The sequence below is a fragment of the Pseudomonas sp. NPDC089406 genome (assembly GCF_044900265.1).
GTDB classification, from domain to species: Bacteria; Pseudomonadota; Gammaproteobacteria; order Pseudomonadales; family Pseudomonadaceae; genus Aquipseudomonas; species Aquipseudomonas fakonensis.
The window spans coordinates 1-56632 of sequence record NZ_JBJDNC010000008.1 but is presented as its reverse complement, the minus strand read 5'-3'; the positions used below and the strand labels follow the sequence as shown (position 1 = coordinate 56632).

General features: G+C 64.6%; 52 protein-coding genes (1 of these 52 cut by a window edge). 24 read left to right on the top strand and 28 right to left on the bottom strand.

Annotation, left to right across the window (positions count from 1 at the left end; translation table 11 throughout):
* On the top strand, positions 1-229 hold the 3' portion of the coding sequence (gene selO, locus ACI2KK_RS07895; protein ID WP_404668517.1) for a protein adenylyltransferase SelO. The gene continues 1232 nt to the left of window position 1, outside the view; only the last 229 of its 1461 coding nucleotides appear in the window; the start codon falls outside the window, past its left edge; it ends in the stop codon at positions 227-229.
* 89 nt (positions 230-318) lie between these two features.
* Positions 319-753, top strand: coding sequence for a thioredoxin TrxC (gene trxC / locus ACI2KK_RS07890; RefSeq protein ID WP_404668516.1), 435 nt, complete (start codon positions 319-321; stop codon positions 751-753).
* Positions 754-1021: 268 nt separating this feature from the next.
* Here trxC and ACI2KK_RS07885 read toward each other — a convergent pair whose 3' ends face one another.
* Both ACI2KK_RS07885 and ACI2KK_RS07880 read right to left on the bottom strand, forming a co-directional pair.
* Positions 1022-1795 (bottom strand): ParA family protein, encoded by a 774-nt coding sequence (locus ACI2KK_RS07885; RefSeq protein ID WP_404668515.1) that lies wholly within the window; start codon positions 1793-1795, stop codon positions 1022-1024.
* A gap of 52 nt (positions 1796-1847) precedes the next feature.
* A complete protein-coding gene (locus tag ACI2KK_RS07880) occupies positions 1848-2753 on the bottom strand; it encodes a LysR substrate-binding domain-containing protein (RefSeq protein WP_404668514.1) in 906 nt (301 codons plus the stop codon).
* A gap of 233 nt (positions 2754-2986) precedes the next feature.
* Here ACI2KK_RS07880 and ACI2KK_RS07875 point away from each other — a divergent pair, with 233 nt between their 5' ends.
* Positions 2987-4144: an MFS transporter gene (locus ACI2KK_RS07875; RefSeq protein ID WP_404668582.1), complete on the top strand. Its 1158-nt coding sequence runs from the start codon at positions 2987-2989 to the stop codon at positions 4142-4144.
* A gap of 76 nt (positions 4145-4220) precedes the next feature.
* On the opposite strand, the gene ACI2KK_RS07870 is transcribed toward ACI2KK_RS07875, so the two are convergent.
* The 11 genes from ACI2KK_RS07870 to pilM all read right to left on the bottom strand — a co-directional run bounded on the left by ACI2KK_RS07870 (position 4221) and on the right by pilM (position 19432).
* Positions 4221-4568, bottom strand: a complete 348-nt coding sequence (locus tag ACI2KK_RS07870; protein WP_404668513.1) for a YgiW/YdeI family stress tolerance OB fold protein — start codon at positions 4566-4568, stop codon at positions 4221-4223.
* A 113-nt stretch (positions 4569-4681) separates the two neighbouring features.
* Positions 4682-5746 (bottom strand): uroporphyrinogen decarboxylase, encoded by a 1065-nt coding sequence (gene hemE, locus ACI2KK_RS07865; RefSeq protein ID WP_404668512.1) that lies wholly within the window; start codon positions 5744-5746, stop codon positions 4682-4684.
* 239 nt (positions 5747-5985) lie between these two features.
* Positions 5986-7404: an FAD-dependent oxidoreductase gene (locus ACI2KK_RS07860; protein WP_404668511.1), complete on the bottom strand. Its 1419-nt coding sequence runs from the start codon at positions 7402-7404 to the stop codon at positions 5986-5988.
* A gap of 106 nt (positions 7405-7510) precedes the next feature.
* A complete protein-coding gene (gene gltB / locus ACI2KK_RS07855) occupies positions 7511-11956 on the bottom strand; it encodes a glutamate synthase large subunit (protein ID WP_404668510.1) in 4446 nt (1481 codons plus the stop codon).
* A gap of 375 nt (positions 11957-12331) precedes the next feature.
* Entirely contained in the window at positions 12332-13942 is a 1611-nt protein-coding gene (locus ACI2KK_RS07850; protein ID WP_404668509.1) for an AAA family ATPase, read from the bottom strand.
* A 15-nt stretch (positions 13943-13957) separates the two neighbouring features.
* Positions 13958-15055 (bottom strand): 3-dehydroquinate synthase, encoded by a 1098-nt coding sequence (gene aroB, locus ACI2KK_RS07845; protein WP_404668508.1) that lies wholly within the window; start codon positions 15053-15055, stop codon positions 13958-13960.
* Between the two features lie 99 nt (positions 15056-15154).
* Positions 15155-15673 carry a shikimate kinase AroK gene (gene aroK / locus ACI2KK_RS07840; RefSeq protein ID WP_404668507.1) on the bottom strand — a complete coding sequence of 173 codons (519 nt, stop codon included), beginning with the start codon at positions 15671-15673 and terminating at the stop codon, positions 15155-15157.
* Positions 15674-15677: 4 nt separating this feature from the next.
* Positions 15678-16880, bottom strand: coding sequence for a type IV pilus secretin PilQ (locus ACI2KK_RS07835; RefSeq protein ID WP_404668581.1), 1203 nt, complete (start codon positions 16878-16880; stop codon positions 15678-15680).
* Entirely contained in the window at positions 16846-17868 is a 1023-nt protein-coding gene (locus tag ACI2KK_RS07830) for a pilus assembly protein PilP (RefSeq protein WP_404668506.1), read from the bottom strand. The genes ACI2KK_RS07835 and ACI2KK_RS07830 overlap by 35 nt, the downstream gene beginning before the upstream one ends.
* Entirely contained in the window at positions 17865-18383 is a 519-nt protein-coding gene (locus ACI2KK_RS07825; RefSeq protein WP_404668580.1) for a PilN domain-containing protein, read from the bottom strand. Before ACI2KK_RS07825 ends, ACI2KK_RS07830 begins: the two co-directional genes overlap by 4 nt.
* Positions 18384-18400: 17 nt before the next feature.
* Positions 18401-19432, bottom strand: coding sequence for a type IV pilus biogenesis protein PilM (gene pilM, locus ACI2KK_RS07820; protein ID WP_404668505.1), 1032 nt, complete (start codon positions 19430-19432; stop codon positions 18401-18403).
* Between the two features lie 8 nt (positions 19433-19440).
* Here pilM and ACI2KK_RS07815 point away from each other — a divergent pair, with 8 nt between their 5' ends.
* A complete protein-coding gene (locus ACI2KK_RS07815) occupies positions 19441-21891 on the top strand; it encodes a penicillin-binding protein 1A (protein ID WP_404668579.1) in 2451 nt (816 codons plus the stop codon).
* Between the two features lie 187 nt (positions 21892-22078).
* On the opposite strand, the gene ACI2KK_RS07810 is transcribed toward ACI2KK_RS07815, so the two are convergent.
* From ACI2KK_RS07810 to rpmE, 4 genes are all read right to left on the bottom strand, one after another.
* A complete protein-coding gene (locus ACI2KK_RS07810; RefSeq protein ID WP_404668504.1) occupies positions 22079-22618 on the bottom strand; it encodes a hypothetical protein in 540 nt (179 codons plus the stop codon).
* A 154-nt stretch (positions 22619-22772) separates the two neighbouring features.
* Positions 22773-24041 (bottom strand): malic enzyme-like NAD(P)-binding protein, encoded by a 1269-nt coding sequence (locus ACI2KK_RS07805; RefSeq protein WP_404668503.1) that lies wholly within the window; start codon positions 24039-24041, stop codon positions 22773-22775.
* Positions 24042-24220: 179 nt separating this feature from the next.
* Entirely contained in the window at positions 24221-25042 is an 822-nt protein-coding gene (locus ACI2KK_RS07800) for a thermonuclease family protein (RefSeq protein ID WP_404668502.1), read from the bottom strand.
* 2 nt (positions 25043-25044) lie between these two features.
* Positions 25045-25260: a 50S ribosomal protein L31 gene (gene rpmE / locus ACI2KK_RS07795; protein ID WP_054891182.1), complete on the bottom strand. Its 216-nt coding sequence runs from the start codon at positions 25258-25260 to the stop codon at positions 25045-25047.
* A 169-nt stretch (positions 25261-25429) separates the two neighbouring features.
* Here rpmE and ACI2KK_RS07790 point away from each other — a divergent pair, with 169 nt between their 5' ends.
* From ACI2KK_RS07790 to ACI2KK_RS07780, 3 genes are all read left to right on the top strand, one after another.
* The gene (locus tag ACI2KK_RS07790) at positions 25430-27649 is read left to right on the top strand and encodes a primosomal protein N' (RefSeq protein WP_404668501.1); all 2220 of its coding nucleotides are present in this window, start codon (positions 25430-25432) and stop codon (positions 27647-27649) included.
* Between the two features lie 157 nt (positions 27650-27806).
* The gene (gene argS / locus ACI2KK_RS07785) at positions 27807-29543 is read left to right on the top strand and encodes an arginine--tRNA ligase (RefSeq protein ID WP_404668500.1); all 1737 of its coding nucleotides are present in this window, start codon (positions 27807-27809) and stop codon (positions 29541-29543) included.
* Position 29544: 1 nt separating this feature from the next.
* Complete coding sequence (locus ACI2KK_RS07780; protein WP_404668499.1) at positions 29545-30237, top strand: SPOR domain-containing protein; 693 nt, start codon at positions 29545-29547, stop codon at positions 30235-30237.
* A 93-nt stretch (positions 30238-30330) separates the two neighbouring features.
* Here the strand turns inward: ACI2KK_RS07780 and ACI2KK_RS07775 are convergent, their stop codons facing one another.
* A complete protein-coding gene (locus tag ACI2KK_RS07775) occupies positions 30331-30756 on the bottom strand; it encodes an NINE protein (RefSeq protein ID WP_404668498.1) in 426 nt (141 codons plus the stop codon).
* A 157-nt stretch (positions 30757-30913) separates the two neighbouring features.
* Here ACI2KK_RS07775 and ACI2KK_RS07770 point away from each other — a divergent pair, with 157 nt between their 5' ends.
* Positions 30914-31558 carry a C40 family peptidase gene (locus ACI2KK_RS07770; RefSeq protein ID WP_404668497.1) on the top strand — a complete coding sequence of 215 codons (645 nt, stop codon included), beginning with the start codon at positions 30914-30916 and terminating at the stop codon, positions 31556-31558.
* 191 nt (positions 31559-31749) lie between these two features.
* On the opposite strand, the gene ACI2KK_RS07765 is transcribed toward ACI2KK_RS07770, so the two are convergent.
* Positions 31750-32745, bottom strand: coding sequence for a type IV pilus twitching motility protein PilT (locus ACI2KK_RS07765; protein WP_404668496.1), 996 nt, complete (start codon positions 32743-32745; stop codon positions 31750-31752).
* 66 nt (positions 32746-32811) lie between these two features.
* On the opposite strand from ACI2KK_RS07765, the gene ACI2KK_RS07760 reads away from it, so the two are divergent.
* The 9 genes from ACI2KK_RS07760 to ACI2KK_RS07720 all read left to right on the top strand — a co-directional run bounded on the left by ACI2KK_RS07760 (position 32812) and on the right by ACI2KK_RS07720 (position 39388).
* Positions 32812-33498, top strand: coding sequence for a YggS family pyridoxal phosphate-dependent enzyme (locus ACI2KK_RS07760; protein WP_404668495.1), 687 nt, complete (start codon positions 32812-32814; stop codon positions 33496-33498).
* Between the two features lie 38 nt (positions 33499-33536).
* On the top strand, positions 33537-34355 hold the full coding sequence (gene proC, locus ACI2KK_RS07755) for a pyrroline-5-carboxylate reductase (RefSeq protein WP_404668494.1): 819 nt from the start codon (positions 33537-33539) through the stop codon (positions 34353-34355).
* Positions 34356-34378: 23 nt separating this feature from the next.
* The gene (locus ACI2KK_RS07750; protein WP_404668493.1) at positions 34379-34969 is read left to right on the top strand and encodes a YggT family protein; all 591 of its coding nucleotides are present in this window, start codon (positions 34379-34381) and stop codon (positions 34967-34969) included.
* Positions 34970-35056: 87 nt separating this feature from the next.
* Positions 35057-36196 (top strand): homoserine O-acetyltransferase, encoded by a 1140-nt coding sequence (locus ACI2KK_RS07745; protein WP_369988531.1) that lies wholly within the window; start codon positions 35057-35059, stop codon positions 36194-36196.
* Between the two features lie 7 nt (positions 36197-36203).
* A complete protein-coding gene (gene metW / locus ACI2KK_RS07740; protein ID WP_217840775.1) occupies positions 36204-36824 on the top strand; it encodes a methionine biosynthesis protein MetW in 621 nt (206 codons plus the stop codon).
* Positions 36825-36849: 25 nt separating this feature from the next.
* The gene (locus ACI2KK_RS07735; RefSeq protein WP_404668492.1) at positions 36850-37284 is read left to right on the top strand and encodes a DUF4426 domain-containing protein; all 435 of its coding nucleotides are present in this window, start codon (positions 36850-36852) and stop codon (positions 37282-37284) included.
* Positions 37281-37877, top strand: a complete 597-nt coding sequence (gene rdgB / locus ACI2KK_RS07730; RefSeq protein ID WP_404668491.1) for an RdgB/HAM1 family non-canonical purine NTP pyrophosphatase — start codon at positions 37281-37283, stop codon at positions 37875-37877. The genes ACI2KK_RS07735 and rdgB overlap by 4 nt, the downstream gene beginning before the upstream one ends.
* The gene (gene hemW, locus ACI2KK_RS07725) at positions 37874-39052 is read left to right on the top strand and encodes a radical SAM family heme chaperone HemW (protein WP_404668490.1); all 1179 of its coding nucleotides are present in this window, start codon (positions 37874-37876) and stop codon (positions 39050-39052) included. Before rdgB ends, hemW begins: the two co-directional genes overlap by 4 nt.
* 9 nt (positions 39053-39061) lie before the next feature.
* Positions 39062-39388: a DUF3392 family protein gene (locus ACI2KK_RS07720; RefSeq protein ID WP_217887181.1), complete on the top strand. Its 327-nt coding sequence runs from the start codon at positions 39062-39064 to the stop codon at positions 39386-39388.
* A gap of 56 nt (positions 39389-39444) precedes the next feature.
* Here ACI2KK_RS07720 and ACI2KK_RS07715 read toward each other — a convergent pair whose 3' ends face one another.
* The 5 genes from ACI2KK_RS07715 to ACI2KK_RS07695 all read right to left on the bottom strand — a co-directional run bounded on the left by ACI2KK_RS07715 (position 39445) and on the right by ACI2KK_RS07695 (position 43848).
* Entirely contained in the window at positions 39445-40836 is a 1392-nt protein-coding gene (locus tag ACI2KK_RS07715; protein WP_404668489.1) for a hypothetical protein, read from the bottom strand.
* 737 nt (positions 40837-41573) lie between these two features.
* Positions 41574-42296, bottom strand: a complete 723-nt coding sequence (trmB, locus tag ACI2KK_RS07710; RefSeq protein WP_369988538.1) for a tRNA (guanosine(46)-N7)-methyltransferase TrmB — start codon at positions 42294-42296, stop codon at positions 41574-41576.
* A 9-nt stretch (positions 42297-42305) separates the two neighbouring features.
* Positions 42306-43118, bottom strand: coding sequence for a thiazole synthase (locus ACI2KK_RS07705; RefSeq protein WP_217840782.1), 813 nt, complete (start codon positions 43116-43118; stop codon positions 42306-42308).
* Positions 43119-43172: 54 nt separating this feature from the next.
* Positions 43173-43373, bottom strand: a complete 201-nt coding sequence (gene thiS / locus ACI2KK_RS07700) for a sulfur carrier protein ThiS (protein ID WP_166885687.1) — start codon at positions 43371-43373, stop codon at positions 43173-43175.
* 103 nt (positions 43374-43476) lie between these two features.
* Complete coding sequence (locus tag ACI2KK_RS07695) at positions 43477-43848, bottom strand: DUF423 domain-containing protein (protein WP_404668488.1); 372 nt, start codon at positions 43846-43848, stop codon at positions 43477-43479.
* Positions 43849-43912: 64 nt separating this feature from the next.
* On the opposite strand from ACI2KK_RS07695, the gene mtgA reads away from it, so the two are divergent.
* Positions 43913-44623: a monofunctional biosynthetic peptidoglycan transglycosylase gene (gene mtgA, locus ACI2KK_RS07690; RefSeq protein ID WP_404668487.1), complete on the top strand. Its 711-nt coding sequence runs from the start codon at positions 43913-43915 to the stop codon at positions 44621-44623.
* A gap of 173 nt (positions 44624-44796) precedes the next feature.
* Here the strand turns inward: mtgA and rpoH are convergent, their stop codons facing one another.
* From rpoH to ftsY, 4 genes are all read right to left on the bottom strand, one after another.
* Positions 44797-45651 (bottom strand): RNA polymerase sigma factor RpoH, encoded by an 855-nt coding sequence (rpoH, locus tag ACI2KK_RS07685; RefSeq protein ID WP_217840785.1) that lies wholly within the window; start codon positions 45649-45651, stop codon positions 44797-44799.
* A gap of 110 nt (positions 45652-45761) precedes the next feature.
* Complete coding sequence (gene ftsX, locus ACI2KK_RS07680) at positions 45762-46790, bottom strand: permease-like cell division protein FtsX (RefSeq protein WP_404668486.1); 1029 nt, start codon at positions 46788-46790, stop codon at positions 45762-45764.
* Complete coding sequence (gene ftsE, locus ACI2KK_RS07675; protein WP_011531723.1) at positions 46787-47458, bottom strand: cell division ATP-binding protein FtsE; 672 nt, start codon at positions 47456-47458, stop codon at positions 46787-46789. The genes ftsX and ftsE overlap by 4 nt, the downstream gene beginning before the upstream one ends.
* Positions 47455-48975: a signal recognition particle-docking protein FtsY gene (gene ftsY / locus ACI2KK_RS07670; RefSeq protein WP_404668485.1), complete on the bottom strand. Its 1521-nt coding sequence runs from the start codon at positions 48973-48975 to the stop codon at positions 47455-47457. The genes ftsE and ftsY overlap by 4 nt, the downstream gene beginning before the upstream one ends.
* A 233-nt stretch (positions 48976-49208) precedes the next feature.
* Here ftsY and ACI2KK_RS07665 point away from each other — a divergent pair, with 233 nt between their 5' ends.
* From ACI2KK_RS07665 to ACI2KK_RS07640, 6 genes are all read left to right on the top strand, one after another.
* Positions 49209-50564: a pitrilysin family protein gene (locus ACI2KK_RS07665; RefSeq protein ID WP_217840788.1), complete on the top strand. Its 1356-nt coding sequence runs from the start codon at positions 49209-49211 to the stop codon at positions 50562-50564.
* Complete coding sequence (locus ACI2KK_RS07660) at positions 50557-52050, top strand: M16 family metallopeptidase (RefSeq protein ID WP_404668484.1); 1494 nt, start codon at positions 50557-50559, stop codon at positions 52048-52050. The genes ACI2KK_RS07665 and ACI2KK_RS07660 overlap by 8 nt, the downstream gene beginning before the upstream one ends.
* Positions 52050-52643, top strand: coding sequence for a 16S rRNA (guanine(966)-N(2))-methyltransferase RsmD (gene rsmD, locus ACI2KK_RS07655; protein WP_404668483.1), 594 nt, complete (start codon positions 52050-52052; stop codon positions 52641-52643). The genes ACI2KK_RS07660 and rsmD overlap by 1 nt, the downstream gene beginning before the upstream one ends.
* 94 nt (positions 52644-52737) lie before the next feature.
* Positions 52738-54024, top strand: coding sequence for a M16 family metallopeptidase (locus ACI2KK_RS07650; RefSeq protein ID WP_404668482.1), 1287 nt, complete (start codon positions 52738-52740; stop codon positions 54022-54024).
* Entirely contained in the window at positions 54017-55375 is a 1359-nt protein-coding gene (locus tag ACI2KK_RS07645; protein WP_404668481.1) for a M16 family metallopeptidase, read from the top strand. The genes ACI2KK_RS07650 and ACI2KK_RS07645 overlap by 8 nt, the downstream gene beginning before the upstream one ends.
* 60 nt (positions 55376-55435) lie before the next feature.
* The gene (locus ACI2KK_RS07640) at positions 55436-56428 is read left to right on the top strand and encodes a hydrolase (RefSeq protein ID WP_404668480.1); all 993 of its coding nucleotides are present in this window, start codon (positions 55436-55438) and stop codon (positions 56426-56428) included.
* The last annotated feature ends 204 nt before the right edge of the window (positions 56429-56632 follow it).

Here is a 56632-nt window from a genome sequence, read left to right as displayed (position 1 = left end):
CAATGCCGAAGGGCGGCGTGAGCGCATGCATGGAGTGAACCCGCTGTACGTGCTGCGTAACTACCTGGCGCAGAAAGCCATCGAGGCGGCTGAAGCCGGTGACTACAGTGAAGTGCGGCGGCTGCACCAGGTGTTGAGCAAGCCGTTTGATGAGCAGGAAGGCATGCAGGCTTACGCCGAACGTCCACCGGAGTGGGGCAAGCACCTGGAAATCAGCTGTTCATCCTGATTCTCAAGCCATGCACGCTCCCTGTAGGAGCCGGCTTGCCGGCGATTGGGCCGCACAGCGGCCCCTGCACTTTTCGACTGGAGACCTTGATGTCCACCCCCTTGGTAATCCCCTGCCCGCACTGCAACGGCCTCAGCCGCCTGCCCGCCGAACGCCTGGGCGACAACCCGAAATGCGGCCGCTGCAAGCAGGACATGCTGCTGCCCCGCCCCTTCGACCTCAGCGAAGCCAACTACAGCGCCCAGATCAAGGGCGACCTGCCGCTGCTGCTGGATGTGTGGGCCGACTGGTGCGGGCCATGCAAGAGCTTCGCCCCGGTGTTCGAACAGGCTGCGCGCCAGCTCAGCGGCCGCTGCCGGCTGGCCAAGCTGGACAGCGAGGCCAACCGCAACCTGGCCGGGCAGTTGGGCATTCGCTCGATCCCCAGCTTGATCCTGTTCAGGAACGGGCGCGAAGTGGCGCGCCAGGCAGGGGCGTTTCCGTTGCAGTCGCTGCTGGAGTGGTTGCGCGGGCAAGGGGTTTGAGGGGATTGCGTTGGGGCTGACAGGTGGTTGCCGAGAGATTTTCAGCGCCTATGAGATCGAGCGCCGCCCGCGCGGCGCATCGCCGGCAAGCCGGCTCCTACATCTGTTTCGGGCCAATCTCTGCTGTACCGATACCGGGGTACGCCTTGTTAGTACGACATTAATTCAGCGTGGGCCCCTGTAGGAGCCGGCTTGCCGGCGATGCGCCGCGCGGGCGGCGCTCGATCTGCCAGGCGCAGAAGAATCTTCGGCGGACACCTGAAAGCCCTCAGGCACTCCTCTCCAGCAAATCATGCAGCTCGACAAACTGCTGGGTCAGCTTGTGCCGTGGCTCCAGATGAATCAGCGGCAGGTTGGCGTGGTGCGATTCGCGCATCTTCACCGAACTGCCCAGGTACACCGGCAACACCGGCAAACCCTCGGCCAGCAGCTCGTCGAGCATCTGCTGGGGCAGGCTGGCCCGTGACTGGAACTGGTTGACCACGATGCCCTCGACCACCAGCTCGTCGTTGTGGTCTTCTTTCAATTCATCGATTTCGGCCAGCAGGCCGTACAGCGCCTGGCGCGAAAAACTGTCGCAGTCGAAGGGGATCAGCACGCGATCAGCGGCGATCAACGCAGAAACCGCGTAAAAATTCAGGGCCGGCGGGGTGTCGATGTAGATCCGGTCGTAGTCTTCGTCCAGTTCTTCGAGCAATTTGCGCAGCTTGTTGATCTTGTGCTTGGCCTCAAGCTTTGGTTGCAGGTCGGCCAGCTCCGCCGTGGCGGTGACCACGTGCAGGTTGTCGAACGGGGTTTCGTAGATATCGACCTTGTTCTTCTTGGCGAACGGGCCGCTGGACAGCGACTGCTTGAAGAAGTCGGCAATGCCCATGGGGATGTCGTCGCCGGTCAGGCCGGTGAGGTACTGGGTGGAGTTGGCCTGGGCATCCAGGTCGATCAGCAGGGTCCGGTAGCCTTCACTGGCACTTACCGCCGCCAGGTTGCAGGCAATGCTCGACTTGCCCACGCCACCTTTCTGATTGAATACCACGCGCCGCATGTCAGACCTCCGTGTATCAACGAATGCCCGAGTATGTGACCAGCGCAGCGGTTTAGCCAGCACCTTCGGGCATTTGCAGCCCGGCCAGCAGGGCAACGAACGCATTGGCCATGGCCGAGCTCGATGCCTCGCGGCGTACCAGCCACACTGCGGTCATGGCCTCCTCGTCCAGCAGCGTGCGGTACACCACGCCCTCGATGCGCATGCGCTGGAACGAGGCCGGCAGCACCGACACCCCAAGCCCCGCCGAGACCAGCCCGATGATGGTCATCGCCTCGCCGGCTTCCTGGGCGAAATGCGGGCTGAAACCGGCCTGGCGCGCCAGGCTCAGCAACTGCGCATGCAAGCCGCTGCCATAACTGCGCGGGAAGAACACGAACGGCTCATGGGCCAGCGCCTGCATGTAGATGCCCTGCTCGCTGCCTGCCGCCAGCGGGTGCGAGGCGTTGAGCACAGCCACCAGCGGTTCGCGGAACAGTTCAGTGCAGAGGATGCCCTCGGGCAGCGGCATCGGCCGCATCAGGCCCACTTCGATGGACTCGTCGTACACCGCCTCCACCACGTCGCGGCTGCTCATCTCCTTGAGGTTCAGGTGCACCGAGGGGAAACGCTGGCGGAAGGCATGGATCGCCTGGGGAATGCGCGAGGTGAAAGGTGCCGACGAGGTGAAGCCGATCTTCATCTCACCCAGCTCGCCCAACTGCGCCCGGCGCGCTACATCGGCCGCCTTGTCCACCTGCGCCAGCACCTGGCGGGCCTCGTCGAGGAACAGCCGGCCGGCTTCGCTGAGCTCGACCCGACGGTTGGTGCGCTCGAACAAGCGCGCCCCCAGCTCCTGCTCCAGGGCCTGGATCTGCTGGCTCAGCGGCGGCTGCGAGATGCCCAGTTGCTGGGCCGCGCGGCCAAAGTGCAGCTCTTCGGCCACGGCGATGAAGTAACGCAGGTGGCGCAGTTCCATGAGCAGCCTCTCAATAGGTCGTAAAACGTCTTAAACAGGTCGAACAATATATTGGATCTAATCATTAGCCGGCTATATGATTTTTTCATCGCAGGTTTCATCGCAACTCTTCACTGCAACACCGGCCAGCGTGCCCGAGGTACCCATCCGTGAGATCAGCCGTAGCCCCCCTGCCCGCCGAACCCGACCCCGTCTTCAACGACAGCTGGATCGAAAAAGGCACCCCCGCGTTCATGAAGACCGTGCTGGCCCTGTTCAGCGGCGGCTTCGCCACCTTTGCCCTGCTGTATTGCGTGCAGCCGATGATGCCGCTGCTGTCGCAGGAATTTGCCATCAACGCAGCGCAAAGCAGCCTGGTGCTGTCGGTGGCCACCGCCATGCTGGCCATCGGCTTGCTGATCACCGGGCCGATTTCCGACCGCATCGGGCGCAAGCCGGTGATGGTCTTCGCCCTGGCCAGCGCGGCCCTGGCCACGTTGGCCAGCGCCGTAATGCCGAGTTGGGAACTGGTGCTGGCCACCCGCGCATTGGTGGGCCTGTCGCTGAGCGGCCTGGCGGCGGTGGCGATGACCTACCTCAGCGAGGAGATCCACCCGCAGCACATCGGCCTGGCCATGGGCCTGTACATTGGCGGCAACGCCATCGGCGGCATGAGCGGGCGCTTGATCACCGGCGTGCTGATCGACTTCGCCAGCTGGCACACGGCAATGCTGGTGATCGGCGGGCTGGCGCTGGCAGCGGCAGCGGTGTTCTGGAAGGTGCTGCCCGAGTCGCGCAACTTCCGCCCCCAGGCGCTGAACCCGCGCAGCCTGCTGGACGGCTTCACCCAGCACTTCAAGGATGCCGGCCTGCCCTGGCTGTTCCTCGAAGCCTTCTTGCTGATGGGCGCCTTCGTCACCCTGTTCAACTACATCGGCTACCGCCTGCTGGCCGGCCCTTACCACATGAACCAGGCGCTGGTCGGCTTGCTGTCGGTGGTGTACCTGTCGGGTATCTACAGTTCGGCGCAGGTGGGCGCGCTGGCCGACAAGCTGGGCCGGCGCAAGGTGTTCTGGGCGAGCATCCTGGTGATGAGCGGCGGCCTGCTGCTGACCCTGGCCAGCCCCCTGGCGATGATCATCGTCGGCATGCTGGTGTTCACCTTCGGCTTTTTCGGCGCGCACTCGGTGGCCAGCAGCTGGATCGGCCGGCGGGCATTGAAGGCCAAGGGGCAGGCATCGTCGCTGTACCTGTTCTGCTACTACGCGGGGTCGAGTGTGGCGGGCACCGCTGGCGGGGTGTTCTGGCACCAGTGGGGCTGGAACGGCATCGGGTTGTTCATTGGCAGCTTGCTGGCAGTGGCGTTGCTGGTGGCGCTGCACCTGAGCCGGCTGCCGCCCAAAGTCGCCTGAAGGGCCAAATCGCCGGCAAGCCGGCTCCTACAGGGATCCGTGTAGGAGCCGGCTTGCCGGCGATTTGGCCCTCGGATCAGTTGATGATCTCGACGATATCCACATCCACCTCACGGCTCATCAGGTGTTTCTCCACCTCGCCGGTCAGCTTGACCTTGGTCTTGTCGTTGAACGGGGTCGGCGGCAGGTCTTCGTCGTCGATCTCGACGGTGATGGTGCCGGTGTTGCCCTTGAACTCGTACTTGTCGTCGTTATTGATCTTCTTGGTCACGTAGCCCTGCAGCACCACCGGGGTGTCATCGGCGGCGTCGTTGGCGGCGGCGACGGTGGTCACCGACTGTGCACCTGGGCCGGTGTAGCCGGCAGCCAGGGCGGCGGTGCTGAACAGCGGGGCGAGGATCAGGGGCAGGTAGCGGGCTTTCATGATGATCGGGTCCTGTTTGCGTTTTGATGGGACCAGATTACCGACGATCGCTGAATTCAAACTTAATGCAAAAAAAAGCCCGACACTTGGCCGGGCTTCTCGAGCAGACGTAATTACTGGTGATACTGCGCCGACAACTCATGCACAGCGTTGATGAACACGCCGGCGTGTTCCGGGTCGACTTCCGGGGTAATGCCGTGGCCCAGGTTGAACACATGGCCGGTGCCCTTGCCGTAGCTGGCCAGGATGCGCGCCACTTCCTTGCGGATGGCTTCGGGCTTGGCGTACAGCACGGTCGGGTCCATGTTGCCCTGCAGGGCCACCTTGTCACCGACACGGCGGCGGGCGTCGCCGATTTCGCAGGTCCAGTCCAGGCCCAGTGCGTCGGCGCCGGCTTCGGCGATGCTCTCCAGCCACAGGCCGCCGTTCTTGGTGAAGAGGATCACCGGCACCTTGCGCCCTTCATGCTCGCGAATCAGCCCGCTGACGATCTTGCGCATGTAGCTGAGCGAGAACTCCTGGTAGGCCGCCGCCGACAGGTTGCCACCCCAGGTGTCGAAGATCTGCACCGCTTGCGCACCGGCAAGGATCTGCCCGTTGAGGTAGCTGGTGACCGACTGGGCGAGTTTGTCCAGCAGCAGGTGCAGGGCCTCGGGGTTGTCGTAGGCCATGGCCTTGGTCTTGCGGAAATCCTTCGACGAACCGCCCTCGACCATGTAGGTGGCCAGGGTCCAGGGGCTGCCGGAGAAGCCGATCAGCGGCACCCGGCCGTTGAGCTCGCGGCGGATGGTGCTGACGGCGTCCATCACATAGCCCAGGTCTTTTTGCGGGTCGGGGATTGGTAGCGCCTCGATGTCGGCAAGGGTGCTGATGACCTTCTTGAAACGCGGACCTTCGCCGGTTTCGAAGTACAGGCCCTGGCCCATGGCATCAGGGATGGTGAGGATGTCCGAGAACAGGATCGCCGCGTCCAGCGGGTAGCGCTCCAGCGGCTGCAGGGTGACCTCGCAGGCGAACTGCGGGTTCATGCACAGGCTCATGAAGTCGCCTGCCTTGGCACGGCTGGCGCGATACTCCGGCAGGTAGCGGCCGGCCTGGCGCATCATCCAGACCGGGGTGACGTCTACGGGTTGCTTGAGCAGCGCACGCAGGAAACGATCGTTCTTCAGGGCAGTCATGTCGGCATCCGGAAAAAAAGTGCGGGCATTTTCTCAGACGCTAGCGCAAAAGGCACGGCCATGGCCATGCGTTTTGTCTATTGGGTGCCACAGGTCAAACGAATTTGTATACAAAACCTGGAACCTGGGGCTGCTCTGCAGCCCTTTCGCGACACAAGGCCGCTCCTACAGAAGATCGCATTCTCCTGTAGGAGCGGCCTTGTGTCGCGAAAGGGCCGCAAAGCGGCCCCAGCGATGGATCAGACTTCCAGGTAGTCCAGGATACCTTCAGCGGCGTTGCGCCCTTCGAAGATCGCCGTCACCACCAGGTCCGAACCGCGCACCATGTCGCCACCGGCGAACACTTTCGGGTTGCTGGTCTGGTGCTTGAATTTGGCCTTCTCCGGTGCCACCACGCGGCCCTGGCTGTCCAGCTGGATGCCATGCTGCTCGAACCACGGTGCAGGGCTTGGGCGAAAGCCAAAGGCGATCACCACGGCGTCGGCCGGAAGGATCTCTTCGGAGCCCGGGATCGGCTCGGGGCTGCGCCGGCCACGGGCATCCGGCTCGCCGAGACGGGTCTCGACCACCTTCACGCCTTCGACCTTATCCTCGCCGACGATGGCGATGGGCTGGCGGTTGTAGAGGAACTTCACGCCCTCTTCCTTGGCGTTCTTCACCTCTTTGCGCGAGCCCGGCATGTTGGCCTCGTCGCGGCGATAGGCGCAGGTCACCGAGTTGGCGCCCTGGCGGATCGAGGTGCGGTTGCAGTCCATCGCGGTGTCGCCACCACCCAGCACCACAACCTTCTTGCCCTGCATGTCGACGAAGTCTTCCGGCGACTTTTCAAAGCCCAGGTTGCGGTTGACGTTGGCGATCAGGAAGTCCAGCGCATCGTGCACGCCTGGCAGGTCTTCACCGGGGAAGCCGCCCTTCATGTAGGTGTAGGTACCCATGCCCATGAACACGGCGTCGTACTCGGCAAGCAGCTGTTCCATGCTGATGTCCTTGCCCACCTCGGTATTCAGGCGGAACTCGATGCCCATGCCGGTGAACACTTCACGGCGGTTGCTGAGCACGGTCTTTTCCAGCTTGAACTCGGGGATGCCGAAGGTCAGCAGGCCACCGATCTCGGGGTTCTTGTCGAACACCACCGGGGTTACGCCGCCACGCACCAGCACGTCGGCACAGCCCAGGCCCGCAGGGCCTGCGCCGATGATGGCGACGCGCTTGCCGGTGGGCTTGACCTTGGACATGTCCGGGCGCCAGCCCATGGCGAAGGCGGTGTCGGTGATGTACTTCTCCACCGAGCCGATGGTTACCGCGCCGAAGCCGTCGTTGAGGGTGCAGGCACCTTCACACAGGCGGTCCTGCGGGCACACGCGGCCGCACACTTCCGGCAGGGTGTTGGTCTGGTGCGAAAGCTCCGCCGCAGCCAGGATGTTGCCCTCGGACACCAGCTTCAGCCAGTTGGGGATGAAGTTGTGTACCGGGCACTTCCATTCGCAGTACGGGTTGCCGCAGCCCAGGCAGCGGTGCGCCTGCTCGACGGACTGCTGCGGCTTGAAGGGTTCGTAGATTTCGACGAACTCCTTCTTGCGCTGGCGCAGCAGTTTTTTCTTCGGGTCCTTGCGGCCCACTTCGATGAACTGGAAGTCGTTGTTCAGACGTTCAGCCATTTTTCAAAACCTCTTTACCGCAGTTGCCGGCATCAGCCGCAAGCTGCAAGACGATCACTTGAGCCGGGCAGGCCCCGCGCACGGGGCCTGCCACTTGCAGCTGTTGTTACTGCGGGTTGGCACGGGTGCTGGACAGCAGTTGCTTGAGGTTGGCCGCCTTGGGCTTGACCAGCCAGAAGCGCCGCACATAGTCGTCCAGGTTCTCGAAGAGCTCACGCCCCCACGCGCTGCCGGTTTCTTCGACGTACTCGCCCAGGACCCGCGCCAGGTGGCTGCGGTAGGCCTCCATCGCCTCACCACTGATGCGCTGGATTTCCACCAGCTCATGGTTGAGTTTGTCGACGAAGGTGTTGTCCATGTCGAGCACGTAGGCGAAGCCGCCAGTCATGCCAGAACCGAAGTTGTAACCGGTCTTGCCCAGAACGCAGACAAAGCCGCCGGTCATGTATTCACAGCAGTGATCGCCGGTGCCCTCGACCACAGCGTGGGCGCCGGAGTTACGTACAGCAAAGCGCTCGCCAGCGGTGCCGGCGGCGAACAGCTTGCCGCCAGTGGCGCCGTACAGGCAGGTGTTGCCGACGATGGCGCTGTGCTGGGTTTCGAACGGGCTGCCGGCAGGTGGCACGATGGTCACCTTGCCGCCGGTCATGCCCTTGCCGACGTAGTCGTTGGCATCGCCTTCCAGGTGCAGGTTCAGGCCACCGGCGTTCCACACGCCGAAGCTCTGCCCGGCAGTGCCCTTGAAGCGGAAGGTGATCGGCTTGGCGGCCATGCCCTGGTTGCCGTACAGCTTGGCGATTTCGCCAGAGATACGGGCACCGATGGAACGGTCGCAGTTGCAGATGTCGAGGCTGAACTCGCCACCGGCCTGGTCACGGATCGACGCCAGGGCCATCTCGACCATCTTCTCGGCCAGCTCGCCCTTGTCGAACGGCGGGTTCTTGTCCACTTCGCAGAACTGCGGCTTGTCGGCCGGAATGTGCGAGCTGCCCAGCAGCGGCGACAGGTCGAGGTACTGCTGGCGCTCGGTGTCGCCCGGCAGCACGTCGAGCAGGTCGGTACGGCCGATCAGCTCGCCGAGGCTGCGCACGCCCAGCTTGGCCAGCCACTCGCGGGTTTCTTCGGCGACGAAGGTGAAGAAGTTGATCACCATGTCGACGGTGCCGATGTAGTGGTCCTTGCGCAGCTTGTCGTTCTGCGTGGCTACGCCGGTGGCGCAGTTGTTCAGGTGGCAGATGCGCAGGTACTTGCAGCCCAGGGCGATCATCGGCGCGGTGCCGAAGCCGAAGCTCTCGGCGCCGAGGATGGCCGCCTTGATCACGTCCAGGCCGGTTTTCAGGCCGCCGTCGGTCTGCACCCGCACCTTGCCGCGCAGGTCGTTGCCGCGCAGGGTCTGATGGGTTTCGGCCAGGCCCAGCTCCCACGGGGCGCCGGCGTACTTGATCGAGGTCAGCGGCGAAGCGCCGGTGCCACCGTCGTAGCCGGAGATGGTGATCAGGTCGGCGTAGGCCTTGGCAACGCCTGCGGCGATGGTGCCGACGCCGGCTTCTGCCACCAGCTTGACCGAGACCAGCGCCTGCGGGTTGACCTGCTTGAGGTCGTAGATCAGCTGGGCCAGGTCTTCGATCGAGTAGATGTCGTGGTGCGGCGGTGGCGAGATCAGGGTCACGCCGGGTACCGCATAGCGCAGCTTGGCGATCAGGCCGTTGACCTTGCCGCCTGGCAGTTGGCCGCCTTCGCCGGGCTTGGCGCCCTGGGCAACCTTGATCTGCAGCACTTCGGCGTTGACCAGGTATTCCGGGGTCACGCCAAAGCGGCCGGTGGCCACCTGCTTGATCTTCGAGCTGCGGATGGTGCCGTAGCGCGACGGGTCTTCACCGCCCTCACCGGAGTTGGAGCGCGCGCCCAGGCGGTTCATCGCCTCGGCCAGGGCCTCGTGGGCTTCTGGCGACAGTGCACCCAGCGAGATGCCAGCGGAGTCGAAGCGCTTGAGGATGGCTTCCAGCGGCTCGATCTGCTCCAGCGGCAGGGCCTGGTCGGCCACCTTGACCTTGAGCAGGTCGCGGATCATCGACACCGGGCGCTGGTCGACCAGCGTGGTGTATTCCTTGAACCTGGCGTAGTCGCCCTGCTGCACGGCGGCCTGCAGGGTGTTGACCACATCCGGGTTGTAGGCGTGGTATTCGCCGCCGTGGACGAACTTCAGCAGGCCACCTTGCTGGATCGGCTTGCGCGCGCTCCAGGCTTCGGCGGCCAGCAGCTTCTGGTCGCTCTCAAGATCGACGAAGCGCGCGCCCTTGATGCGGCTGGACACGCCCTTGAAGCTCAGGCCGACCACTTCTTCGGCCAGGCCAATGGCTTCGAACAGCTGCGCGCCACGGTACGAGGCGATGGTGGAGATGCCCATCTTCGACAGGATCTTCAGCAGGCCCTTGGAGATGCCTTTGCGGTAGTACTTGAAGACTTCGTCCAGATCGCCCAGCACTTCGCCGGTACGGATCAGGTCGGCCAGCACTTCGTAGGCCAGGTACGGGTACACGGCCGAGGCGCCGAAGCCCAGCAGCACGGCGAAGTGGTGCGGGTCGCGGGCGGTGGCGGTCTCGACCAGGATGTTGCTGTCGCAGCGCAGGCCCTGTTCGGTGAGGCGGTGGTGCACCGCGCCAACGGCCAGCGAAGCATGCACCGGCAGCTTGCCCGGGGCGATGTAGCGGTCGCTCAGCACCAGCTGGGTCTTGCCGCCACGTACGGCTTCTTCAGCCTGGTCGGCGATGTTGCGCACGGCCGCTTCCAGGCCGAGGCTTTCGTCGTAGTTGAGGTCGATCAGCTGGCGGTCGAAGCCTTCGCGCTCCAGGTTCATCAGCGAGCGCCACTTGGCGGGCGAGATGACCGGCGAGCTGAGGATCACCCGCGAGGCGTGCTCGGGGGATTCCTGGAAGATGTTGCGCTCGGCGCCCAGGCAGATTTCCAGCGACATCACGATCGCTTCACGCAGCGGGTCGATCGGCGGGTTGGTCACCTGGGCGAACTGCTGGCGGAAGAAGTCGTACGGCGAACGTACGCGCTGCGACAGCACGGCCATCGGCGTGTCGTCACCCATCGAGCCGACCGCTTCCTGGCCCTGCTCGCCCAGCGGGCGCAGCACCTGGTCACGCTCCTCGAAGGTGACCTGGAACATCTTCATGTATTGCTTGAGCTGGTCGGCGTCGTAGCTGGCCACGCCCTGGTCGTCGGTCAAGGTCGCCTGGATGCGCGTGGCGTGCTGACGCAGCCAGCGCTTGTACGGGTGGCGCGACTTCAGGCGGTTGTCGATGGCGTCGGTGTCGAGGATCTGGCCGGTCTCGGTGTCGACGGCGAGGATCTGGCCCGGGCCGACACGGCCCTTGGCGACCACTTCATCAGGCTGGTAGCCCCACACGCCGATTTCCGAGGCGATGGTGATGTAGCCGTTGGTGGTGGTCACCCAACGTGCCGGGCGCAGGCCGTTGCGGTCGAGCAGGCACACCGCGTGGCGGCCTTCGGTCATGACGATACCGGCCGGGCCGTCCCACGGCTCCATGTGCATGGAGTTGTATTCGTAGAAGGCGCGCAGGTCGGCGTCCATGGTCTCGACGTTCTGCCAGGCTGGCGGTACCAGCATGCGCACGCCGCGGAACAGGTCGATGCCGCCGGTGACCATCAGCTCGAGCATGTTGTCCATGCTCGAGGAGTCGGAACCGACGCGGTTGACCAGCGGGCCGAGCTCTTCGAGGTCGGGGATCTGGTCGTTGGCGAACTTGGTGCGACGGGCCATGGCCCAGTTGCGGTTGCCGGTGATGGTGTTGATCTCGCCGTTGTGGGCGAGGAAGCGGAACGGCTGGGCCAGCGGCCATTTCGGCAGGGTGTTGGTGGAGAAGCGCTGGTGGAACACGCAGATCGCGGTTTGCAGGCGCTCGTCACCGAGGTCCGGATAGAAGGCCGCCAGATCGCGCGGCATCATCAGGCCTTTGTAGATGATGGTCTTGTGCGAAAAGCTGCAGATGTAGTGGTCGGCGTCGTGGGCGTTGGCCACGGACGAACGGCGACGGGCACTGAACAGCTTGATGGCGAATTCCTGATCACTCAGGCCTTCGGCGCCGATGAACACCTGCTCGATCTGCGGCAGGCGCTCAAGCGCCAGGCGGCCGAGTACGCTGGTGTCGATCGGGACTTTACGCCAGCCAACCAGCTTGAGGCCGGCGTTGACGATCTCGCGGTCCATGTTGGCGCGGGCAGCTTCGGCTTTGACCGGGTCCTGGTTGAAGAACACCATGCCGACGGCGTACTGCTTGGGCAGTTCGACGGCAAAGTGTTCCTGGGCCACGGCACGCAGGAATTGATCGGGCTTCTGCATGAGCAGACCGCAACCGTCACCGGTCTTGCCGTCGGCGTTGATACCGCCGCGGTGGGTCATGCAGGTCAGGGCCTGCATGGCGGTTTGCAGAAGGTGGTGACTTGGCTCGCCCGTCATATGGGCAATCAGGCCAAAACCACAGTTGTCCTTGAATTCTTCGGGATGGTACAGACCTGTTTTCATAGACACTTTCTCACCAGGTTCGCCCCTCAGCCGGAGGCAAATCTCTTTTTTAACAACCACTTACCATCCACGCCGATCAAACGCCAGCTTTTTTGCGGTGGCCATGGAAAACCATTGTTGCACAGGGACAGCGACGCCCACAAATTTTCATGTCTCACCATTGAAAATTTATGTCGCAATTTTGAATGTTTTTGCGCCATGCGCCGTGATAGCGGCTTGGCTCGAGTCTGAAGCGTTTCAGCCATGACTGCAACAGAGGGCTTTTGGCCGGCAGTCCGGGACAGAAAAGCCTGCCGCGCTCAGGCGCAGCAGGCTAGTTGAAAAGCTGGAAGTCGCTCGGCAACTGGGCGGCGGGGTGATGCCGCCCGGAAGGTATCAGCGGGCCGTGGCCAGCTCTTGTTGGACGCTGCCGACGGTTCGTGGCCAAGGTTTACCAGCCTGGACCTTGGCTGGCAAGTTCTTGATTGCCGCAGCGGCTGCGTCGCGGTTGGCGAAGTTGCCGTAAGTGACCACGTACAGCGGCTTGCCCTGCAGGTTCTTGCGGAAGTAGCGATAGTCGCCACCCTGCGCCTTGACGAAGGCCTGGGCCGACGCCTCGGAGCTGGTGCCGAAGATCTGCACCACGTAATTACCGGCCTTTTGCCCGGCGTACCAGTTGCTGTTGCCAGCGCCGCCGGCGGCCGGTTTTTCGGCAGGCTTGGCGGCTGGCTTGGCAGTGGCGACCTGGGCTGGTGCCGCAGCCGGCTTGGCGGGTGCAACCGGTTTGGCCGGCTGGGTTGCGACAGGCTTTTGCGCAGGCGCAACCGGAGCGTTGGTCACGGGCTGGGCCGGTGCCGGCGCAGCGCTGGCGGTGGCCCCCTGTGGCGGCGCGATGGTGGTCACGGTCGGCGGCACAGCGGCTGATGGCGCGGCAGGCTGCAGGGCAGTGTTGCCGGCCGGGCTCGCCTCCTCGCCATCCCCCATGCCAGCGGCTTGCGCCAGCGGTTCGCGCATTACCGGCTGCGACTGGCCGACCAGCGGCAGAGGCATCGGCTGCGACGAGCCAGAGAACTCGATGTTCGGCGCCGCACCGCCTTGCTGGCCCAAGGGCAGCTGGGCCTGGGCGGCAGGTGCCTCGGTAGGCGCCTTGTCGCCCTTCTTCGGCATCAGTACCGCAGCACCAACGGCGACCACGACCACAGCGGACAGCGCAAGTACGTGTTTCTTAGGCATTTTGAACCCCATGGATGGTCGCTTGGCCGTGGTCCGGCTGGCGATCATGGCTTCGATCAAGGTATCGCGAGCGACCTGGTTGATGGTGCCAGGCCACCCGTCGGAGTTTTCGTGGATGTCGACGATCTGTTCGCGGGTGAATACCTCTATGCCCCGGCCTGCACCATCCAGGCGCTGCTCCAGGTACTCGCGGGTTTCTTCCTCGCTGTAAGGCGCAAGCTCGATGATGTGGAAGCGTTCTTCCTCGATGCTGAGCTCGTCGAGCCCGGCGATCAGCGAAGGCTCACCGAACAGGAACACATGCGGACGGCCTTCGGCCACGCCCGCCGCCAACTCCAGCAACGCTTGGAGTGCCGACTCGTCGAGTTGTTCCGCATCGTCCACCAGCAAATAGACTTCCTGGCCAGTCAGCGCCAGCTGTACCACCTGCGACAGGATCGCCTGCACCTCGGGCTGGGCCACGTTCAGCGACTGGGCTACCTGGCCGAGCACGCTGGCGGCATCGGCGGCACCACGGGCGGATACCACCACGCTTTGCACCGACTGTTTGTTGGTGCTGGCCACCAGCGCCTGACGCAGCAAGGTCTTGCCACTGCCCACGGGGCCGGTGACCACCAGCATCAACTGGCTGTAGCGCGCCAGGTGATGCAACTGGCCCAGCACCGGCTTGCGCTGGGCCGGGAAGAACTTGAAGCCCGGTACCCGCGGGGCGAACGGGTCGTGGGTCAGTTGGTAATGTTCGAGGAACGCCTCATCGGCATGCAGAGTGCTCATTGCGTTGTCACAACCTCAAAGCTGGGCCACGATCGCGCGGTAATCCGCTGCCAGCGTGGCCTGAAGAATCTCTTTCGGATAGTCGTCGGTGACGACGGCCTCGCCCATCTGGCGCAGCAGCACCAGGCGCAGGCGGCCATCGAGCACTTTCTTGTCGACTGCCATGTGCTCCATGAAATGCGCCGGGGTCATTTCCTGTGGTGGCACCACCGGCAATCCTGCATCCTGCAGCAGGCGAATGCCGCGATCACGCCCGGCCTGGTCGATCCAGCCCAGGCGCATGGACATCTCCAGGGCCATTACCGTACCTGCCGACACCGCCTCGCCATGCAGCCAGACGCCATAGCCCATGTGGGTCTCGATGGCGTGGCCGAAGGTGTGGCCGAGGTTGAGGGTGGCACGCACCCCCGACTCGCGCTCGTCGGCGCCCACCACAGCCGCCTTGGCAGCGCAGGAGCGGCGAATGGCTTCGGTCAGGGCGGCAGGCTCCAGCGTGCGCAGGGCCTGCATGTTGTCTTCGAGCCAGCCAAGGAACGGCTCGTCGCAGATCAGCCCGTACTTGATCACTTCGGCAAGCCCGGCGGACAGCTCACGCGCAGGCAGTGTTTTCAGGCTGGTAGTGTCGATCAATACGGCGTTGGGCTGGTAGAAGGCCCCGACCATGTTCTTGCCCAGCGGGTGGTTGATGCCGGTCTTGCCGCCCACCGACGAGTCCACCTGGGACAACAACGTGGTCGGCACCTGGATGAAGTCGACGCCGCGCTGGTAGCAAGCGGCGGCAAAGCCGGCCATGTCGCCGATAACGCCGCCACCGAGTGCGACCACGGTGGTACGGCGGTCGTGACGAGCGGTCAGCAGCCCGTCGAAGATCAGTTGCAGGGTTTCCCAGTTCTTGTGGGCTTCGCCGTCCGGCAGGATCACCGGCTGCACCGAGTAGGCACCCAGGGTCTTGCTCAGGCGTTCGAGATACAGAGGCGCGACGGTTTCGTTGGAGACGATGGCCACCTGCCGGCCGTGGATGTGCGGCGCCAGCAGTTCGGGCTGGTCCAGCAGGCCCTCGCCAATGTAGATGGGGTAGCTACGCTCGCCCAGGTCGACCTTCAGTGTCTGCATGTATCCCCACAATGTACTTGGGCGCGGTGCCGACGGTGCGGCGCTGCGCGGTGACGTTCAACCCCGCCCCGGCGTTGGTCGCCGAGGATAGACCCCGGCTTAGCGGGGCGGCAACTTCTGCAAACGCTCGAGGATGTCGAGTACCACCATGCGCGGTGGCCGTTCGTCGGTTTCTACCACCAGGTCGGCGATTTCCCGGTAAAGCGGGTCGCGCGCCTCGAGCAGGGCACGCAGGGTGGCCTCCGGGTTGGCGGTGCGCAGCAAGGGCCGATTGCGGTCACGCGCGGTGCGCCCGACCTGCTGCTCGACGGAGGCGTGCAGGTAGATTACCCGGCCGCCAGCATGCAGCGCTGCACGGTTGGCTTCGCGCATCACCGCGCCACCGCCGGTGGCCAATACCACGCCATCGAGCACGCTGAGCTCGGCGATCATCGCCTGCTCACGGTCACGGAAGCCCGGCTCGCCTTCCTTGTCGAAGATCCACGGGATATTGGCGCCGGACCGCAGTTCGATTTCCTTGTCGGAATCCTTGAACAACAGGCGCAGCTCTTTGGCCAACAGGCGCCCGATGGTGCTTTTACCAGCGCCCATGGGCCCTACAAGTATCAAATTTCGCACAGAATCAACGACTCACAGCAATCGCCTGGTCATTCATGATACGCGGAGTCAGGAAGACCAGCAGCTCGGATTTTTTCTCTTGTAATGCATCGCGTCGAAACAGCCGCCCAACATACGGCAGATCACCGAAAAATGGCACCTTATCCACCACTTTGTTCTGCGACGTCGAGTACACGCCACCAATCACAATGGTTTCGCCATCCGCCACCCGCACCTTGGCGTTGACCTCGTTCTTGCGGATCGGCGGGACATTGTTCAGGGCATTGACGAAGTCAGGCTCGTCCTTGGTCACCCGCACCTCCATGACCACCTTGCCGTCGGGGGTGATCTGCGGCGTCACCTCCAGCGACAGCGAGGCCTCGCGAAAGGAAATCGAGGTGGCGCCGCTTTTGGTGGTTTCCTGGTACGGCACCTCGGTGCCCTTGATGATTCGCGCGGTTTCCTTGTCGGCAGTGACCACCTTGGGTTGCGAGATGATCTCGCCGTGGCCGCTCTTCTCCATGGCGCTCAGTTCCAGGTCCAGCAGGATATCGCTGCGCAGCAGCCCGACGCCGACACCGGACGTAGCCCGCTCCACCCCCAGGTCGACGAACAGCTCATGGCCCAGGCGGGCATTTTCCCCATACAGCTGGCGCCCCCAGCGCACCCCGAGGACTTTTTCGTAATCCACCCCGGCTTCGACGATACGCGCTTCGATCATTACCTGACGAACGGGCACATCCAACCTCGCCACCAGCTCGCGCAGCTCGGCCAACCGGCCTGGCGGCTGCACCACCACCAAGGTGTTGGTCCGCGCGTCCACGCTGACACTGCCCCGCACGGCGAAACCACTTTCGTCGGCGAGGCTGGCCAGTAACAGTTCGGCCAATTCGGTGGCATTGGCGTGATGGATGGCCAGCAGTTCCCGCTGCAACGGCGCCAGTTCCTGCTCCACACCCTGCCCGGCCAGCTCGGCAAGTGGCGCCACCACCATCACCGAGCCCTCCATGCGCCGGCCCAGCCCCTTGCTGCGCAGCACCAGGTCGAGCGCCTGGTCCCAGGGCACCGATTCCAGGCGCAAGGTGATGCGGCCCTGCACCGTGTCGCTGGCCACCAGGTTGATGCCGGCAAAATCGGCCATCACCTGCAACACTGAACGCACTTCGACATCCTGAAAGTTCAGCGACATCGGCTCACCCTTCCGGGGCGCTGCCTGCGCCTGGCACATCCCCGTCAGCAGCACCAACGCCCACACCACTCCCCGCTTCACCCTCATCATCCCTGCCCTCTCCACGCGCGCCCTTCCCGAGCGCCAGATACCGGGAGCGCTGCTGCCAGCCTCCGGCCATGTACAACCGCTCGCGCACCTCCATGCGTTGCTCGTCGATGCGCACCACTACGCCCTCGTCGCGGCCCAGCCGCTGCCCCTCGCCGACCCGGTGCAGGTGCCCGGCCACAGATAGCAGCGCCTGGTACCGTCCGGCGGTAGACAGGCTGCCGACCATTTTCATCTGCTCCAGCGGAATACGCCCCAGCCCATCGGCACTCGGCCCGCTGGGCCAGGGCTGGAAGGGATCGAACGCACTGCTGGCCACAGGCGGCCGCGAAGGTTCGTCGGCAAGCGACGGTGGCACGGGCAGCGGCTCGCCAGCGTGATAGGCGTGTACCCGCAATTGCGCGCGCACCAGCCCGGGCTTGCCGCTCACCTGCACCAGGCTGAGCTGGGCGACCTGCAGCAAACGCAACTGTTGCTGCCACTGCTCCAGCCAACCGCGTAGCGCGGGGTAGTGGCCAAGCACCCGGATATCCAGTGGCACACGCCGATAACCCGCCGTCGACTGGCCCTCCTGCAGCACTTCGATATGCTCGAAGAGCAACCCGTGCTCATGTCCGGACACCGCCAGTTGCTCGAGCAACTCGCTCATGCCTTCGCCGGCATCCAACCGCCACCGGGCCTCCTGCAACTGCAGGCGGGCGCTTGCCAGGGCGGCACGTTCAGGCTCAAGCCCGGCAACCTCCGCCTTACGCGTCGCCAGTGCCTGCAATGCATCGCGCGACTGCTCACCAGCAAGCCGATAGGCATTTTGCGTTTCTCGCAAAGCCGCGAACCAGCCGAGCAGCATGATCAACAGCAGCGCAAGCAGTATGGCCAGTACCCGCAACAGCCTTGAACGGGTAGCCAGCGACTGCCAGTCGATAGAAAACAAAGAGGTCATGACCAGCCCGCCGACAGTTCGGCGGTGATCAGGAAGGCATCCCCGGCGGTCTCATGGCGCAGGAACACCAGCTCCAGCCCGCGCAGTTCCTGCATGATCTCCAGATCGCGCATCAACTGGGCCACTACTGCAGCCGAGGCCGCCAACCCGGCCAGCCGCATGCGCCCATTCTCAAGATTCAGCTCGGTCAACTGGGCGCCGCCTGGCATGGCTTTTTCCAAACCCAGGAACAGACTGCCAAGCGTCGCCTGGCCAGCCCTCAGCCGCATCAGTGCCGCCTGTTGCTGCTGCACGGCCTGGCGCTCGCTACGCAGCTCAGTGAGGGTTACCTGCAGGCTATCGAGGCGCTTCAACTGCACTTGATACAGCGCGATAGTTGCGACCTGCCGCGCCAGTCGCGCGCGGGCCAGTTGATCGAGCAGCAGCATGCCAGCCAGCGCCAACACACAACTGCCGACCAGCATCATGCAAAAGCGCCGCAGTACCTGGGCGCGTCGCCGTTCGCGCCACGGCATCAGGTTCAAGCGCACCATCACCGCAGCCCACCCATTGCCAGCCCGCATGCCAATGCCATCGTGGCGCTCGAAAAGCCGACCGGGAGGCTGGCCACAGGCAACGCCACAATCCGACAGCTAACCCCCAACTGCTCACTCAACCGCTTGGCTGCTGCAGCATCGGCGGCAACGCCGCTAAGCACCAGTTCATCGATTTTGTCGCCGCCCAACTGCAGCAAGCCCGACACTGCTTCGCACCACTGCCCAGGCGCAGCCAACGGCAGGTGCTGACGCTGGGGCAGTTGGTCAGGCTGCCAGCGATGCAACACCAGCTCTTCACGCTCCAGTTGCAACAACGCCATGCCAACCGATGGTTCAGGCCCCAGCACGCGCTGCAACACAAAGCTGTCGATCTCCATGGCCACCAGTTCAAGGCCGGCCTGGGCAAACACTTGCTCGAGCGGGTCGAGCTGGCTCTGCCGGCATGCCGCGACCAGCACGTCGACGGCTTCGGGTTGGTTTGCCGAGGGCCGCAGCACCTGGAAGTCCAGGGCAAGGTCATCGAGGGGGAACGGGAACAGCTGGCCGGCCTCTGCCAGCAACTGTGTTTCGATAGCCTGCGCACATGCCCCTCGCGGCACCTGGCAGACCTTGCAGATCACCTGGGAGGCAGGTAGCGCCACGGCCACCTGCCGCTGACGGGTTGCACAACGGCGATGGGCCTGGCGCAGCGCGCACACCATCGGGTCGGGGCCGCCGGGCCGCGGCAACTCGAGTTTCTCGCATGCCCAGCCGATAACCCGGTATTGGCCGGCCTGCTGGCGAGCCTGCAACATTCTTATGCTGCCAGAGGCGATTTCCACCCCCAGCAGTGAACCGGCATCCCTGCCAAAACGTCCAAGCATGGCTATTCCTTCGTAGCCGCCCGAAAGCCGCGCCGTTACGGCACGGACGGTCAAGGCAGCAGCCCGGCCGGTCACCCGGCGGGGCGAAAAATGCTTATAATGCCCAGCGATTTTTCCCTGTCCGCTGGCCCCGCGTGCAATCCACCCCTCAACCTGGACACCCAAAAGCCTTGATACGCCTGCTGAAGTTCTTCTGGTGGTCTTTCGTCGCAGTCATCTGCGCGCTCGTACTCGGTGTGAGCGGTGCGTTTCTGTATCTTAGCCCCAACCTCCCGTCGGTCGATTCGCTCAGAAGCGTCCAGTTGCAAATCCCCCTGAGGGTGTACAGCAGCGACGGCAAGCTGATTGCCGAGTTCGGCGAAATGCGCCGCTCGCCGATCAAGTTCCAGGAAATTCCCCCACAGTTCATTCAGGCGCTTCTGTCGGCTGAGGATGACAACTTCCTCAACCACTATGGTGTCGACCCCAGCAGCCTGATGCGCGCGGCCACGCAGCTGGTCAAGTCCGGGCATATCCAGAGCGGCGGCAGCACCATCACCATGCAGGTGGCGAAGAACTTCTTCCTCTCCAGCGAGCGCAGCTTCTCGCGCAAGACCAACGAAATTTTGCTGGCCCTGCAGATCGAGCGCGAACTGACCAAGGACGAGATCCTCGAGCTGTACGTCAACAAGATCTACCTGGGCAACCGCGCCTACGGCATCGACGCCGCTGCGCAGGTGTACTACGGCAAGTCGATCCGCGACGTGAGCCTGGCGCAGATGGCCATGATCGCCGGCCTGCCCAAGGCACCGTCGCGCTTCAACCCGCTGGCCAACCCGGTGCGCGCCAAAGAGCGCCGCGACTGGATCCTGGGGCGTATGTACAAGCTCGGCAAGATCGACGAGGCCAGCTACCAGACAGCCCTCGCCGAACCGCTGAACGCCAGCTACCACGTGCCGGCCCCGGAAGTGAACGCGCCCTACGTCGCCGAAATGGCCCGCGCCGAGATGGTCGGCCGCTACGGCAGCGAGGCCTACACCGAAGGCTTCCGGGTCACCACCACGGTACCGAGCGACATGCAGCAGATGGCCAACAGCGCCGTGCTCAACGGCCTGTCCGAATACGACGAACGCCACGGCTACCGCGGCCCGGAGTCGCGCTTCCCGGGCAAGACCCGCGCTGCCTGGCTGCAGGAACTGGGCAAGCAACGCCCCCTCGGCGGCCTGGAGCCGGCCATCGTCACCCAGGTCGAGAAAACCGGCCTTAAAGTCATGACCCGCGCCGGCCTTGAAGAAACCGTCGCCTGGGACACCATGAAGTGGGCCCGCCCCTACCTGAACAACAACTCGCAGGGCCGCGCGCCGCAATCGCCGGCCGATGTGGCCCAGGTCGGCGACCTGGTACGCCTGCAGCGCCTGGAAGACGGCAAGCTCAAGTTCAGCCAGGTACCGGGCGCCCAGAGCGCACTGGTCACCCTCGACCCTTACGACGGCGCAATCCGCGCACTGGTGGGCGGCTTCTCGTTCGAGCAGAGCAACTACAACCGCGCCATGCAGGCCAAGCGCCAGCCGGGCTCGAGCTTCAAGCCGTTCGTCTACAGCGCAGCACTGGACAGCGGCTACACCGCCGCCAGCCTGGTCAACGATGCGCCGATCGTGTTCGTTGACGAGTACCTGGACAAGGTCTGGCGACCGAAGAACGACACCAACACCTTCCTCGGCCCGATCCGCATGCGCGAGGCGCTGTACAAGTCGCGCAACCTGGTGTCGATCCGCCTGCTGCAGGCCATGGGCGTGGACCGCACCATCGACTACATCGCCAAGTTCGGCTTCAACAAGCAGGACCTGCCGCGCAACCTGTCGCTGGCCCTGGGCACCGCCACCCTGACGCCGATGGAAATCGCCACTGGCTGGAGCACCTTTGCCAACGGCGGCTACAAGATCAACCCGTACCTGATCCAGCGTATCGAGAGCCGTAACGGCGAAACCCTGTTCACCGCCAACCCGGCGCGGGTCCCGCAGGGCAACCAGGACCAGGCCGGCCTTGCCGCGCCCGAGCAGCCGATCAGCGTCGCAGCGATGCCAGGCGAGGCGCCGTCGGCCCTGGGCCAGACCGCCCCGGCACCACAGGTACCGGCGGTGGCCGAGCAAATCGTCGACGGCCGCACCACCTACATCCTCACCAGCATGCTGCAGGACGTGATCAAGCGCGGCACCGGCCGCCGCGCCCTGGCCCTTGGCCGTGGCGACCTGGCGGGCAAGACCGGCACCACCAACGAGTCCAAGGACGCCTGGTTCTCCGGCTACAACGCCGACTACGTCACCACGGTGTGGGTGGGCTTCGATCAGCCGGAAACCCTCGGCCGGCGCGAGTACGGCGGCACCGTGGCGCTGCCGATCTGGATGAACTTCATGGGCCCGGCGCTCAAGGGCAAGCCCGAGCATGCCCCGGCCGAACCTGAAGGCATCCTCAGCCTGCGCGTAGACCCGGTCAGCGGCCGCGCCGCCACGCCGAGCACGCCGAACGCCTACTTCGAGCTGTTCAAGGCCGAAGACTCGCCACCGTCGGTGGACGAACTGGGCAACGGAGCGGCACCGGGCAGCCCGCTGCCGGCGGATGAAGCGGCGCCGATGGACTTGTTCTGAGCAGCGCCACTCGACGTTGACGCATTCGCTGCGACTGCCTATATTGGCCAGGTCGAAGCGACTGACCGGATGAGATCGAGCGCTTCCCAGCGGCATTTGCCGTAACCGCGCAAGGCGGTTCGCAAGTGGTTTCCGGATCTGCTGCACTTTCACGAAAAAAGACGCCAATCGGCGTCTTTTTTCGTTTTCAGCGCCTGGTTGAGGTCGGCAAGCACAGGTATACCTTGCTGCATAGCAGAACAAAGGGCATGTGCCCTTTAAGCGCCGGCCCAGGGCGCGCACCTTGAGGGTATGCGCTTTCGACAATCAGATTGAGCTCCTGCCATTGCCGCTGATCCTGGCCGGCCCGCCGCACCTCAAAAAAGACATGGTACGGCCCATCAGGCGAATCGATCCGAATCGAATAGCACCAGTTGCGGGCGGCGGCAGTTTGATAGGCCCGAGCTGTCGGCGCAGCAAGCCCCTCGATAGCCAACCTCAGCCTGAATGACAGCTGATAACGGACAGCACAAATCACCCGAGCGCGCCGCCCGCGCTCAACCACCTCGGCGCCATCAGCCTCTGCAGCGCAGTGAATGCCCTTGGTGAAGCAATGATTGGAGAACGTCACCCGCACGCGCAGATCTCGGCTGCAGCGCGCACTATGAACGGAAAACGTGAACGGCTCGAGGTGAGCGAGGTCGTGAACCTGCCCATTGATGACAAGTAATGGAAAGTACGCCGGCACAAGAGACCTTAAGGTGAATGACTCAACACCCCATCAATGTTGGATGAGGAGCAGGCACCCTTGGCGCGTCGCACTTGATAAGCAGAATGGTCTTACAACAACAAAAAAGCCCCGACTCTCTCGAGCCGGGGCTTTTGCATGACGCTACGGCAAATCAGCCGTTGAACACGTCATCCACGCTGGTCAGCGGGTAGTGCTTCGGATACGGCAGGGTAGCCACGCCGGATTCGATGGCGGCCTTGGCCACGGCGTCGGAAACGACGGTGATCAGGCGAGCGTCCAGCGGCTTCGGAATGATGTACTCACGGCCGAACTCCAGCGCCTGTACGCCGTAGGCGTCGCAGACTTCCTTCGGAACCGGCAGCTTGGCCAGGTCCTTCAGGGCGATGGCGGCGGCGATCTTCATTTCTTCGTTGATGCGCTTGGCGCGAACGTCCAGGGCACCGCGGAAGATGAACGGGAAGCCCAGTACGTTGTTGACCTGGTTCGGGTAGTCGGAACGACCGGTGGCCATGATCACGTCGTTGCGGGTGGCGTGGGCCAGCTCTGGCGAGATTTCCGGGTCCGGGTTCGAGCAGGCGAACACGATCGGGTTGGCAGCCATCGACTTCAGGCCTTCCGGGCTCAGCAGGTTCGGGCCGGACAGGCCAACGAACACGTCGGCGCCGTCGAGGGCGTCGGCCAGGGTGCGCTTGTCAGTGGCGTGAGCGAACTGAGCCTTGTACTGGTTCAGGTCGTCGCGGCCAGCGTGGATCACGCCGCTGCGGTCGATCATGAAGATGTTTTCGACCTTGGCACCCATGCTCACCAGCAGCTTCATGCAGGAGATGGCGGCAGCGCCGGCGCCCAGGCAGACGATCTTGGCTTCTTCGAGCTTCTTGCCGGCGATTTCCAGGGCGTTGATCATGCCGGCCGCGGTGACGATGGCGGTACCGTGCTGGTCATCGTGGAACACCGGGATGTCGCACTGCTCGATCAGGGTGCGCTCGATCTCGAAGCACTCAGGTGCCTTGATGTCTTCGAGGTTGATGCCACCGAAGGTGATGGAGATGCGGCGCACGGTGTCGATGAAGGCTTGCGGGCTTTCCGACTCGACTTCGATGTCGAACACGTCGATACCGGCGAAACGCTTGAACAGAACGCCCTTGCCTTCCATGACCGGCTTGGAGGCCAGCGGGCCCAGGTCACCCAGACCCAGGATAGCGGTGCCATCGGAGATTACCGCGACCAGGTTGCCCTTGCCGGTGTATTTGTAAGCCAGCTCCGGGTCACGGCCAATTTCGCGCACAGGTTCTGCGACGCCTGGGCTGTAGGCCAGGGCGAGGTCGCGGGCAGTGGCGGTTGGCTTGGAGAGCTCGACGCTCAATTTCCCCGGACGAGGCTGAGCGTGGTATTCGAGAGCGGCGGTTTTCAGGTCTGACATGATGGGCATTCCGCTATTTACTGTTCTGACGGACCGCCGAGGATACGCAAAGTGCCGGGGGGCGACAAGACTGCCCGGTCACTAGTGTCAAGGCCTTTGGCCTACGACTTTACGCTATGACCCACGGGGTTTGGGAAAACCCAGTGTGTACAATCCAATATCAAACTGTCTACAACTATTTAGCCGGAAACAGCCTTGAGCATGCTCGGATCGGTCAATGGCAACAGCCAGCGCCGCTGCCCCGGCTTCAGCGCACCCTTGCGGGAGCGGTCTACTACCCAGCCACGCGCCTCGACCTGGCGTCCCTTGAGGGTAGCCAAGAAGCTGGCCGGGAAGTGGCGCTGCAGACGAGCGGGGACCTGAAGCGTGACGGCACCATCCAGATGCAGCCAGATGCCACCACGATTACGCTCAATATTCCTCACTTTGCCGCTGATCAGCGCAAAACCGGCCTGCCGCACCCGCCATGCCGGCTGCACCGGCGAATGGCGCCAGACCCCCAACCGACGCTGGCGCGCCACCTGTTCGGCCTGCGCCTGGCAGCCGGCCAAGTGCACATTGGGCGCGAAGACAACCTGATAGCCCAACCCTTCGCTGAGCAGTTGTGCTTCCAGATTGTTGCCAGTGCGGCTGTAGATGTGCGCCAGGGTGCGCCCGTACTTGTCTTTGGGCTCGCTACCGGTGACCAGCCCGACCTTGCCACCGCTGGCCTTGACCAGTGCCTGCAGGCGCTTTTTCGCAGCCTCGGCGTAGGGCTCAGCGGGGCGCCCCTTGCGCGCCAGCTCGGGCGCATTGATGCCGATCAGGCGCACGCTGCGGCCATCGGCCAGCCGAACGGTATCGCCATCAACCACGTGGCGCACCGTCACCTGCTGCGCCTGCTCGGGCAACGGGCAGAATGCCAGGGCCGGCAGTTGCCAGAAAACGCCCATAAAAAAAGCGCCCGCAAGGGGCGCCTTTTTTTGCAGCAACGCGAACCTCGAGAGATTCGCCATGCGCATGATTACTTCTTGGTACCGAACATACCGAAGCGATCGGCGAACTTCTGTACGCGACCACCGGTGTCCAGGACTTTTTGCTTACCGGTGTAGAACGGGTGGCACAGGTTGCAAACGTCGATCGCCAGGGTGTTGCCCAGGGTCGAACGAGTTTCGAACTTGTTGCCGCAGCTGCAGGTGACGGCAACTGCTTCGTAGTTCGGATGAATATCTGCTTTCATGGTCACTTCCTCGAGCTGCGTGCCGCCACCCAACACCTATTGTTGAATACCGCACGTAATTAGGCGGCGAATAATACCAGAGCACGGGGGCAGCGCAAGTTGTCGCTTGCACCGGCCGTCGTCTGCTAGGCTCGCCCGATTACCGAAACGCCCTCCAGAGACCTTCCGCGTGTCCGACGTCATCCTGCGCCTTGCCCTACCCTCGCCGCTGCGTCGCCTGTTCGACTACCAGGCCCCGGCGAGCATGGCGCGCCAGGCACTGACCCCGGGCATGCGCATCCGCGTGCCGTTTGGCCGCCGCGAGATGATCGGCGTACTGGTGGAGGTGGCGCAAAGCAGCGAAGTGCCGGCCGACAAGCTCAAGCCCGCCGTCGCCCTGCTCGACCCGGTTTCGCCGATTCCGCCGGCACTGTTCAAGCTGTGCCTGTGGACCGCGCAGTACTACCAGCACAGCCTTGGCGACACCTTGAGCTGGGCCCTGCCGACCCTGCTGCGCCAGGGCGAGGCCGCCGAAGCCCGTCAGGAACGCTTCTGGCATGTGGCCCCCGGCGCACGCCTGGAAGACCCGCGCATCGCCCGCGCACCGCGCCAGCGCGAGGCGCTGAAAACCCTGTCGCAACACCCCCACGGCGTGGCCCACAGCCTGCTGGGCAAGCTCGGCCTGAACAAGGACAGCCTGGACTTGCTGCTGGCCAAGGACCTGGTGAGCATCGAGGTGCGCCGCCACCTGCCGGCGGCGCGCCACGAGCATTGGCTGGCGCAGCCGGAACTGCCGCTCAACGAGGAGCAACGCGCCGCCTTCGAGGCCGTGCGCTCGGGCTTCGGTGCGTTTCACGCCTTTTTGCTCGCTGGGGTGACCGGCAGCGGCAAGACCGAGGTGTACCTGCAACTGATCCGCGAAACCCTCGAGGCCGGCAAGCAGGCGCTGATCCTGATCCCCGAGATCAACCTCGGCCCACAGACCCTGCAGCGCTTCGAGCAGCGCTTCAACGCGCGCATCGCCCTGCTGCACTCGGCGGTGGCCGACCGCGAGCGCCTGGACGCCTGGCTGGCGGCGCGCGACGGCGAGGCCGACATCATCATCGGTACCCGTTCGGCGCTGTTCACGCCGATGAAAAACCCCGGCCTGATCATCATCGACGAAGAGCACGACGGCTCCTATAAACAGCAGGAAGGCCTGCGCTACCACGCCCGCGACCTGGCAGTGGTGCGCGCGCACCAGGAGAACATTCCGATCCTGCTGGGCTCGGCCACGCCCTCGCTGGAGAGCCTGCACAACGCCCACAGCGGCCGCTACGGCCTGCTGCGCATGAACCAGCGCGCCGGCGGCGCCCGCGCCCCGCGCTTCTTGCGCCTGGACGTGCGCAGCCTGCCGCTGGACAGCGGCATCAGCGGCCCGCTGCAACAGGCCATTCGCCAAACGCTGGAAGCCGGCCAGCAGGTGCTGGTGTTCCTCAACCGCCGCGGCTTCGCCCCCACCCTGCTGTGCCACGACTGCGGCTGGCTCAGCGAATGCCCGCGCTGCGACGCGCGCATGACCGTGCACCAGCGCTCGGCGGTATTGCGCTGCCACCACTGCGGCTACGACGAACACCTGCCGCTGCAATGCCCGCAGTGCGCCCACGTCGACCTGCGCCCGGTGGGCGCCGGCACCGAGCGCGCCGAGGAACGCCTGAAAGTGCTGTTCCCCGACTACCCGATCCTGCGAGTGGACCGCGACAGCACCTCGCGCAAGGACGCCATGCACAACCTGTTCACCACCATCCAGCGCGGCCAGCCGAGCATCCTGGTGGGCACCCAGATGCTGGCCAAGGGGCACCACTTCCCACGGGTTACCCTGGTGGCCATTCTCGATGCCGACGGCGGGCTGTTTTCCGGGGATTTTCGCGCCGGCGAGCGCATGGCTCAGCTGATCGTGCAGGTGGCGGGCCGCGCAGGGCGCGCCGAAGAGCCGGGCAAGGTGATCGTGCAGACCCACCTGGCCGACCACCCGCTGCTGGTGCAACTCACCGAGCAAGGCTACTTCGCCTTTGCCGAGCAGGCCCTGGACGAGCGCCGCGCCGCCGGGCTGCCGCCGTTCGCCCACCTGGCGCTGCTGCGCGCCGACGCGCACAAGCCGGGCCAGGCCGAAGGCTTCCTCGACGAAGCCTGCGCCGCAGCCGAACGGTTGCTGAACGAACAGGGGCTGCGCGGCATCGAACTGCTGGGCCCGGTACCGGCGCCAATGGAGCGACGGGCGGGGCGTTTTCGCGCTCAACTGTTGCTCCAGGCCAATGCCCGGGCGCACCTGCATCGACTGATCAGTGCCTGGTTGCTAGTGTTGGAACAGATGCCTTCCGGGCGCCAGGTGCGCTGGTCGCTGGACGTGGATCCGGTGGATCTTTACTGAGCCGACTGGCCTGATCGCCGGCAAGCCGGCTCCTACAGGGATCTGCGACAGAAGGCCTGCAAAGGTTGGCAACCCGCCTTCGGCAACGGATAATGCCCAGTTTTTCCACCTGCGCATCCAAGCGCCCCACCGCGCTTGCGGTCGAAAAGAGATCCCCATGAAAGACACCATTCGCCAGCTCATCCAGCAAGCCCTCACCCAACTCGTCACCGACGGTGTGCTGCCTGACGGGCTGGCGCCGGCGATCCAGGTGGAAAACGCCCGGGACAAGACCCACGGCGACTTCGCCAGCAACATCGCCATGATGCTGGCCAAGCCCGCCGGCATGAAGCCGCGCGACCTGGCCGAAAAGATCATCGCCGCCCTGCCGGCCAGCACCGACATCAGCAAGGTCGAGATCGCCGGCCCCGGCTTCCTCAACTTCTTCCAGAACACCGACGCCCTGGCCAGCCGCCTGGACGCCGCCCTGGCCGACGGCCACCTGGGCGTGCGCAAGGCCGGTGCTGCGCAAAAGGTGGTGATCGACATGTCGGCACCGAACCTGGCCAAGGAGATGCACGTCGGCCACCTGCGTTCGACCATCATCGGTGACAGCGTGGCGCGCGTGCTGGAGTTCCTCGGCGACGACGTGATCCGCCAGAACCACGTGGGCGACTGGGGCACCCAGTTCGGCATGCTGCTGGCCTACCTGGAAGAAAACCCGATCACCAGCGACGAGCTGTCGGACCTGGAGAACTTCTACCGCGCCGCCAAGAAGCGCTTCGACGAGTCCGAAGACTTCGCCACCCGCGCCCGCGGCCTGGTGGTCAAGCTGCAGGCAGGCGACCCCGAGTGCATGGCGCTGTGGACGCGCTTCAAGGACATTTCGCTGTCCCACTGCCAAAAGACCTACGAGCTGCTCAACGTCAAGCTGAGCATGGCCGACGTGATGGGCGAGAGCGCCTACAACGCAGACCTCGCCAACGTGGTCGCCGACCTCAAGGCCAAGGGCCTGCTGGTCGAAGACCAGGGCGCCCAGTGCGTGTTCCTCGAAGAGTTCAAGAACAGCGACGGCGACCCGCTGCCGGTGATCGTGCAGAAGGCTGACGGCGGCTACCTGTACGCCACCACCGACCTGGCAGCCGTGCGCTACCGCAGCAACGTGCTCAAGGCCGACCGTGCCCTGTACTTCGTTGACCAGCGCCAGGCGCTGCACTTCAACCAGGTGTTCGAGGTGGCCCGCCGCGCAGGCTTCGTCGGCCACCCGATGCAAATGGAGCACATGGGCTTCGGCACCATGAACGGCGCCGATGGCCGCCCGTTCAAGACCCGCGATGGCGGCACCGTCAAGCTGATCGACCTGCTCACCGAGGCCAAGGAGCGCGCCTACGCGCTGGTCAAGGAGAAGAACCCGAGCCTGGCCGAGGACGAGTTGCGCAACATCGGTGAAGTGGTGGGCATCGGCGCGGTGAAGTACGCCGACCTGTCCAAGCACCGCACCAGCGACTACAGCTTCAACTTCGAGCTGATGCTCAACTTCGAAGGCAACACCGCACCTTACCTGCTGTACGCCTACACCCGCGTGGCTGGTGTGTTCCGCAAGCTGGGCAAGGGCTTCGACGAGGTCGATGGCAACATCGTGCTGCAGGCTGCCCACGAGCAGGACCTGGCCGCGCGCCTGGCGCAGTTCGGCGAAATCCTCAACAACGTGGCTGATAAGGGCACCCCGCACGTGCTGTGCAGCTACCTGTACGACCTGGCCGGCCTGTTCTCCAGCTTCTACGAGAACTGCCCGATCCTGTCTGCCGAAACCCCACAGCAGCAGCAAAGCCGCCTGCGCCTGGCCGCCCTGACCGGCCGCACCCTCAAGCAGGGCCTGGAGCTGCTGGGCCTGGAAACCCTGGAGCGCATGTAAGTTGGCTGCCAAGAAAAAACCTGCCCCCAAGCGCGGCGCCAGCCGCCAGAGCGCCCCAGCCAAGCAGCCGATACCCGGCTGGGTATGGCTGGCGGTCGGCCTGACCGTGGGCGCCTTCATCGTCTTCCTGATGAAGCTCGAGCCGGGCGGTGGCGACATCAAGCGCACCAAGCCCGAGCAGCAAAAGCCCGAAAAAGTCGCCGAGGCCAGCAAGAACACTGCCCCGGCCACGCAGCAGCCGGTGAAGCCGAAGTACGACTTCTACACCCTGCTGCCGGAATCGGAAGTGATCGTGCCGCCTGAAGCGGTACCGGAGAAGACGCCGCCAGTACCCGTGGTGCCGACCACCCCGGTGACGCCAGCGGAAGCGGCGAAGATCGACACCGCCCGCGCCCAGGCCGCGCTGCTGGGGCAGACCCCGCCACCGGCACCACCGGTGATCAAGCCGGCGGCCACCACGCAGTTCTTCCTGCAGGCCGGTTCGTTCCGCAAGCAGGCCGACGCCGACAAGGTGCGCGCGCAGATCATCCTGCTCGGCCAGGCGGTGAAGGTGGAATCGGGGACGGTGAAAGAAGAAACCTGGTACCGCGTGATGGTCGGCCCGTACAGCAACCGTGAGCAACTGACCGTGGCGCAGAAGCAATTGGCCGGGGCCGGGTTCAGCAACCTGCTGCTGCAGCAGCGTCGCCCCTGACACCCTTGCCGGCGATGGCGCCTGACCTACCAGGCGCCGAGGCTGATGGCCTGATCGCCGGCAAGCCGGCTCCTACTGGGCGCGCACCTCTCGTTACGCCCTGCGCCGCTCGGCGTTCACCTCGGACACCTGGCTGTTCAGGGTCCAGAAGTCATACAGCACCCCCAGCAGGAACAAGCCACCGGTGAACAGGTAGATCAGCGCACTGATCCACTTGCCCTGGTACAAGCGGTGCACGCCGAATACCCCCAGAAACGTCAGGAACACCCACGCCAGGTTGTAGTCGACGCTGCCCGACTGGAAGCGCAAGTCCGCCTCGCGGTCCATGGACGGGATCAGGAACAGGTCGATCAGCCAGCCGATACCGAACAGGCCGAAGGTGAAGAACCAGAGGGTGCCGGTAATCGGTTTGCCGTAGTAGAAGCGGTGGGCACCGGTGAAGCCGAAGATCCAAAGCAGGTAGCCGAGGACCTTGCTATGGGTGTCGTTCACCGCCCCACCCTGTTGATAACCATTCATTCGAAGCCCTCGAGGGTTAGCCGAAAATTTTCTAACGGAAAATGTGACTTTTCCGTGTCTGCCCGACATATGGTACGCAGCGAGACGACCAACGGATCAGTTTTTGATCAAAAAGCTGTTATAAAGTTGCGCGCCAACACTTATAAGAGCTTCAACTATGCCGCCTTTCTTCAAGACATGGCTGACCCTCTGCCTTCTTTTGCCCCTGGCCGCCCACGCCACCAATCGTGAGCAACGTCTTCCCAGCGGTTTCACCGGCTACACGGCCAACACCGATGCCTCGGTGAAGCGCGCACCCGTTCAGTACCGCAACGCCACGGTGCATGCCCGCCCGAACAACGCTGCCCGGCAACAGGGGCTGCAGGCCGTGGCCATGTCGCCCAAGCAGAGCAGCGAAGTGCTCAGCCGCGCCGTCAACGTGCTCGGCACCCCCTACCGCTGGGGCGGCAGCAGCCCGAAAAAGGGCTTCGACTGCAGCGGCCTGGTCAAATACGCCTTCAACGATGTGGCCGACGTCGACCTGCCGCGCACCTCCAACGCCATGGCCCAAGGCCAGGGCGTCAAGGTAGCGAAGGGTGACCTCAAACCCGGTGACCTGATCTTCTTCAACATCAAGAGCCGTCGGGTCAACCACGTTGCCATCTACCTGGGCAACGACCGCTTCATCCACGCGCCACGCACCGGCAAGCGGGTGAGCATCGACAACCTGACCAAGCCCTACTGGCAGAAGCACTACGTCGTGGCCAAGCGTGTACTGCCCAAGGAGCAGCAACAACAGGCGCTGCGCCTGGCCAAGCGCTGAGGCCAGTCAAACCTCTGTAGGAGCCAGCTTGCCGGCGATGGGGCCTGCAGCCTTGCCCTGGATGGCACCGGTTTCACCGGTGATCGCCGGCAAGCCGGCTCCTACAGGTACAGCACAGGCCTGAAGCAAGCGCCGTACCTGTGGGAGCGGCTTTAGCCGCGAACACCGGCGCAGCCGGTGCCATGCAGCGCTCACTCTGCCAGCACACCTTGTGATCGCAAGGCCTGCATCGCCCCCTCCATCGTCCTCATCCCCTGCCCCGCACCCGCTTGCATCAGCGACGGCACCTGCGCCATGCGCCCCTCGCGGATCAGGTTGCGCACCGCCGGAGTCGCCACCAGCACCTCCCGCGCCGCAACACGCCCGCCGCCCGTGCGCCGTACCAACTGCTGCGCCACCACCAGCCGCAACGACTCGGCCAGCATGGCCCGCACCAGCGCCTTTTCCTCAGCGGCAAACACCTCCACCAGCCGCTCGACACAACTTACCGCCGAACGCGCATGCACCGTGGCCAGTACCAGGTGCCCGGTCTCGGCCGCGCGCAGGGCCAGGCGAATAGTCTCAAGGTCGCGCAGCTCGCCGATCATGATCACATCCGGGTCCTGGCGCAGGGCGCTGCGTAACCCCTGGGCAAAATCACGGCTGTGGGTGCCGATCTCACGCTGGTTGACCAGGCTGCGCTGGCCGGAATGAATGAACTCGATGGGGTCTTCGAGCGTGACGATGTGCAGCGCCTGCTCACGGTTCAGCCCGTCGATCAGCGCCGCCAGGGTACTGGACTTGCCGCTACCGGTCGCACCACACACCAGCACCAGCCCATCCCGGTGCGATGCAACGCTTTGAAACACATCCTTCAGATCAAGCTCTTCGATGCAGGCAAGCCGGGCCGGGATCATCCGCGCACTGGCGGCTGGCCCATTACGTTGACGGTAAAGGTTCAAACGAAAGCGACCAAGCGCAGGCAGGGTCAAAGCCAAATCGAGCTCATCGCCGCGCGCCCATTGCTCGCGCTGCCCGGCGTCGAGCCATTCGCCCAGACCACGCTCAAGCGCCTCGGGCTGCATGGGCGGCAGGCCCATCCGCTGCAGCTCGCCTTCCAAGCGTTGCATCGGGCTTTCGCCGGTTGCCAGATGCAAATCGCTGGCCCCGGCCGCCACGGCGCGGGCCAGCAGGTCGGTCACATCCATGAGACTCCCCAACAGCCATCAAGCAGGTAGAATGCCGCAGACCCCAAAGCCGCACGGCGACGATCCATGTCCACCCTAGCAGACAACATTAGCGCCATCAGCGACCGCATCCAGGGTGCGGCCAGGGCTGCCGGCCGCGACCCGGCCAGCGTGCAACTGCTGGCCGTGAGCAAGACCAAGCCCGCCAGCGCCATCCGCGAGGCCCACGCGGCCGGGCTGGCCGATTTCGGCGAGAACTACCTTCAGGAAGCGCTGACAAAACAGCAGGAACTGTCTGACCTGCCCTTGATCTGGCACTTCATCGGCCCCATCCAGTCGAACAAGACCAAGGCCATCGCCGAGCATTTCGACTGGGTACATTCCGTGGACCGCCTGAAGATCGCCCAACGCCTGTCCGAACAGCGGCCCGCCAACCTCGCGCCGCTGAACATCTGCCTGCAGGTCAACGTCAGCGGAGAGGCCAGCAAATCCGGCTGCGCCCCGGCCGACCTGCCGGCACTGGCCCAGGCTGTCGCCAGCCTGCCCAACCTGCGTTTGCGCGGGTTGATGGCCATCCCGGAGCCGACTGACCAGCGCGCCGAGCAAGAAGCCGCCTTTGCCACCCTGCGCCAGTTGCAAACGCAACTGAGCCTGGGCCTGGACACCTTGTCGATGGGCATGAGCCACGACCTCGAAGCCGCCATTGCCCAGGGCGCGACCTGGGTCCGCATCGGCACCGCCCTGTTCGGTGCCCGCGATTACGGCCAGCCCTGATTCCATGCTTAACTCACGCTTTCCTGAAAGGACCTGACATGAGCAAGACTCGTATTGCCTTTATCGGCGCCGGCAACATGGCCGCCAGCCTGATCGGCGGCCTGCGCGCCCAGGGCCTGGACGCCGCGCAGATCCGCGCCAGCGACCCGGGTGCCGAGACCCGCGCACGGGTGCAGGCCGAACATGGCATCGAAGCATTCGAAAGCAACGCCCAGGCCATCGACGGCGCTGATGTGATCGTGCTGGCGGTCAAGCCGCAGGTCATGAAGGCGGTCTGCGAAACCCTCAAGCCAAGCCTTAAGCCTGGCCAACTGGTCGTCTCGATCGCCGCCGGCATCACCTGCGCCAGCCTGCAGGCCTGGCTGGGCGCCATCCCGGTGGTGCGCTGCATGCCCAACACCCCGGCGCTGCTGCGCCAGGGCGTAAGTGGCCTGTACGCAACCCACGAAGTGTCCGCCGCACAGCGCGAACACGCCGAGCAACTGCTTTCGGCCGTGGGTACTGCCCTGTGGCTTGAGCAAGAGCAGCAGCTGGACGCCGTCACCGCCGTTTCCGGCAGTGGCCCGGCGTACTTCTTCCTGCTGATCGAAGCCATGACCGCAGCGGGCGAAAAACTCGGCCTGCCGCGCGAAACCGCCTCGCAACTGACCCTGCAGACCGCCCTGGGCGCCGCGCACATGGCGGCAGCCAGCGACGTCGACGCCGCCGAACTGCGCCGCCGCGTCACCTCGCCCGCCGGTACCACGGAAGCGGCGATCAAGTCGTTCCAGGCCAGCGGTTTCGAGGCCATCGTCGAACAGGCATTAAAAGCCGCCGCCCACCGCTCTGCGGAGCTGGCCGAACAACTGGGCAAATAACCGGGCCAATAAGGAGCCGTTGAATGAATGCACTGTCCGGCGCCGCGATTTTCGTGGTGCAAACCCTGGTCAGCCTGTACCTGGTGATCGTCCTGCTGCGCTTCGTACTGCAGCTGGTCAAGGCCGACTTCTATAACCCGTTGAGCCAGTTCGCGGTGCGCGCCACCCAGCCGCTGCTCAAGCCGCTGCGCCGGGTAATCCCCAGCATCGCCGGCCTGGACACCTCGTCCCTGCTGCTGTCGATCATCATCCAGGCGCTGCTGATGGCCTTCGTGCTGATGGTCACCTACGGCACCTTCGGCGATGTGCTGCACCTGCTGATGTGGGCCATTCTTGGCATCACTTCGCTGTTCCTGAAGATCTTCTGGGTGGCGATGATCGTGATGGTGATCGTCTCGTGGGTCGCACCCAACAGCCACAACCCTGCGGCAGAGCTGGCCTACCAGATCGCCGAGCCAGTGCTGGCACCGTTCCGGCGCATCGTGCCGAACCTGGGCGGCATGGATATTTCGCCGATCTTCGCCTTCATCGCCATCCAGGTGATCCAGTCCTTCCTCATGCCGCAACTGGCTGCCTATGCCGGCATGCCGCAAGAGCTGTGGCGGATGATCTGACCCCCCTTCACCCTGCGGCAAGCCATTGCTTGCCGCAGGGGGTAGCGCTCTTTAGACTTACGCCTCCGTCAAGCGTGAGCAGGGTCGATGTCCACTGTCTTTCCCGAAGATTCCGTCGGTCTGGTAACCCCCCAGATCGCCCGGTTCGATGAACCGTTGGCCCTGGCCTGTGGCCGCTCGCTGGCCTCGTACGAGCTCATCTACGAAACCTACGGTGAGCTCAACGCCACTGCCAGCAACGCCGTGCTGATCTGCCACGCGCTGTCCGGCCACCACCACGCCGCCGGCTACCATGCCGCCAGCGACCGCAAGCCGGGCTGGTGGGACAGCTGCATCGGCCCGGGCAAGCCGATCGACACCAACCGCTTCTTCGTGGTCAGCCTGAACAACCTTGGCGGCTGCAACGGCAGCACCGGCCCCAGCAGCGTCAACCCGGCCACCGGCAAACCCTATGGCGCCGATTTCCCGGTGCTCACGGTAGTCGACTGGGTACACAGCCAGGCGCGCCTGGCCGACCGCCTGGGCATCCACACCTGGGCCGCCATCGTCGGCGGTAGCCTGGGCGGTATGCAGGCGCTGCAATGGACCATGACCTACCCGGACCGTGTGCGCCACTGCGTGGACATCGCCTCGGCGCCCAAGCTGTCGGCGCAGAACATCGCCTTCAACGAAGTGGCGCGCCAGGCCATCCTCACCGACCCCGAGTTCCACGGCGGCTCGTTCCAGGACCAGGGCGTGATCCCCAAGCGCGGCCTGATGCTGGCGCGCATGGTCGGCCACATCACCTACCTGTCGGATGACTCGATGGGCGAGAAATTCGGCCGCGAACTGAAAAGCGACAAGCTCAACTACGATTTCCACAGCGTCGAGTTCCAGGTCGAAAGCTACCTGCGCTACCAGGGCGAGGAGTTCTCCGGCCGTTTCGACGCCAACACCTACCTGCTGATGACCAAGGCGCTGGACTACTACGACCCGGCAGCCGCCCACGGCGGCGACCTGGCCGCCACCCTGGCCCACGTCACGGCGGACTTCTGCATCATGTCGTTCACCACCGACTGGCGCTTCTCGCCGGCCCGCTCGCGGGAGATCGTCGATGCGCTGATGGCTGCGCGCAAGAACGTCTGCTACCTGGACATCGACTCGCCCTACGGCCACGACGCCTTCCTCATCCCGACGCCTCGCTACATGCAGGGTTTCGCCAACTACATGAACCGCATCAGCGTCTGAGGACCCCATGAGAGCCGACCTGGAAATCATCCACGACTGGATCCCCGCCGGCAGCCGGGTACTCGACCTTGGCTGCGGCAACGGCGAACTGCTGGCCTCGTTGCGCGAGCGCAAGAACGTCACCGGCTACGGCCTGGAAATCGACGCCGACAACATCGCCGAGTGCGTGGCCAAGGGCGTCAACGTGATCGAGCAGGACCTGGACAAGGGCCTGGGCAACTTCGCCAGCAACAGCTTCGACGTGGTGGTCATGACCCAGGCCCTGCAGGCCGTGGAGTATCCCGACCGGATCCTCGACGAAATGCTGCGCGTCGGCCGCCAGTGCATCATCACCTTCCCCAACTTCGGCCACTGGCGCTGCCGCTGGTACCTGGCCACCAAGGGGCGCATGCCGGTGTCCGACTTCATGCCGTACACCTGGTACAACACCCCGAACATCCACTTCTGCACCTTCGAAGACTTCGAGAACCTGTGCCACGACCGCAACGCCAAGGTGCTCGATCGCCTGGCCGTCGACCACCTGCACCGCAACGGGTTGGGCGGCCGGCTTTGGCCTAATCTTCTAGGTGAAATCGGTATCTATCGGGTCAGCAGCCCGGGCCTGCAGGAGCACCAGCTCGCGGTCTGACCTTCGCGAACGGAGGAATGCGATCATGCGTCGTCTTGCACTGTTTCTGATCAGCCTGTGCCTGGCCTTGCCGGTACTGGCTGCCGATGCCGCCAGGCCCGAGCGCAAGGAAGCGTTCGGCGATGTGACGGTCCACTACAGCGCGTTCACCTCGAGCATGTTGCAGCCCGACATCGCGGCAGCCACGGGGCTCACCCGCAGCAAGAACCAGGGCGTGCTCAACGTTGCCGTGCTCAAGGCCGACAAACCGGCCATGGCGGTGGTCAGCGGCACGGTGAAAGACCTTACCGGGCGCAGCAGCCCGCTATCGTTCAGGCAGATCACTGACCAAGGCGCGGTGTACTACATCGCCCAGTTCAAGATCGACCAGGCCGAAACCCTGACCTTCGACCTGAACGTCGAAACCGGCGGCGTCAGCCATAAACTCAGCTTCAACCAGGAAGTATTCCCAGGCGAATGATGAACCTTAAACAACTCGTATTGGCCAGCCACAACGCCGGCAAGCTCAAGGAACTGCAGGCCATGCTCGGCGAGGCCGTGCAGCTGCGCTCGATCGGCGAGTTCAGCCAGGTGGAGCCGGAAGAAACCGGCTTGTCGTTCGTCGAGAACGCCATCCTCAAGGCGCGCAACGCCGCGCGTATTTCCGGCCTGCCTGCACTGGCCGACGACTCGGGCCTGGCGGTGGACTTCCTGGGCGGTGCCCCTGGCATCTATTCGGCACGCTACGCCGATGGCAAAGGTGATGCGGCAAACAACGCCAAGCTGCTCGAAGCGCTGAAGGACGTGCCGCCGGAGCAGCGCGGTGCGCAGTTCGTCTGTGTGCTGGCCCTGGTGCGCCACGCCGACGATCCGCTGCCGATCCTCTGCGAAGGCCTGTGGTACGGCAGCATCCTGTTCGAGGCCAGCGGCGAGCATGGTTTCGGCTACGACCCGCTGTTCTGGGTGCCGGAGCGCAAGTGCTCCAGTGCCGACCTCGCCCCTGTCGACAAGAACCAGCTCAGCCACCGCGCCCGCGCCATGGCCCTGCTGCGTCAACGCCTGGGCCTGGCATGACCGTAAAGCCGTCCCCACAGCCGGCGGGGCTGATCCTTCCCGAGCTGCCGCCTCTGTCGCTGTACATCCATATCCCCTGGTGCGTGCGCAAGTGCCCCTACTGCGACTTCAACTCGCACCAGGCCGGGCCTGCGCTGCCTGAAAACGAGTACATCGACGCCCTGCTGGCTGACCTCGACCAGGAAATGCACGCCGTGCAGGGCCGAGCCATCAGCACCATCTTCTTCGGTGGCGGTACCCCCAGCCTGTTCAGCGCCGACGCCCTCGGCCGGCTGCTGCGGGGCGTGGAGCAACGCATACCATTCGCTCCGGACATCGAGATCACTCTCGAAGCCAACCCCGGCACGTTCGAGCAGGAGAAATTCAAGGCATACCGGCAGACCGGCATCAATCGACTGTCCATCGGCGTGCAAAGCTTCCAACCGGCCAAACTGGAAAAGCTCGGGCGCATCCATAACGGTGACGAAGCGATACGCGCTGCCGACATGGCGCGTGCGGCGGGCTTCGACAATTTCAACATGGACCTGATGCACGGCTTGCCGGACCAGTCGCTCGAGGACGCCCTGGGTGACCTGCGCACCGCCATCGACCTGGCGCCGACGCACCTGTCCTGGTACCAACTGACCGTCGAACCCAACACCGTATTCTGGAACCAGCCCCCCGAACTGCCAGAGGACGATATCCTCTGGGATATCCAGGAAGCCGGCCAGGCGCTGATGGCCAAGCACGGCTATCGCCAGTACGAGGTGTCGGCCTACGCGCAAGAAGACCGCGCGGCGCGCCACAACCTCAACTACTGGCGCTTTGGCGACTTCATCGGCATCGGTGCCGGCGCCCACGGCAAGCTGTCGTTCCCGGACGGGCGTATCTTGCGCACCTGGAAGACCCGCCTGCCCAAGGACTACCTGAACCCGGCCAAGCCGTTCAAGGCCGGCGAAAAGCTGCTGCTGGCCGACGAGCTGCCGTTCGAGTTCCTGATGAACGCCCTGCGCCTTACCGATGGCGTGGAGGCCGAACTGTTCACCCAGCGCACCGGCCTGCCCCTGGCGCAGCTGGCCCAGGCACGCCGTGAGGCCGAACAAAAAGGCCTTTTGCAGGTCGAACCGGATCGGCTGGCGGCAACGCCCAGGGGCCAGTTGTTCCTCAACGACCTGCTTCAGTATTTCTTGAATTAAGGATGACCCATGGACCTGGTACTTGACCTGCTCTCGACCGTTTCCCGCTGGAGCCGCAGCAACCTGTCGGAGATCTCGCTGGCCCTGGTGGGCTGCCTGCTGGTGCTGTTCGGCACTGATATCAAAAGCTGGGTAGAAGCGCGCCTGGGCGGCCTGGCCGGCGCCCTGCGTGTGCCGTTCATGGCGCTGCTGGTGATGATCGGCAGCGGCGCAGCGCTGATCTATGCAACGCCGTGGGTGGTCAGGGGGCTGGGGCAGTTCAACAACTATGCACTGGCGCCGGTGCTGCTGGTGGTGCTGGTACTGATTGGCGTGGTGGCCGACAGACGCGGCTGATCGCCAATTGAAAAACCGCCTCTTGCGGGGCGGTTTTCATCAGTTGCCGGTTTGCGTCACGGCAACAACTTCATTTCCAGCGGTTGCGAACGCTGCCCGGCGTAATCGACACCTACCGCGCACAGCCGGGTATCCTCCGTCACCGCGACCTTTCTTAAGCCAGCCAGCGCCCGGTAACCCGACTCGTCGCCACAGTCGATGGCGTTCCAGGGCCCACTCTTGAGCTCGACCCGCTTGAACAGCACCTGCTCGGGCTCGACGGTTACAAGATAGGCATTACGGCCTTTCAAGTCCTTGTAGGGCGGGTCGATGCTCAACTCAGGTTGTGTGGCCGGGCCTTTCGGGTGCACCACGACAGGCAGGGCAAGGGCATTGCGGTTCGCAGGCTCCGGCCCTTGCGCTTCACGCCCCCAGACACACAACGCGAGCACGGTCGGGTTCGCCGGTGCCAGAGTGAGACCCTCGATCGGCACATTGACCGGACTCCCCGATACTTGCACCGGGCCATAGCCGTCGGCCTGCTCGCACTGGTCCGGCCACTGGGCGAGTTTTGTCTGGTACAGCGTCGTGGTCGAATGCAGAACCTGGCTGATCTGCGCCGTACTACTGCCAGCCTTGTAGATCATTCGGTCGTCATCTTCATCCAGCGCAACATTGAATACGTGGTTCAAGCCGCAGTCGGCAGCATTGACGTCAAACAACCCGTTGTTCAGGCAAGCTGGCAAAAAGCTCAAGTCCGACGCTTCACCTCCTCGTGGGCTGCGGGTGTGGGCAACAGCGAGGACCGCGCCGGTTGCCTGCTCCAGCACCGGGCTGCCGGAATCGCCGGGCTGCAGCAAGGCGCCCTCCATCAGTAGCAGATGCCGCTGCAAAAAGCCTCGCCCGGTCTTCAAATCGATGCGCGCCAGGTCCTGGGTCGGCCATCGAGCGCTGCCATTAACGACACCGCTCACCCTCGCCTCCACAGTGACCGTATCGCCCGCGCGGGCTCTGCGCCCGGCCAGCACCATGGGCACGATCCCCAGTGCCTTGAGTGCGCCCTGGGTCTGTTGCAACTCGAACACGGCAAAGTCCAGACCGCGCTGCGATGTGTAGCGAATATGCGCGACCTTGAATGCCGCCCCGTCGATACCTTCGAAGGTGACGTGCCCCCGGCCGGCAAGCTGCTCGGCGACAATATCGGGCCGCTCATCCACCGCATGGCCACTGGCAACCAACAGTGCCGGTGCGGCATCGTTGCCGTTATCGATCAGAAATGCCGTGCTCTGCTGGGCCTCTGCCGGCCCGAAGAGTACCGATGCTGCACGCAAGGTGCGGTCGTAGCGGGCGATGGCGGAGCGGTCCAGGCTTTGCACCGTGGCAGCGGAAGATGCCTGCGCATTGACGCTCAAGCAGGTGGCGGCAGTGGCGAAAATCAATATGAGGGGCAACAGGCGTGTAGCGATCATGAAAGGTCTCCTGACTTGTTCGGGCATAGCGCCCAGGACAGGAGGCTCACATTTCGAACCTGGCGGCAGGTCATAACATTTGCTATTTGCGCCCTTGTCGAAGCTGCTGACTAAATGGCCGCCCCGGCTAGCCGGGGCGGCCTCTCACCCGGTCAACCCTTAGCGGGCATCATCGAAGTGATCGCGCAAAAAATCCCATACCGTCCTGAAAAGGATCAGGGCCCGGATGAGCTTCCAGACGCGGCTCAGCGTATCAAGCAAACGCTTCATAAGCCTTGGCCTCCGTGTTGGCTGGGCCAGTCTTCCAGTGTCTGACCGGCACTTCGACACCTTCGGAGATCGTGTGGATGATATCCAGTGAAGTGGCCAGGTAGATGGCCCTTCGAAGTGACTACCGGCGCGGTTCGTGGGCCGCGTCGAAGGGGCCGAGACAACAGAACGAATTCGGTTCCCGGCCCGCCACTGGAAATACTCACACGAGAGCGGAGTGATCATAGGTCAGCGGAACGCTCAAGGCTGTTACCGACTCAGTCACACTTAATGCCGGATATTTCCTCGATTGACGCGGCTCGAACGCAGCCCTAATATTTCGTCTGTGGATGGTATCCAGTGGAACCAAACTCCGCAGGCTGAGGATTCGTAACCCGAAGCCCGCATAAAAAAACCGCCCTTCGCAGGCGGTTTTTTTTCGCCTGCAGTTTTGCAGGCCCGGGCAAAAGACGCTGGGCGTCGGCGCCTCAGTCGACCTTCTCGAACTTCAGGTCCCACACACCATGCCCAAGGCGCTCGCCACGACGCTCGAACTTGGTGATCGGGCGCTCTTCAGGGCGTGGCACGTAAGCGCCATCGGCGGCCTGGTTGCGATAGCCCGGCGCCACGCTCATCACTTCGAGCATGTACTCGGCATAGGGCTCCCAGTCGGTGGCCATATGGAACACGCCGCCAACCTTGAGCTTGCTGCGCACAAGCTCAGCAAAACCTGCCTGCACGATGCGACGCTTGTGGTGGCGCGCCTTGTGCCATGGGTCGGGGAAGAACAGCATCAGCCGGTCAAGGCTGTTGTCGGCCACGCAGCGGTTGAGCACTTCGATGGCATCGCAGTCATACACCCGCAGGTTCGTAAGGCCCTGCGTCAGCACACCGTTGAGCAGTGCACCGACACCCGGGCGGTGCACTTCCACACCGATAAAGTCCAGCTCGGGCGAGGCCGCGGCCATTTCCAGCAGCGAGTGGCCCATGCCGAAACCGATCTCCAGGGTGCGCGGCGCCGAACGGCCGAACACCTGGTCGTAGTCCACCGGGCTGTCGGCCAGCGGCAGGATGAACTGCGGGCCGCCCTGGTCCAGGCCACGTTGCTGGCCTTCGGTCATGCGCCCGGCGCGCATCACGAAGCTCTTGATGCGGCGGTGCGGGCGCTCTTCGCCTTCGGCGGTGATCGGCGTTTCTTGCGAGTCAGTCATCGGGGGCTCTTACTTGATCAGACCTTCCAGCGGCGAGGACGCGCTGGCATAGAGTTTCTTCGGCATACGCCCGGCGAGGTACGCCATGCGGCCAGCGAGAATGGCGTGCTTCATGGCCTCGGCCATCACCACCGGTTGCTGGGCGTGGGCGATGGCCGAGTTCATCAGCACCGCCTCGCAGCCCATCTCCATGGCGATGGTGGCGTCGGAGGCGGTACCCACGCCGGCATCGACCAGCACCGGCACTTTCGATTCTTCGAGGATGATCTGCAGGTTGTAGGGGTTGCAGATACCCAGGCCGGTACCGATCAGGCCGGCCAGCGGCATGACCGCGATGCAGCCTGCTTCGGCCAGCTGACGGGCGATGATCGGGTCATCGCTGGTGTAGACCATCACGTCGAAACCTTCCTTGACCAGCACTTCGGCAGCCTTGAGGGTTTCGATCACGTTGGGGAACAGGGTTTTCTGATCGGCCAGCACTTCCAGCTTCACCAGGGTGCGGGTCTCGTGGGACTTGTGCCCTTCGAGCAGCTCACGGGCCAGGCGGCAGGTACGCACCGCCTCGACCGCGTCATAGCAACCGGCGGTGTTCGGCAGGATGGTGTACTTGTCGGGCGACAGCACATCGAGCAGGTTCGGCTCGCCGGCATTCTGGCCCAGGTTGGTGCGGCGCACAGCTACGGTGACGATTTCGGAACCCGAGGCTTCGGTGGCCAGGCGGGTTTCTTCCATGTCACGGTATTTGCCGGTGCCGACCAGCAGGCGCGACTGGAAAGTGCGCCCGGCCAGGATGAAAGGCTTGTCGCTGCGAACGTTGCTCATCGATGTTCCTCTGCAAAGGTTACGGGGCTATCGGGTGAAGCGCCGGGTAATTGCTCAACCGCCGCCGATGGCGTGGACCACTTCGACCTGGTCGCCTTCGCTCAACAGCGTGCTTTCGTGCTGGCTGCGCGGCACGATGTCCAGGTTCAGTTCCACCGCCACCCGGCGGCCGGCCAGCTCCAGCCGGCCCAGCAGCGCCGCGACGCTCTCGCCTGCGGGCAGTTCGTAAGGCTCACCGTTCAATTGGATGCGCATGCGCACGGCCACCATTGTTCTTTGGGGGCACGCATTCTAGCCCCGATCCACCCCGCAACCCAAGGGCGGCTGACGCCATTAGTCGCGATTGTGGACCGCTCGGTCAGCCCAGGCGCCAGGCGGCCAGCCCCAGGCACAGCCAACCGGCGAGGAAGCACAGGCCACCGATGGGGGTGATGATGCCGAGCTTGCCCACACCGGTGAGGGTGAGCAGGTAGAGGCTGCCGGAGAACAGCACTATGCCTAAGGCAAACAAACCGCCGGCCCAACCCATCAGCCGGCCGGGCAGGTGCGCGGCGAGCACGGCCACGCCGAAGATCGCCAGGGCATGCACCAGCTGGTAGGTGACGCCGGTATGGAAGATCGCCAGGTAATCGGCCGTCAGGCGGTTTTTCAAGCCATGGGCGGCGAACGCCCCGAGGGCGACACCGGTAAAGCCGAAGAACGCGGCAAGCATCAGGAAGCTGCGAAGCATGGGACGACTCCTCGAAAGGGGTCTGTATAATGGCCCGTTCCATCCGTCGGGCCAAGCCATCACCATGCTGTCATCCATTCTGCGTCGCCTCACCCGCGCCCTGCTCTGGTTCGCTGCCGGCAGCATCGTCGTGGTCCTGGTACTGCGCTGGGTGCCGCCGCCTGGCACGGCGCTGATGGTCGAGCGCAAGGTGCAGTCGTGGACCAGTGGCCAGCCGATCGACCTGCAGCGCGACTGGACGCCCTGGGAAAATATCTCCGATGAGCTCAAGGTGGCGGTGATCGCCGGCGAAGACCAGAAATTCGCCAGCCACTGGGGTTTCGATATCCCGGCCATCCAGGCAGCGCTGGCCTACAACGAGCGTGGCGGCAAGGTCCGCGGCGCCAGCACACTTACGCAACAAGTGGCGAAGAACCTGTTCCTGTGGTCTGGCCGCAGCTGGCTGCGCAAGGGGCTGGAGGCCTGGTTCACAGCGCTGATCGAGCTGTTCTGGCCCAAGGAGCGCATCCTTGAGGTGTATTTGAACAGCGCCGAGTGGGGCAAGGGTGTATTCGGCGCCCAGGCCGCAGCGCGCTATCACTTCGGCGTGGACGCCAGCCGCCTGACCCGGCAACAGGCCGCGCAACTGGCTGCGGTGCTGCCGAGCCCGATCAAGTGGAGCGCCAGCCGCCCCAGCGCTTATGTGGCCAGCCGCGCTGGGTGGATCCGCCGGCAGATGAGCCAGCTGGGCGGGCCGAGCTACCTGATGCAACTGGACGCTTCGCGCAGGCCATGATTTTTGTGCCCGGAACGCAACGTGGGAGCGGGCTTGCCCCGCGATGGATGGCACCGGCTGCGCCAGTATCGCGGGGCAAGCCCGCTCCCACGCTGCCGTGAAAACCTGAAAGACCAATGAAAAAGCCGCTGCCTCTTGCGAGAACAGCGGCTTTTTCGTGAGGCCAGGGCCGATCAGATGGCGATCAGTGCCTTGACCTTGTTCATTGCGTTCTTCTCGAGCTGGCGAATACGCTCGGCAGATACGCTGTACTTCTCGGCCAGCTCGTGCAGGGTGGCCTTTTCTTCGGCCAGCCAGCGCTGGTAGAGGATGTCGCGACTGCGATCATCCAGCCCCTGCAGCGCTTCGTGCAGGTTGCTGGTGGAGTTGTCGCTCCAGTCGGCATCTTCAAGCTGCAGGGCCGGGTCGTAGCGGTGGTCTTCCAGGTAGTGCGCAGGCGACTGGAAGGCGCTGTCGTCGTCAGCCTCGGCGGCCGGGTCGAAGGCCATGTCATGGCCACTCAGGCGGCTTTCCATCTCGCGCACTTCGCGGGGCTCCACGCCCAGGCTTTCGGCCACACGATGCACTTCGTCATTGTTCAGCCAGGCCAGGCGCTTCTTCTGGCTGCGCAGGTTGAAGAACAACTTGCGCTGGGCCTTGGTGGTAGCCACCTTGACGATGCGCCAGTTGCGCAGGATGAACTCGTGGATCTCGGCCTTGATCCAGTGCACCGCGAACGATACCAGGCGCACGCCCATTTCCGGGTTGAAGCGCTTGACCGCTTTCATCAGGCCGACGTTGCCTTCCTGGATCAGGTCGGCCTGGGCCAGGCCGTAGCCTGCGTAGCTACGGGCGATATGTACGACAAAACGCAGATGGGCCATCACCATTTGCCGAGCGGCTTCAACATCCTGCTCGTAATAGAGACGCTCGCCCAGATCACGCTCCTGCTCGATCGTCAGCAGGGGTATGCTGTTGACCGTGTGCACGTAGGCTTCCAGGTTTGCACCGGGAACCAGGGCATAGGCAGGTTGCAACGAAGTGGTCATTCAAGTACCTCCGACTCACTGGACTCGTGCCTTGTGGGCACTGCCAGCATAGACCCGGAACCGCGAAACAAGTTCCTGGATGAAAAAAAGTCAATGCTGGCGAACAAACATTATCGCGGGGCAAGCTCGTTGAGATGGCGTGCCACTGCGATCCATGCACCGATATACCCTAACAATACCGCGCCGATCAAGAGGGAAAGTCCGTCAGAGCCCGGCACTCCACCCAGCGAGAAATCACTGCCGTACAGGCCGGAAAGCCCCACCACCGCGTCGTTAAGCCAATTCAGGCCGAACGCCAGGATGCCCCAGGCCAGTACGCCGGCGCCCAGGCCGTACAGCGCCCCCATGTAGAGGAAAGGCCGGCGCACGTAGCTGTCGGTGCCGCCCACCAGCTTGATCACTTCGATCTCGATCCGGCGGTTCTCGATATGTAGACGAATGGTGTTACCAATGACCAACAGCAAGGCAGAAATCAGCATCACCGCCAGACCGAAGACAAAACGGTCGCCCAGCTTGAGGATGGCCGCCAGGCGCTCCACCCACACCAGGTCCAGTTGCGCCGCCTCGACCCGTGGCAGCTCCGCCAGGCGCTGACGCAGGGCTTCGAGGGCCGGCTTGTCGACCTCGGTCGGGGTCACCACCACCACGCCCGGCAACGGGTTGTCCGGCAGTTCGCGCAGCGCCTCGCCCAGCCCGGACTGCTGCTGGAATTCCTCCAGCGCCTGCTCGCGGCTGACGTACTGGGCCTCGGCCACACCGGCCATGCCCTTGATCTCGTCGCGCAGGGCCTCGCCGTCGCGGCTGCTGGCATCAAGCTTGAGGTACAGCGAAATCTGCGCCGCGCGCTGCCACGAGCCACCGAGCTTCTCGACATTCTTCAGCAGCAGCGACAGGCCCATGGGCATGCTCAGCGCCACGGCCATCACCAGGCAGGTGAAAAAGCTGCCAATCGGCTGCTTGCCCAGGCGGCGCAAGCTGTCGGCCAGGCTGGCGCGGTGGCTTTCCAGCCAGGCGTGCAGCAGGGTGCGAAAGTCCGGGCCGTCGTCGTCAGGGTCGCCGCGTTTTTTCTTCGCAGGCTGCGGGTCGGCGGCCTTGGGCGCAACGCGCTCGGAAACCTTTGGTGTACGTGTGGTGCTCATTGCCCGGCCTCCCCATCGCCGATCAAGCGGCCGCGTTGCAGCGTCAGCATGCGGTGGCGCATGCGCGCGATCAGCGCCAGGTCGTGGCTGGCGATCAAAACCGTGGTGCCCAGGCGGTTGATATCCTCGAACACGCCCATGATTTCAGCTGCCAGGCGCGGGTCGAGGTTACCGGTGGGTTCGTCGGCCAGCAGCAGGGCCGGCTGGTGGACGATGGCGCGGGCAATGCCGACCCGCTGCTGCTGACCGGTAGACAAGTCGGCCGGGAACAGCTCGCCCTTGTCGCTCAGCGACACACGCTCCAGCGCCGAATCCACGCGCTTGGCGATTTCGGCCTTGGACAGCCCGAGAATCTGCAGCGGCAGGGCGATGTTGTTGAACACCGTGCGGTCGAACAGCAGCTGGTGGTTCTGGAACACCACGCCGATCTGCCGGCGCAGGAACGGGATCTGCGCGTTGCTGATCTGCCCCAGGTCCTGCCCGGCCAACAGCAGCTTGCCGCTGGTCGGGCGCTCCATGGCCAGCAGCAGGCGCAGCAGGGTGCTCTTGCCGGCGCCGGAGTGGCCGGTGACGAACAGGAACTCGCCACGGCGCGCCCGAAAGCTCAGCTCGTGCAGGCCGACGTGGCCGTTGGGGTAGCGCTTGGCGACCTGTTCGAATCGGATCATGCAGGCTCTCGCTCGGCGAACAGCGCCTTGACGAAGGAATCGGCCTCGAAGGTGCGCAGGTCGTCGATACCCTCGCCCACACCAATGAAGCGGATCGGGATGTTGAACTGCTTGGCCAGGGCGAAGATCACCCCGCCCTTGGCGGTGCCGTCGAGTTTGGTCAGGGCAAGGCCGGTCAGCTCGACGCTCTGGTTGAAGTACTTGGCCTGGCTGATGGCGTTCTGCCCGGTGCCGGCATCGAGCACCAGCAGCACCTCGTGGGGCGCCTCGGCGTCGAGCTTGCCGATCACCCGACGGACCTTTTTCAGCTCTTCCATCAGGTTATCCTTGGTGTGCAGGCGCCCGGCGGTGTCGGCGATCAGTACATCGACGTTACGCGCCTTGGCGGCCTGCACGGCGTCGAAGATCACCGAGGCCGAGTCGGCGCCGGTGTGCTGGGCGATCACCGGGATCTGGTTGCGCTCGCCCCACACCTGCAGCTGCTCAACCGCTGCGGCGCGGAAGGTGTCGCCGGCAGCCAGCATGACCTTCTTGCCTTCGAGCTGCAGCTTCTTGGCCAGCTTGCCGATGGTGGTGGTCTTGCCGGCGCCGTTCACGCCGACCACCAGAATGACGTAGGGCTTGGTTTGCGACTCGATCTTCAACGGCTGCTCGACCGGGCGCAGCAGCGCGGCCAACTCGTCCTGCAGCGACTTGTACAGCGCATCGGCGTCGGCCAGCTGCTTGCGGGCGACCTTCTGCGTGAGGTTCTGGACGATGGCGGAAGTGGCCTCGACACCCACGTCGGCGGTCAGCAGGCGGGTTTCGATTTCATCCAGCAGGTCGTCGTCGATGGCCTTCTTGCCCAGGAACAGGCTGGCCATGCCCTCGCCGATGCTGGCGCTGGTTTTCGAAAGGCCCTGCTTGAGGCGGGCGAAGAAGCCGGTCTTGGCGGCTTCGGCAGGCACTGGCGCAGCGGCGACAGGTGCCACTTCGGCCTCGACCGCAACGGGGGCGGGCACAGGCTCTGGCGCGGCCACGGCTTCGACAGCCGGGCGCTCAGGGATGGCAGGCGGCGCCTTGGGCTCCAGGTCCGGCACCAGGGCAACCGGCTCTTCGGCCACTGGCAGCACCAGATTGCTGACCGGCGCTGGCGCGGCCTCGGCTGGCGCAACCTCGGCAGGCGCGACAACTGCGGGCTCTGCAACTGGTACAGGCTCGACCACCGGCGCCTGCAGCGGCTCGGAGGCGACCGGTTCGGGCGCTGGCGCAGGCTCTGGGGTGGACGCCACAGGCTCGGGTGCTGGCGGCTCAGGCTCAGATTCAGGCTCAGGCGCCTGGGCCACCGGCGCAACAGGCTCGACCGGAGCGGACGGCTCGACGGCAACCTGCGGCGCAACCGGCTCCGGGGCCTGTGCTTCGGGGGCTTGTGGCTGTTCGGCGACTGTTTGTTCCGGCTTCTTGCGGAACCAGCTGAACAGGCCTTTCTTCTCGCCAGCCGCGGCCGGCGCTTTTTTGTCGTCGTTGGAACCAAACATGGAAGACGGCTATCTCAGGGTAGCGATGGGCCAGCAGCGGCGCATCGGGAATTCTCACTCACGCAGAACAGACTACTTTGTATCCGGCTGGTTCATGCGCAACGTTTTGTCGTAAGGGCCTGCGGGCCAGAACGGCGGCAGGCATGGTCGCCAGGCAACCGGATCAGTATCCTAGCACCTCCTGGCCCGCCGACGCTAAACCCAAGCGGGCCGCCGAACAGGTTAAACACTGTATGAATGCTCTAGCCCGCCGCGCCGCTGGCCTGTTGCTCGGCACGCTGTGCCTGCCGCTTGCGGCCCTGGCCGCCGATGTGCAACCCACCCACGAATTCATCCTCGACAACGGCCTGAAAGTAGTCGTGCGCGAGGACCACCGCGCCCCGGTGGTGGTCTCGCAGATCTGGTACAAGGTCGGGTCCAGCTACGAAACACCAGGCCAGACCGGCCTCTCCCATGCCCTCGAGCACATGATGTTCAAGGGCAGCGCCAAGGTTGGCCCGGGCGAAGCCTCACGCATCCTGCGCGACCTCGGCGCCGAAGAGAACGCCTTCACCAGCGACGACTACACCGCCTATTACCAGGTGCTGGCCCGCGACCGCCTGCCGGTGGCCTTCGAACTGGAAGCCGACCGCCTGGCCAGCCTGCGCCTGCCGGCCGACGAGTTCAGCCGTGAAATCGAGGTCATCAAGGAGGAGCGCCGCCTGCGCACCGACGACCAGCCCGGTGCCAAGGCCTTCGAGCTGTTCCGCGCCATGGCCTACCCGGCCAGCGGCTACCACACCCCGACCATCGGCTGGATGGCCGACCTTGAGCGCATGAAAGTCGAGGAACTGCGCCATTGGTACGAATCCTGGTACGCACCGAACAACGCAACGCTAGTGGTGGTGGGTGACGTCACCCCTGACGAGGTGAAAACCCTCGCACAGAAATACTTCGGCCCCATCCCCAAACGCGCCGTGCCACCGAGCAAGCTGCCGCTGGAGCTGGCCGAGCCCGGCCAGCGCCAGCTCACCCTGCACGTGCGCACCCAGCTGCCGAGCCTGATCTACGGCTTCAACGTGCCGGCCATGGCCACCGCCAAGGACCCACGCACGGTCAATGCCCTGCGGCTGATCTCGGCCCTGCTCGACGGCGGCTACAGCGCACGCATGCCGGCACGCCTGGAGCGTGGCCAGGAGCTGGTGGCCGGCGCTTCGTCCAGCTACAACGCCTTCACCCGCGGCGACAGCCTGTTCCTGATTTCCGCCACCCCCAACGTGCAGAAGCAAAAGACCCTCGCCGACGTCGAAAAAGGCGTTTGGCAACTGCTGGATGAGCTCAAGAACACCCCGCCGACCAGCGAAGAGCTCGAGCGCGTGCGCGCCCAGGTGATCGCCGGCCTGGTCTACGACCGCGACTCCATCAGCAGCCAGGCCACCACCATCGGCCAGCTGGAGACCGTCGGCCTGTCGTGGAAACTCATCGACAGCGAACTGGACGACCTCAAGCGCGTCACCCCGCAAGACATCCAGAGCGCTGCCCGCACCTACTTCACCCGCGAACGCCTGAGCGTTGCCCACGTACTGCCCGAGGAGTCCGCTCATGAGTGATCGCAGCGCACCCCGCTACACCCTGTTCGGCCTGACCCTCATCGCCGCAGTGGTAGGCACCGCCCTGCTGCTGGCGCGCCCGGCCCAGTCCGAAAGCACCGGCCAGGCGCAAAGCGCCGCACGCCCGGCCAACTCGCTGCAGTCGCTGGCCGAGCTGGACGGCAAGGCCCCCAGCCGCCGCCAGTTGAACATTCAACACTGGACCACCGCCGAAGGCGCCCGGGTACTGTTCGTCGAAGCCCGCGAGCTGCCGATGTTCGACCTGCGCCTGACCTTCGCCGCCGGCAGCAGCCAGGACGGTGCCACGCCAGGCCTGGCCACCCTGACCAACGCCATGCTCAACGAGGGTGTGGCCGGCAAGGACGTCACCGCCATCGCCGAAGGCTTCGAGGGCCTGGGCGCCGACTTCGGCAACGGCTCGTACCGCGACATGGCCGTGGCCTCGCTGCGCAGCCTCAGTGCCGCCGACAAGCGCGAACCGGCGCTCAAGCTGTTCACCGAGGTGGTTGGCAAGCCGAGCTTCCCCGAAGATGCCCTCAAACGCATCAAGAACCAGCTGCTGGCCGGCTTCGAGTATGAAAAGCAGCAGCCCGGCAAGATCGCCGGCAAGGCGCTGTTCGCCAACCTGTACGGCAGCCACCCCTACGCCCACCCCAGCGACGGCAACGCACAAAGCATTCCCGGCATCACCCTGGAGCAACTGCGTGCCTTCCATGCCAAGGCCTACACCGCCGGCAACACGGTAATCGCGCTGGTCGGCGACCTCAGCCGCAGCGAAGCCGAAGCCATCGCCGCACAGGTGTCCGCCGGCCTGCCCAAGGGCCCGGCCCTGGCCAAGCCGGAGCAACCGGTCGAACCGAAACCGGGCGTGACCCACATCGACTTCCCCAGCAAGCAGACCCACCTGATGCTGGCCGAGCTGGGCATCGACCGTAACGACCCGGACTGGGCCGCCCTGTCGCTGGGCAACCAGATCCTCGGCGGTGGCGCCTTCGGCACTCGGCTGATGAGCGAAGTGCGCGAGAAGCGCGGCCTCACCTATGGCGTGTACTCGGTGTTCAGCCCGATGCAGGTGCGCGGCCCGTTCATGATCAACCTGCAGACCCGTGCCGAGCTCAGCGAGGGCACCCTCAAGCTGGTCCAGAGCATCCTCGCCGACTACCTGAAAACCGGCCCCACGCAGCAGGAGCTGGCCGACGCCAAGCGCGAGCTGGCCGGCAGCTTCCCGCTGTCCAATGCCAGCAACGCCAGCATCGTCGGGCAACTGGGCGCCATCGGCTTCTACAACCTGCCGCTGACCTGGCTCGAAGACTTCATGCAGCAGTCCCAGGCGCTGACCGTCGAGCAGGTCAAGGCCGCCATGAACAAGCACCTGGCGGCAGACAAGCTGGTGATCGTCACCGCCGGCCCCAAGGTCGAGCAGAAGCCGCTGCCTGCCCCCACTGACAAACCCGCCGAGCAGCCGCTCGGTGTACCGGAGCACTGATGGCACGACCCTCCACCCCCAACCCGGCCCCCAGCAAAGGGGCCGGCCAGCTGCGCATCATCGCCGGCGAGTGGCGCAGCCGCCGCCTGGCGGTGCCCGAAGGCGAAGGCCTGCGCCCCACCCCGGACCGCGTGCGGGAAACCCTGTTCAACTGGCTGGCGCCCTACATCGAAGGCGCCCAGGTGCTCGACGCGTTCACCGGCAGCGGCGCGCTGGTGCTCGAGGCGCTGTCGCGCGGCGCCGAGAATGCCGTGGCGCTGGACAGCAACCCGGCCGCCATCGCCAACCTCAAGCACAACCTCGAACTGCTGCGCTGCCCGCGCGGGCAGATTCTGCAAACCGACGCCCTGCGCTACCTGCAAGGCCCGACCAAGCAGCAGTTCGATGTGGTGTTTCTCGACCCGCCCTTCCACAAGGACTTGCTGGCCGACACCTGCAACCTGCTGGAGCAGGGCCAGTGGCTGAGCGAGCTGGCGTGGGTCTACACCGAAAGCGAGGCTGCCCCGTCCACCCTGCCGATGCCCGGCAACTGGCGCCTGCACCGCGAGAAGAAGACCGGCCAGGTGCACTACGCCCTGTGGCAACGCGGCTGAGATCAGCCATTCGGTAGCCCGGTAGATAGTTACCACGGGCCAGCCCCGCTCACGACTGAAACTGCTCCGCTCCCCACACCGGAGCGTTTCAGTCATGAGCCCCCCACCCGCTTCACTGCACCATTTCACCCTGGCCAACGGGCTGAAGGTCTACCTGCGCGAAGACCATCGCGCCCCGCTGGTCAGTGCACAGCTGTGGTACCACGTAGGCGCCAGCCACGAGCGCGACGGCCAGACTGGCCTTTCGCACATGCTCGAACACCTGATGTTCGAGGGCAGCAGCAAACTTGCGCCCGGCGAGTACTCGGCGCTGATGACCCGTATCGGCGCCGCACCGAACGCCTTCACCGTCGATGACGCCACGGTCTACCCACTCACCCTGCCCGCCAACCGCCTGGAAATCGCCCTGGAAGCCATGGCCGACGCCATGGCCAGCGCCACCCTCGAAGCAGCGCCATTCGACCGCGAACTCAAGGTGGTCATGGCCGAACGACGCAGCCAGGTCGACAACTACCCGCTAGCGCTTGCCCTGGAGCGACATAACAGCCTGGCCCATGGCTCAAGCCCCTACGCCAACCCTGTCATCGGCCACCTGGCCGACCTGCAGCGCCTGACCCCGGCAGCGGCCCGCAGCTGGTACCAGGACTGGTATCACCCCAACAACGCGACCCTCGCCGTGGCCGGCGCCGTGAGCCTGGAGCGCTTGCAAACCCTGGTCAGCCGCCACTTCACCACCATCCCCACCCAGCCACTGCCCGCCAGCGAGCACCCCAGGGCAGACGCCGGGCTCTCCAGGCGCAGCCTGGCCATACGCCAGCGCGGGTTGCGCGAAGGCTTGCTGATGAGCTTCAACGTGCCCAGCGCAGCCACTGCCGCCAACCCGCAAATGGCCCCGGCCCTGAGCCTGATCCCTGACTTGCTCGCGAAAGGCACCAGCGCCCGTCTGAAACAACAGCTGCTGCACAAGGAAAACCTGCTCCAGGCCTTGAGTTGCCGCTATGACCCGCTCAAGCGCGGCGACAGCCTGCTCAGCTTCTACGCCTTCACCAACGCCGAGGCCACCACCCCCGACGCCGTCACGCAGCGCATCCTCGACGCACTCGCCGAACTGGGGCAAACCCCGCCCGAAGCGCATGAACTCGCACGGGCAAAGGCCCGCTTGCTGGCAAGGCAGGTATTCGCCCAGGACGACATCGCCGAACAGGCCCATGCCATCGGACAGCGGGCTGCCAGCGGGCTCGACCCCACCTTGATGGGCACCGAGCTCCAGGCCCTGCAAGCCGTGACTGCCGAGCAGGTGCGCCAGGCAGCGGCGCAGTACCTGCACGAAGCTCGCATGACCACCACCTTGATGCATGGCCAGGAGAATCCCGATGACTGACCACACCCCCTCGTCACTGGACCTGGCGAGCCGACTGCTCAGCGCCCAAGGCCTGGACCTGAATGCGCCAACCCCCATCGACACCCAGGTTCAGTCCTGGCAAACCAGCGCTGGCGCGCGGGTGCGTTTCGTCGAGGCCCGCGGCTTGCCGATGGTCGACCTGACCCTGCGTTTCAGGGCCGGTAGCGTTCAGGATGCCCATCACAGCGGCGTCGCGGCGCTGACCCTGTACAACCTGGATGAAGGCAGCGCTGGGTTGAGCGCCCACGAACACGCCGATCGCCTTGAGCGGCTAGGGGCCGTAGTGGACAAACGTGTTCGCCTCGATTACGCCCAATTGACCCTGCGCAGCCTCAGCGAGCCAGGCATCCTCGAGCCGGCCATTGCCTTGTTCACCGACCTGGTCGCCCGCCCCGACTTCCCCGCCGAGGCCCTGGAAAAGGTCAAGGGCCAACTGCTTGCCGAGCAAGCCAGCCGCCACTCGCAGGCCTCCACCCGGGTGATCGATGAAATCTACCGGCACCTGTTCGCAGGCCACCCCTACGGATTGCCCGAGGGCACCAGCGCAGAGGGTATCGCCGCCACTGGCCGTGATGATCTGATGGCGTTCCACCGCATGGCCTATGCCGCAAGCAACCTGGAAATGGTGCTGGTGGGGGACCTGTCGCAAGGCCAGGCCCAGGCCATCACCGAGCAACTCAGCCAGGCCCTGCCACAACGCTGGCGTGCGGCGCAGTTGCCAGCGCTACCCCTGTCGCAGCCCGGCAAGGTCCATATCGAGCAGGACGGCGCGAGCAATACAGTCGCGTTGGCGCTGCCTGTCGCAGTGCCCATCGACGCTCCCGAATACTTGAGCCTGATGCTCGCCTGCGAAGTACTGGGCGTGGGGCCGGAGAGCCGCCTGATGCAGGTGCTGCGCCAGCGCCACGGGTTGACCTATGACGTGCACGCCAGGCTGCGGCCGTTACAGGGCGGTGCATTGTTCGTGGTGCAGTGGGACGTGGCCTCGGACCAGGTCGAAGCTTCTCAGCTACTGGTACGCGAAACCCTGGAGGCGTTCATCCGCCAAGGGCCGAGCGAAGCAGAACTGAGTCACGCCCGCCAGCAGATCGCTGGGCTGCTGGTGCGCGACATCGCCCAGAATGGCCGCCTGGCAGCGCTGCTCGCCGAGCAGGGCCAACAGGGGCTGCCAGACGATCACCTGAATACCTACCTGCTGCGGCTGGCCGCGATCGGCCCACGGCAGGTGCGCGAACTGAGCCTGTCGAACCTCGACCTGAACCGCCTGGTGCTGGTCAGCGCCGGGCCCAGCGTCGCGCAAGCCGCACTGGCGCCGATGCCCGACCAATAGCGCAGGTACAGGGGCGGTGTTTCATGGCACTCTAGGCAGGCACATCACGAGCCGCCCAGCATGCCCAGCCTCACCGCCACTTTTCGCCCGGCCACCGGCCTTGCCAACCCGCACCTGCAAACCCTGTGGGGCCCGCTGTGGCGCAAGCTGCCGGAGCTGGCACGCGAGCGCGAGCGGCTGTGGCTGGCCGACGGAGATTTTCTCGACCTCGACTGGCATGGCCCGCACCAGGCCGACGCGCCGCTGGTGCTGGTACTGCACGGGCTGACCGGTTCTTCCAGCTCACCCTACGTCAAAGGCTTGCAACAGGCGCTGCAAACCCAAGGTTGGGCCAGTGTCGCGGTGAACTGGCGCGGCTGCTCGGGCGAGCCGAACCTGCTGGCGCGCAGCTACCATTCCGGTGCCAGCGAAGACCTGGCCGAAACCATCCGCCACCTGCGCGCCAAGCGCCCGCTGGCGCCGCTGTATGCGGTCGGTTACTCGCTGGGGGGCAACATCCTGCTCAAGTACCTGGGCGAAAGTGGCTCGGCGAGCCAGCTGGAAGCGGCGGTGGCGGTCTCGGTGCCGTTTCGCCTGGACCAGTGCGCCGACCGCATCGGCCTGGGGTTTTCCAGGGTCTACCAGGCGCATTTCATGCGCGAGATGCTGGCCTATGTGCAGAGCAAGCAGCGGCATTTTCTTGCCCATGGTCACCATGAGCGCCTGGCCGAGATCGAGCGCCTGGGGCCACTGCGCAACCTGCGCACGTTCTGGGACTTCGATGGCAAGGTGACCGCGCCGCTCAACGGGTTTCGTGATGCCCATGATTATTATCGGCGGGCGTCCAGCCGGTATTACCTGGGGGACAATCGCACGCCGACCTTGATCATCCAGGCCAGCGATGATCCGTTCGTGTTTGGGCATAGCTTGCCCGGCGCTGATGAGCTGGCGGCGCAGACGCGGCTTGAGCTGCATGAGCGGGGTGGGCATGTGGGGTTTGTCGAGGGGAGTTTGCGTAGGCCTGGGTATTATCTGGAGCGGCGGATTCCTGGGTTTTTGATGGGTGGAGGGTGAAAGGGTTTCTGGGTTCGGGTTCGGGTTCGGGTTCGGGTTCGGGTTCGGGTTCGGGTTCGGGATTTGATGGTGATTGCTTTTGGAGATGCATGCGCATTCGTTGACGATAGCGGCTTTTCGTCACCTTTCCGCCCTTACGGCGGGTAACTTTTTGAAGGATCAAAAAGTCACCAAAAAATCCCTGCTCCCATCATCCGGCCCCCT

Excerpts from the sequence above, each read along its gene's own strand:
- rpoH (WP_217840785.1), bottom strand. The coding sequence starts at position 45,651 with ATGACCACTTCGTTGCAACCTGCCTATGCCCTGGTTCCCGGTGCAAAC.
- ACI2KK_RS07650 (WP_404668482.1), top strand. The coding sequence starts at position 52,738 with ATGAGCCCCCCACCCGCTTCACTGCACCATTTCACCCTGGCCAACGGG.
- ACI2KK_RS07885 (WP_404668515.1), bottom strand. The coding sequence starts at position 1,795 with ATGCGGCGCGTGGTATTCAATCAGAAAGGTGGCGTGGGCAAGTCGAGC.
- ACI2KK_RS07745 (WP_369988531.1), top strand. The coding sequence starts at position 35,057 with ATGTCCACTGTCTTTCCCGAAGATTCCGTCGGTCTGGTAACCCCCCAG.
- gltB (WP_404668510.1), bottom strand. The coding sequence starts at position 11,956 with ATGAAAACAGGTCTGTACCATCCCGAAGAATTCAAGGACAACTGTGGT.
- ACI2KK_RS07860 (WP_404668511.1), bottom strand. The coding sequence starts at position 7,404 with ATGGCTGAACGTCTGAACAACGACTTCCAGTTCATCGAAGTGGGCCGC.
- ACI2KK_RS07735 (WP_404668492.1), top strand. The coding sequence starts at position 36,850 with ATGCGTCGTCTTGCACTGTTTCTGATCAGCCTGTGCCTGGCCTTGCCG.
- ACI2KK_RS07660 (WP_404668484.1), top strand. The coding sequence starts at position 50,557 with ATGAGTGATCGCAGCGCACCCCGCTACACCCTGTTCGGCCTGACCCTC.
- trxC (WP_404668516.1), top strand. The coding sequence starts at position 319 with ATGTCCACCCCCTTGGTAATCCCCTGCCCGCACTGCAACGGCCTCAGC.
- ACI2KK_RS07645 (WP_404668481.1), top strand. The coding sequence starts at position 54,017 with ATGACTGACCACACCCCCTCGTCACTGGACCTGGCGAGCCGACTGCTC.
- ACI2KK_RS07830 (WP_404668506.1), bottom strand. The coding sequence starts at position 17,868 with ATGACCTCTTTGTTTTCTATCGACTGGCAGTCGCTGGCTACCCGTTCA.
- ACI2KK_RS07805 (WP_404668503.1), bottom strand. The coding sequence starts at position 24,041 with ATGTCAGACCTGAAAACCGCCGCTCTCGAATACCACGCTCAGCCTCGT.
- metW (WP_217840775.1), top strand. The coding sequence starts at position 36,204 with ATGAGAGCCGACCTGGAAATCATCCACGACTGGATCCCCGCCGGCAGC.
- ftsE (WP_011531723.1), bottom strand. The coding sequence starts at position 47,458 with ATGATCCGATTCGAACAGGTCGCCAAGCGCTACCCCAACGGCCACGTC.
- ACI2KK_RS07715 (WP_404668489.1), bottom strand. The coding sequence starts at position 40,836 with ATGATCGCTACACGCCTGTTGCCCCTCATATTGATTTTCGCCACTGCC.
- ACI2KK_RS07695 (WP_404668488.1), bottom strand. The coding sequence starts at position 43,848 with ATGCTTCGCAGCTTCCTGATGCTTGCCGCGTTCTTCGGCTTTACCGGT.
- ACI2KK_RS07665 (WP_217840788.1), top strand. The coding sequence starts at position 49,209 with ATGAATGCTCTAGCCCGCCGCGCCGCTGGCCTGTTGCTCGGCACGCTG.
- mtgA (WP_404668487.1), top strand. The coding sequence starts at position 43,913 with ATGCTGTCATCCATTCTGCGTCGCCTCACCCGCGCCCTGCTCTGGTTC.
- rsmD (WP_404668483.1), top strand. The coding sequence starts at position 52,050 with ATGGCACGACCCTCCACCCCCAACCCGGCCCCCAGCAAAGGGGCCGGC.
- rpmE (WP_054891182.1), bottom strand. The coding sequence starts at position 25,260 with ATGAAAGCAGATATTCATCCGAACTACGAAGCAGTTGCCGTCACCTGC.
- ACI2KK_RS07835 (WP_404668581.1), bottom strand. The coding sequence starts at position 16,880 with ATGTGCCAGGCGCAGGCAGCGCCCCGGAAGGGTGAGCCGATGTCGCTG.
- ACI2KK_RS07770 (WP_404668497.1), top strand. The coding sequence starts at position 30,914 with ATGCCGCCTTTCTTCAAGACATGGCTGACCCTCTGCCTTCTTTTGCCC.
- hemE (WP_404668512.1), bottom strand. The coding sequence starts at position 5,746 with ATGACTGCCCTGAAGAACGATCGTTTCCTGCGTGCGCTGCTCAAGCAA.
- thiS (WP_166885687.1), bottom strand. The coding sequence starts at position 43,373 with ATGCGCATCCAATTGAACGGTGAGCCTTACGAACTGCCCGCAGGCGAG.
- ACI2KK_RS07760 (WP_404668495.1), top strand. The coding sequence starts at position 32,812 with ATGTCCACCCTAGCAGACAACATTAGCGCCATCAGCGACCGCATCCAG.
- proC (WP_404668494.1), top strand. The coding sequence starts at position 33,537 with ATGAGCAAGACTCGTATTGCCTTTATCGGCGCCGGCAACATGGCCGCC.
- trmB (WP_369988538.1), bottom strand. The coding sequence starts at position 42,296 with ATGACTGACTCGCAAGAAACGCCGATCACCGCCGAAGGCGAAGAGCGC.
- ACI2KK_RS07875 (WP_404668582.1), top strand. The coding sequence starts at position 2,987 with ATGAAGACCGTGCTGGCCCTGTTCAGCGGCGGCTTCGCCACCTTTGCC.
- ACI2KK_RS07765 (WP_404668496.1), bottom strand. The coding sequence starts at position 32,745 with ATGGATGTGACCGACCTGCTGGCCCGCGCCGTGGCGGCCGGGGCCAGC.
- aroB (WP_404668508.1), bottom strand. The coding sequence starts at position 15,055 with ATGCAGACACTGAAGGTCGACCTGGGCGAGCGTAGCTACCCCATCTAC.
- ftsX (WP_404668486.1), bottom strand. The coding sequence starts at position 46,790 with ATGAGCACCACACGTACACCAAAGGTTTCCGAGCGCGTTGCGCCCAAG.
- argS (WP_404668500.1), top strand. The coding sequence starts at position 27,807 with ATGAAAGACACCATTCGCCAGCTCATCCAGCAAGCCCTCACCCAACTC.
- ACI2KK_RS07825 (WP_404668580.1), bottom strand. The coding sequence starts at position 18,383 with ATGCCGTGGCGCGAACGGCGACGCGCCCAGGTACTGCGGCGCTTTTGC.
- rdgB (WP_404668491.1), top strand. The coding sequence starts at position 37,281 with ATGATGAACCTTAAACAACTCGTATTGGCCAGCCACAACGCCGGCAAG.
- hemW (WP_404668490.1), top strand. The coding sequence starts at position 37,874 with ATGACCGTAAAGCCGTCCCCACAGCCGGCGGGGCTGATCCTTCCCGAG.
- ACI2KK_RS07800 (WP_404668502.1), bottom strand. The coding sequence starts at position 25,042 with ATGCGCATGGCGAATCTCTCGAGGTTCGCGTTGCTGCAAAAAAAGGCG.
- ACI2KK_RS07720 (WP_217887181.1), top strand. The coding sequence starts at position 39,062 with ATGGACCTGGTACTTGACCTGCTCTCGACCGTTTCCCGCTGGAGCCGC.
- ftsY (WP_404668485.1), bottom strand. The coding sequence starts at position 48,975 with ATGTTTGGTTCCAACGACGACAAAAAAGCGCCGGCCGCGGCTGGCGAG.
- ACI2KK_RS07640 (WP_404668480.1), top strand. The coding sequence starts at position 55,436 with ATGCCCAGCCTCACCGCCACTTTTCGCCCGGCCACCGGCCTTGCCAAC.
- ACI2KK_RS07750 (WP_404668493.1), top strand. The coding sequence starts at position 34,379 with ATGAATGCACTGTCCGGCGCCGCGATTTTCGTGGTGCAAACCCTGGTC.
- ACI2KK_RS07705 (WP_217840782.1), bottom strand. The coding sequence starts at position 43,118 with ATGAGCAACGTTCGCAGCGACAAGCCTTTCATCCTGGCCGGGCGCACT.
- ACI2KK_RS07870 (WP_404668513.1), bottom strand. The coding sequence starts at position 4,568 with ATGAAAGCCCGCTACCTGCCCCTGATCCTCGCCCCGCTGTTCAGCACC.
- ACI2KK_RS07880 (WP_404668514.1), bottom strand. The coding sequence starts at position 2,753 with ATGGAACTGCGCCACCTGCGTTACTTCATCGCCGTGGCCGAAGAGCTG.
- ACI2KK_RS07850 (WP_404668509.1), bottom strand. The coding sequence starts at position 13,942 with ATGAGCACTCTGCATGCCGATGAGGCGTTCCTCGAACATTACCAACTG.
- ACI2KK_RS07775 (WP_404668498.1), bottom strand. The coding sequence starts at position 30,756 with ATGAATGGTTATCAACAGGGTGGGGCGGTGAACGACACCCATAGCAAG.